This is a genomic window from Microbacterium jejuense, assembly GCF_019511665.1.
GTDB classification, from domain to species: domain Bacteria; phylum Actinomycetota; class Actinomycetes; order Actinomycetales; family Microbacteriaceae; genus Microbacterium; species Microbacterium jejuense_A.
Genome location: NZ_JAEUAW010000005.1, coordinates 229,965 through 286,140, shown reverse-complemented (window position 1 = coordinate 286,140; position 56,176 = coordinate 229,965). Strand labels below are relative to the sequence as shown.

51 protein-coding genes (2 of these 51 only partly in view) are annotated in these 56,176 nt (G+C 71.8%); 23 read left to right on the top strand and 28 right to left on the bottom strand.

All coding sequences use genetic code 11. From position 1 onward, the window contains the following. A protein-coding gene (locus JNB62_RS09105) for a TetR/AcrR family transcriptional regulator (RefSeq protein ID WP_220300544.1) crosses the window boundary here: on the bottom strand, positions 1 to 168 show its 5' portion. It extends 402 nt beyond the left edge of the window; only the first 168 of its 570 coding nucleotides appear in the window; it begins with the start codon at positions 166 to 168; its stop codon lies beyond the left edge, outside the window. Positions 169 to 220: 52 nt separating this feature from the next. Here JNB62_RS09105 and JNB62_RS09100 point away from each other — a divergent pair, with 52 nt between their 5' ends. Continuing rightward, positions 221 to 694, top strand: a complete 474-nt coding sequence (locus JNB62_RS09100; RefSeq protein ID WP_220300543.1) for a DUF1772 domain-containing protein — start codon at positions 221 to 223, stop codon at positions 692 to 694. Positions 695 to 947: 253 nt separating this feature from the next. Here JNB62_RS09100 and JNB62_RS09095 read toward each other — a convergent pair whose 3' ends face one another. The 6 genes from JNB62_RS09095 to JNB62_RS09070 form a co-directional block, all read right to left on the bottom strand. Then, positions 948 to 2,306: a hypothetical protein gene (locus JNB62_RS09095; protein ID WP_220300542.1), complete on the bottom strand. Its 1,359-nt coding sequence runs from the start codon at positions 2,304 to 2,306 to the stop codon at positions 948 to 950. Between the two features lie 322 nt (positions 2,307 to 2,628). Next, positions 2,629 to 4,470, bottom strand: a complete 1,842-nt coding sequence (locus JNB62_RS09090) for a DEAD/DEAH box helicase (protein WP_220300582.1) — start codon at positions 4,468 to 4,470, stop codon at positions 2,629 to 2,631. 145 nt (positions 4,471 to 4,615) lie between these two features. Next, a complete protein-coding gene (locus JNB62_RS09085; protein WP_220300541.1) occupies positions 4,616 to 5,254 on the bottom strand; it encodes a PadR family transcriptional regulator in 639 nt (212 codons plus the stop codon). Positions 5,255 to 5,309: 55 nt separating this feature from the next. Next, complete coding sequence (locus JNB62_RS09080; protein WP_220300540.1) at positions 5,310 to 6,521, bottom strand: ABC transporter permease; 1,212 nt, start codon at positions 6,519 to 6,521, stop codon at positions 5,310 to 5,312. After that, positions 6,518 to 7,507 (bottom strand): ABC transporter ATP-binding protein, encoded by a 990-nt coding sequence (locus JNB62_RS09075; RefSeq protein WP_308291764.1) that lies wholly within the window; start codon positions 7,505 to 7,507, stop codon positions 6,518 to 6,520. Before JNB62_RS09075 ends, JNB62_RS09080 begins: the two co-directional genes overlap by 4 nt. After that, on the bottom strand, positions 7,504 to 8,433 hold the full coding sequence (locus tag JNB62_RS09070) for an efflux RND transporter periplasmic adaptor subunit (protein ID WP_220300539.1): 930 nt from the start codon (positions 8,431 to 8,433) through the stop codon (positions 7,504 to 7,506). Before JNB62_RS09070 ends, JNB62_RS09075 begins: the two co-directional genes overlap by 4 nt. Positions 8,434 to 8,667: 234 nt before the next feature. On the opposite strand from JNB62_RS09070, the gene secA reads away from it, so the two are divergent. The 3 genes from secA to JNB62_RS09055 all read left to right on the top strand — a co-directional run bounded on the left by secA (position 8,668) and on the right by JNB62_RS09055 (position 13,288). Then, positions 8,668 to 11,502 (top strand): preprotein translocase subunit SecA, encoded by a 2,835-nt coding sequence (gene secA, locus JNB62_RS09065; RefSeq protein ID WP_220300538.1) that lies wholly within the window; start codon positions 8,668 to 8,670, stop codon positions 11,500 to 11,502. A gap of 134 nt (positions 11,503 to 11,636) precedes the next feature. After that, positions 11,637 to 12,863 (top strand): pyridoxal phosphate-dependent aminotransferase, encoded by a 1,227-nt coding sequence (locus JNB62_RS09060; protein ID WP_220300537.1) that lies wholly within the window; start codon positions 11,637 to 11,639, stop codon positions 12,861 to 12,863. A 74-nt stretch (positions 12,864 to 12,937) separates the two neighbouring features. Beyond that, positions 12,938 to 13,288: a hypothetical protein gene (locus JNB62_RS09055; RefSeq protein ID WP_220300536.1), complete on the top strand. Its 351-nt coding sequence runs from the start codon at positions 12,938 to 12,940 to the stop codon at positions 13,286 to 13,288. Between the two features lie 61 nt (positions 13,289 to 13,349). Here JNB62_RS09055 and JNB62_RS09050 read toward each other — a convergent pair whose 3' ends face one another. Next, positions 13,350 to 13,796: an Rv3235 family protein gene (locus JNB62_RS09050; RefSeq protein ID WP_220300535.1), complete on the bottom strand. Its 447-nt coding sequence runs from the start codon at positions 13,794 to 13,796 to the stop codon at positions 13,350 to 13,352. Between the two features lie 133 nt (positions 13,797 to 13,929). Here JNB62_RS09050 and JNB62_RS09045 point away from each other — a divergent pair, with 133 nt between their 5' ends. Continuing rightward, on the top strand, positions 13,930 to 14,538 hold the full coding sequence (locus tag JNB62_RS09045) for a hypothetical protein (protein WP_220300534.1): 609 nt from the start codon (positions 13,930 to 13,932) through the stop codon (positions 14,536 to 14,538). Positions 14,539 to 14,553: 15 nt separating this feature from the next. Here the strand turns inward: JNB62_RS09045 and JNB62_RS09040 are convergent, their stop codons facing one another. Continuing rightward, entirely contained in the window at positions 14,554 to 14,835 is a 282-nt protein-coding gene (locus JNB62_RS09040; protein ID WP_220300533.1) for a helix-turn-helix domain-containing protein, read from the bottom strand. 98 nt (positions 14,836 to 14,933) lie between these two features. Here JNB62_RS09040 and JNB62_RS09035 point away from each other — a divergent pair, with 98 nt between their 5' ends. From JNB62_RS09035 to JNB62_RS09025, 3 genes are read left to right on the top strand one after another with little or no spacing between them, the layout of a single operon-like run. Further along, positions 14,934 to 15,566 (top strand): hypothetical protein, encoded by a 633-nt coding sequence (locus JNB62_RS09035; protein WP_220300532.1) that lies wholly within the window; start codon positions 14,934 to 14,936, stop codon positions 15,564 to 15,566. Next, a complete protein-coding gene (locus tag JNB62_RS09030; protein ID WP_220300531.1) occupies positions 15,563 to 16,873 on the top strand; it encodes an AAA family ATPase in 1,311 nt (436 codons plus the stop codon). The genes JNB62_RS09035 and JNB62_RS09030 overlap by 4 nt, the downstream gene beginning before the upstream one ends. Positions 16,874 to 16,897: 24 nt before the next feature. Next, positions 16,898 to 18,382, top strand: coding sequence for a sensor histidine kinase (locus tag JNB62_RS09025; RefSeq protein ID WP_220300530.1), 1,485 nt, complete (start codon positions 16,898 to 16,900; stop codon positions 18,380 to 18,382). Positions 18,383 to 18,480: 98 nt separating this feature from the next. Here the strand turns inward: JNB62_RS09025 and JNB62_RS09020 are convergent, their stop codons facing one another. After that, positions 18,481 to 18,729, bottom strand: a complete 249-nt coding sequence (locus JNB62_RS09020; protein ID WP_018171995.1) for a WhiB family transcriptional regulator — start codon at positions 18,727 to 18,729, stop codon at positions 18,481 to 18,483. A gap of 256 nt (positions 18,730 to 18,985) precedes the next feature. Here JNB62_RS09020 and JNB62_RS09015 point away from each other — a divergent pair, with 256 nt between their 5' ends. Continuing rightward, a complete protein-coding gene (locus JNB62_RS09015; RefSeq protein ID WP_308291763.1) occupies positions 18,986 to 19,378 on the top strand; it encodes a histidine kinase in 393 nt (130 codons plus the stop codon). A 20-nt stretch (positions 19,379 to 19,398) separates the two neighbouring features. Here JNB62_RS09015 and bcp read toward each other — a convergent pair whose 3' ends face one another. From bcp to aroA, 3 genes are read right to left on the bottom strand one after another with little or no spacing between them, the layout of a single operon-like run. Next, positions 19,399 to 19,869, bottom strand: a complete 471-nt coding sequence (gene bcp / locus JNB62_RS09010; RefSeq protein ID WP_220300528.1) for a thioredoxin-dependent thiol peroxidase — start codon at positions 19,867 to 19,869, stop codon at positions 19,399 to 19,401. A 30-nt stretch (positions 19,870 to 19,899) separates the two neighbouring features. Next, positions 19,900 to 20,961, bottom strand: coding sequence for a ribosome small subunit-dependent GTPase A (gene rsgA / locus JNB62_RS09005; protein WP_220300527.1), 1,062 nt, complete (start codon positions 20,959 to 20,961; stop codon positions 19,900 to 19,902). Between the two features lie 59 nt (positions 20,962 to 21,020). Then, entirely contained in the window at positions 21,021 to 22,400 is a 1,380-nt protein-coding gene (gene aroA, locus JNB62_RS09000) for a 3-phosphoshikimate 1-carboxyvinyltransferase (protein ID WP_220300526.1), read from the bottom strand. A 168-nt stretch (positions 22,401 to 22,568) separates the two neighbouring features. On the opposite strand from aroA, the gene JNB62_RS08995 reads away from it, so the two are divergent. Both JNB62_RS08995 and JNB62_RS08990 read left to right on the top strand, forming a co-directional pair. Then, on the top strand, positions 22,569 to 23,189 hold the full coding sequence (locus tag JNB62_RS08995; RefSeq protein ID WP_223231028.1) for a sigma-70 family RNA polymerase sigma factor: 621 nt from the start codon (positions 22,569 to 22,571) through the stop codon (positions 23,187 to 23,189). Then, entirely contained in the window at positions 23,186 to 23,431 is a 246-nt protein-coding gene (locus tag JNB62_RS08990) for a zf-HC2 domain-containing protein (RefSeq protein ID WP_220300524.1), read from the top strand. The genes JNB62_RS08995 and JNB62_RS08990 overlap by 4 nt, the downstream gene beginning before the upstream one ends. Before the next feature lie 9 nt (positions 23,432 to 23,440). On the opposite strand, the gene JNB62_RS08985 is transcribed toward JNB62_RS08990, so the two are convergent. The 5 genes from JNB62_RS08985 to JNB62_RS08965 all read right to left on the bottom strand — a co-directional run bounded on the left by JNB62_RS08985 (position 23,441) and on the right by JNB62_RS08965 (position 29,330). Then, positions 23,441 to 26,020, bottom strand: coding sequence for an ATP-binding protein (locus JNB62_RS08985; protein ID WP_220300523.1), 2,580 nt, complete (start codon positions 26,018 to 26,020; stop codon positions 23,441 to 23,443). 90 nt (positions 26,021 to 26,110) lie between these two features. After that, entirely contained in the window at positions 26,111 to 26,356 is a 246-nt protein-coding gene (locus JNB62_RS08980) for a hypothetical protein (RefSeq protein WP_220300522.1), read from the bottom strand. Continuing rightward, positions 26,353 to 26,655: a DUF4242 domain-containing protein gene (locus JNB62_RS08975; RefSeq protein WP_220300521.1), complete on the bottom strand. Its 303-nt coding sequence runs from the start codon at positions 26,653 to 26,655 to the stop codon at positions 26,353 to 26,355. The genes JNB62_RS08980 and JNB62_RS08975 overlap by 4 nt, the downstream gene beginning before the upstream one ends. 117 nt (positions 26,656 to 26,772) lie before the next feature. Then, entirely contained in the window at positions 26,773 to 27,675 is a 903-nt protein-coding gene (locus JNB62_RS08970) for a diacylglycerol kinase (protein ID WP_220300520.1), read from the bottom strand. Further along, a complete protein-coding gene (locus tag JNB62_RS08965) occupies positions 27,672 to 29,330 on the bottom strand; it encodes an FAD-binding oxidoreductase (RefSeq protein ID WP_220300519.1) in 1,659 nt (552 codons plus the stop codon). Before JNB62_RS08965 ends, JNB62_RS08970 begins: the two co-directional genes overlap by 4 nt. Before the next feature lie 195 nt (positions 29,331 to 29,525). On the opposite strand from JNB62_RS08965, the gene JNB62_RS08960 reads away from it, so the two are divergent. Next, positions 29,526 to 31,082 carry a glycerol-3-phosphate dehydrogenase/oxidase gene (locus tag JNB62_RS08960; protein WP_220300518.1) on the top strand — a complete coding sequence of 519 codons (1,557 nt, stop codon included), beginning with the start codon at positions 29,526 to 29,528 and terminating at the stop codon, positions 31,080 to 31,082. Between the two features lie 89 nt (positions 31,083 to 31,171). Here JNB62_RS08960 and JNB62_RS08955 read toward each other — a convergent pair whose 3' ends face one another. Continuing rightward, a complete protein-coding gene (locus JNB62_RS08955; RefSeq protein ID WP_220300517.1) occupies positions 31,172 to 31,681 on the bottom strand; it encodes a hypothetical protein in 510 nt (169 codons plus the stop codon). 196 nt (positions 31,682 to 31,877) lie between these two features. On the opposite strand from JNB62_RS08955, the gene JNB62_RS08950 reads away from it, so the two are divergent. Then, entirely contained in the window at positions 31,878 to 33,248 is a 1,371-nt protein-coding gene (locus tag JNB62_RS08950) for an APC family permease (RefSeq protein WP_220300516.1), read from the top strand. A 90-nt stretch (positions 33,249 to 33,338) separates the two neighbouring features. Here the strand turns inward: JNB62_RS08950 and JNB62_RS08945 are convergent, their stop codons facing one another. Beyond that, positions 33,339 to 37,073 carry a multifunctional oxoglutarate decarboxylase/oxoglutarate dehydrogenase thiamine pyrophosphate-binding subunit/dihydrolipoyllysine-residue succinyltransferase subunit gene (locus tag JNB62_RS08945; RefSeq protein ID WP_220300515.1) on the bottom strand — a complete coding sequence of 1,245 codons (3,735 nt, stop codon included), beginning with the start codon at positions 37,071 to 37,073 and terminating at the stop codon, positions 33,339 to 33,341. Positions 37,074 to 37,250: 177 nt separating this feature from the next. On the opposite strand from JNB62_RS08945, the gene JNB62_RS08940 reads away from it, so the two are divergent. Further along, a complete protein-coding gene (locus JNB62_RS08940) occupies positions 37,251 to 38,723 on the top strand; it encodes a GMP reductase (RefSeq protein ID WP_220300514.1) in 1,473 nt (490 codons plus the stop codon). Positions 38,724 to 38,918: 195 nt separating this feature from the next. On the opposite strand, the gene JNB62_RS08935 is transcribed toward JNB62_RS08940, so the two are convergent. Further along, positions 38,919 to 39,794, bottom strand: coding sequence for an LLM class flavin-dependent oxidoreductase (locus JNB62_RS08935; RefSeq protein WP_220300513.1), 876 nt, complete (start codon positions 39,792 to 39,794; stop codon positions 38,919 to 38,921). A 179-nt stretch (positions 39,795 to 39,973) separates the two neighbouring features. Here JNB62_RS08935 and JNB62_RS08930 point away from each other — a divergent pair, with 179 nt between their 5' ends. Next, positions 39,974 to 41,305 carry a hemolysin family protein gene (locus JNB62_RS08930; RefSeq protein ID WP_220300512.1) on the top strand — a complete coding sequence of 444 codons (1,332 nt, stop codon included), beginning with the start codon at positions 39,974 to 39,976 and terminating at the stop codon, positions 41,303 to 41,305. Continuing rightward, on the top strand, positions 41,302 to 42,360 hold the full coding sequence (locus JNB62_RS08925; RefSeq protein WP_220300511.1) for a hemolysin family protein: 1,059 nt from the start codon (positions 41,302 to 41,304) through the stop codon (positions 42,358 to 42,360). The genes JNB62_RS08930 and JNB62_RS08925 overlap by 4 nt, the downstream gene beginning before the upstream one ends. A 120-nt stretch (positions 42,361 to 42,480) precedes the next feature. On the opposite strand, the gene JNB62_RS08920 is transcribed toward JNB62_RS08925, so the two are convergent. After that, entirely contained in the window at positions 42,481 to 43,548 is a 1,068-nt protein-coding gene (locus tag JNB62_RS08920) for an NADH:flavin oxidoreductase/NADH oxidase (RefSeq protein ID WP_220300510.1), read from the bottom strand. 38 nt (positions 43,549 to 43,586) lie between these two features. Between JNB62_RS08920 and JNB62_RS08915 the strand changes: the two genes are divergently transcribed. The 4 genes from JNB62_RS08915 to JNB62_RS08900 all read left to right on the top strand — a co-directional run bounded on the left by JNB62_RS08915 (position 43,587) and on the right by JNB62_RS08900 (position 47,487). Then, on the top strand, positions 43,587 to 44,420 hold the full coding sequence (locus tag JNB62_RS08915; protein WP_220300509.1) for an ADP-dependent NAD(P)H-hydrate dehydratase: 834 nt from the start codon (positions 43,587 to 43,589) through the stop codon (positions 44,418 to 44,420). 121 nt (positions 44,421 to 44,541) lie between these two features. Then, positions 44,542 to 45,789: a hypothetical protein gene (locus JNB62_RS08910; RefSeq protein WP_308291762.1), complete on the top strand. Its 1,248-nt coding sequence runs from the start codon at positions 44,542 to 44,544 to the stop codon at positions 45,787 to 45,789. Positions 45,790 to 45,865: 76 nt separating this feature from the next. Then, positions 45,866 to 46,183 carry a thiamine-binding protein gene (locus tag JNB62_RS08905; protein ID WP_220300508.1) on the top strand — a complete coding sequence of 106 codons (318 nt, stop codon included), beginning with the start codon at positions 45,866 to 45,868 and terminating at the stop codon, positions 46,181 to 46,183. A 119-nt stretch (positions 46,184 to 46,302) separates the two neighbouring features. Next, on the top strand, positions 46,303 to 47,487 hold the full coding sequence (locus JNB62_RS08900; RefSeq protein ID WP_220300580.1) for an MFS transporter: 1,185 nt from the start codon (positions 46,303 to 46,305) through the stop codon (positions 47,485 to 47,487). Between the two features lie 13 nt (positions 47,488 to 47,500). On the opposite strand, the gene JNB62_RS08895 is transcribed toward JNB62_RS08900, so the two are convergent. Together JNB62_RS08895 and JNB62_RS08890 are read right to left on the bottom strand one after the other, a co-directional pair. Further along, complete coding sequence (locus tag JNB62_RS08895) at positions 47,501 to 48,751, bottom strand: signal peptidase I (RefSeq protein ID WP_220300507.1); 1,251 nt, start codon at positions 48,749 to 48,751, stop codon at positions 47,501 to 47,503. 81 nt (positions 48,752 to 48,832) lie between these two features. Continuing rightward, positions 48,833 to 49,396: a SipW-dependent-type signal peptide-containing protein gene (locus tag JNB62_RS08890; RefSeq protein ID WP_308291761.1), complete on the bottom strand. Its 564-nt coding sequence runs from the start codon at positions 49,394 to 49,396 to the stop codon at positions 48,833 to 48,835. A gap of 110 nt (positions 49,397 to 49,506) precedes the next feature. On the opposite strand from JNB62_RS08890, the gene JNB62_RS08885 reads away from it, so the two are divergent. Beyond that, positions 49,507 to 50,280 (top strand): NUDIX domain-containing protein, encoded by a 774-nt coding sequence (locus tag JNB62_RS08885; RefSeq protein WP_220300505.1) that lies wholly within the window; start codon positions 49,507 to 49,509, stop codon positions 50,278 to 50,280. Here the strand turns inward: JNB62_RS08885 and JNB62_RS08880 are convergent. Both JNB62_RS08880 and metX read right to left on the bottom strand, forming a co-directional pair. Then, positions 50,267 to 52,099, bottom strand: a complete 1,833-nt coding sequence (locus tag JNB62_RS08880; RefSeq protein WP_220300504.1) for a peroxidase family protein — start codon at positions 52,097 to 52,099, stop codon at positions 50,267 to 50,269. The two genes, JNB62_RS08885 and JNB62_RS08880, sit on opposite strands and share 14 nt — an antisense overlap. Before the next feature lie 60 nt (positions 52,100 to 52,159). After that, positions 52,160 to 53,365, bottom strand: a complete 1,206-nt coding sequence (gene metX / locus JNB62_RS08875; protein ID WP_220300503.1) for a homoserine O-acetyltransferase MetX — start codon at positions 53,363 to 53,365, stop codon at positions 52,160 to 52,162. A gap of 115 nt (positions 53,366 to 53,480) precedes the next feature. On the opposite strand from metX, the gene JNB62_RS08870 reads away from it, so the two are divergent. Continuing rightward, positions 53,481 to 53,714, top strand: coding sequence for a hypothetical protein (locus tag JNB62_RS08870; RefSeq protein WP_220300502.1), 234 nt, complete (start codon positions 53,481 to 53,483; stop codon positions 53,712 to 53,714). A 60-nt stretch (positions 53,715 to 53,774) separates the two neighbouring features. Here the strand turns inward: JNB62_RS08870 and JNB62_RS08865 are convergent, their stop codons facing one another. Then, positions 53,775 to 55,097 (bottom strand): bifunctional o-acetylhomoserine/o-acetylserine sulfhydrylase, encoded by a 1,323-nt coding sequence (locus JNB62_RS08865; RefSeq protein WP_220300501.1) that lies wholly within the window; start codon positions 55,095 to 55,097, stop codon positions 53,775 to 53,777. Between the two features lie 163 nt (positions 55,098 to 55,260). On the opposite strand from JNB62_RS08865, the gene JNB62_RS08860 reads away from it, so the two are divergent. Further along, complete coding sequence (locus tag JNB62_RS08860) at positions 55,261 to 56,049, top strand: SDR family oxidoreductase (protein WP_220300500.1); 789 nt, start codon at positions 55,261 to 55,263, stop codon at positions 56,047 to 56,049. 13 nt (positions 56,050 to 56,062) lie between these two features. On the opposite strand, the gene JNB62_RS08855 is transcribed toward JNB62_RS08860, so the two are convergent. Continuing rightward, positions 56,063 to 56,176, bottom strand: partial view of an MFS transporter gene (locus tag JNB62_RS08855; protein WP_308291760.1) — the end only. 1,419 nt of this gene lie beyond the right edge of the window; the window shows 114 of its 1,533 coding nt (coding positions 1,420-1,533); its start codon lies off the right edge, out of view — the gene reads right to left on this strand; the stop codon is at positions 56,063 to 56,065.

Sequence of the window (56,176 nt, the reverse complement as noted above, 5' to 3'; positions counted from 1 at the left end):
GCCGGGGAAGTGCCGGTAGAGGATCGGCTGGCTCACGCCGACGGCGTCCGACAGCCGGCGCACGGTGACGGCCGACCAGCCCTCACGTTCGGCGATCTCGCGCGCGCTGTCGAGGATGCGCACTTCTCGCTCGTGGAATCGCTCCTGCTCTTGCGCGGTTCGGGGCATGTCGCTATGTTAGCACCGCTAACTGTTAGCAGTGATAACACTTGGAGACTCCATGGACCTCGTCATCGGCGCCACCGCCACCCTCGCGATCCTCGCGCTCGCCGTCATCTACGGCACGGACGTCGCGTCCGCCGTCGTACAGCGTCCCGTCTACGCCGAGCTCGACGACCGCATCCTCGTGCAGGTCACCGGCCGCGGCCACTACTACGGCGACCGGCGGTTCCCGGTCGTCGGCATCTCCGGCACCGTCCTGACCGCGGCGACCGCCGGACTCTCGCTCTTGTGGGGCACGGCGGTCACCGCCGTCCTGTCTGTGGTCGCGCTGCTGCTGCTGCTCGTGTGGCTGACGCTCTTCGCCCGCATCTCGGCGCCGATCAACAAGGTGCTGACGGCGGCCGCTCTCGCCGACGAGGTGCCGACGGACGCCCGGGCCCTTCAAGCCCGCTGGGAGTCGATCATCCCGCTGCGCGGCGTCCTCCTCGGACTGGCCATCCTGCTCCTGTGCGCGACGATCCTCCTCGGCTGACGAGCGCGACGGGCAGCGGATGCCTCGACCCTGCGCTCGGCGCCGGGCCGAGGCATCCCCATTCCGGCTCGCATGCCGTGCCGGGCCTGGCAGTTGGGGAGGCGCAGGGTGCGCGTCCTCAACTGAGGACCAGGGCCGAGCTGCGGAGCTCGCAACGGCAGATGCGTCGGCAGATCAGCAGCGATCCTCAACTGAGGACCGCGTCAGGGCGAAGCCGCCGCAGATCAAGACGAGGGGATGCCGGCGGCCGCGGTCAGTCGAAGAATCCGTCGAGCAGGCTGCCGATGACGAGTCCGCCGAGGATGCCGCCCATGACGTCGGAGCCGCCGTTGCCGCGGCCGCCGTAGCCGCCGCGCTGGCCGTACCCGGGACCACCCCATTGGTCGGGCTGCGGGCGGGCGTTGTCGATGTCGCGCTGCGCGAGCTGGAGCGCCTCGCTCGCGAGGAACGCCGCGCGACGGGCCATGGCGAACGCCTCCTCGCGGTGGTCCTCGTCGATCGCGGTGACCGCTGCGGCCGACGTGCCGAGCAGGCGGTCGAGGTCGGCACGCACACGCTCGGCCTCGGCGAGGCGCGTGCGCGCGTCGGCGCCGATCCAGCCGCGGTGCCCGGCGATGACGTCGCGCGTCACGGCGAGCTGCCGGTCGGCGTCGTCGATCGCGTGGCGCACGTGCTCGAGCGGCGGGATCGGACGGGCGGCACGCTCGCGGGCCGCGGCGATCGCGGCGTCCAGCCCCGCGTTCGCCTCGCGCAGCCGGGTGAGCTGCTCGAACGGGTCGGTGTTGACGCCGCCGGCAGGAAGCGCGGCCAGCGCGGCCTGAAGCTCCTCGATCGCCGCGCTGACGGCGGGCGTCGCGGGCTCTTTGAGGGCCACGACGAGGTCGCCCCGCGAGTCCTCCACGATCGCGGCGAGCGTCGACTCCGCCCGCAGCGCCTCGACCTCGAAGGTCTCGACCGCCTCGATCAGCTTCTCGGCCCGGCGCACGGACTCGATGGATGCCTCCAGCGCCATGCTCGCCTGCTCGCGCTGCCCGGCCTCGCGACGCCGCTCGGCGACGCCGGCGCTGTGCTCCGCGAACCCGAGCAGCTGCTCCGCCTCTGCCGGGTTGGCGTCGATCTGGGCGAGCGCATTCGCCGCGTACCGCGCCGACAGGCGGTCGACGGTCGCGCGGGCATCGGGCAGCGCGAGGCGCAGGCGGGCGGCATCCGCCCGGATCTTCGCGATGATCTCGGAAGCGCGGCGCGCGCGCTCGATCGGCGCCGCGAGCGCCTCGGTGCGGTCGTCGAGCAGATCTTCGGCCCACTCGCACAGCTGCACGATGCGGGCGTTGCGGGTGCGCAGCTCTTCGGGAGTGTCGGGGATGTCGTCGTGGTTCAGCTGGTGGAGCTGGAAGGCCTCCTGCAGATGCGTGCGCACAGACTCCAGCGCCTCGCGGAGGTCCTTCGTGGCCCCCGGGCCCAGCTCGGCCTCGGCGAACGCGAGCTCGTCGGTCGTCGTGCGGATGCGCTCGTCTGCGGCCACCAGCGCCTGCTGCGCACGGCGCGCGAGATCCGCGTCCTGTGCGGTCAGCTCTTCTTGCTCGCGCTTGCGTCTGCCCCAGAATCCGGCCATGGATCGATCCTACGGGCGCGGCTGGGAGCGGGCTGAGGCGCAGCCCCGTCCCTGGGGATTGTTCGCGCACAGCGTCTCGATCCACCCTTCGAAGAGTGGATGCCGCCACCTCGCGCGCGCCGCAGGCCTCGGCCGGCGGCATCCATTCTCCCGCCGGCACGGAATCGGATCCGCGTGTGCGGACGCCGGGCGCGACACGCCGCTGCACGGGGGCAGCCGTCGGCGTGTCGTCGGCCCGGTCCGCAGACGCGGATCCGATTCTGCCGATGTCGACGAGGGGCGGCACACGCTGAGCGCGCGGCGCGGATGGAGAGTGGATGCCTCAGCCGGCGTCGCGTTTGTGACGCGGCTTGCGGTCGCCCGAGTCGCGGTACGAGCCCTTCGACCCCGAGTCACGGTAGGAGCCGCGCGAGCCGGAGTCGCCGTACGAGCCCCGGCCGCCGTAGCCGCCCCGGTCGCCCGAACCCCGGTCGTCGCGGCGGCCGCGGCCGGTGGCATCCGCTCGACGCTGCGGGCGCCCGGAGTCGAGCCGGAGCTCGATGAGCTGACCGGAGATCCGCGTGTCGGCGAGGCGGTCCAGGGCGCCCTGGGGGAGTTCGGCGGGGAGCTCGACCAGCGAGAAGTCCGGCATGATCTTGATCGCGCCGAAGTCGTCGCGGCGCAGGCCGCCCTCGTTCGCGAGCGCGCCGACGATCTGGCGGGGCTCGACGCGCTGGCGCTTTCCGACGTTGATGCGATACGTCGCGAAGCCCTCGCGCGGCGTGCGGCGCTCGGGGCGGTCGCCACGCTCGAAGCGGTCCCCGCGGTCCGGGCGGTCGCCGCGGTCCGGGCGCTCGCGGCGCGGCGCGGGCTCGGGGTCGGGCTCCAGCAGCAGGGGTGTCTCGCCCTGCGCGACGACGGCGAGCGCTGCGGCCACGTCGACCTCGGGCACATCGTGGTGGCGCACGTAGTGGGCGATGATGTCGCGGAACGCCTCGATCCGGGCGCTCTCGTCGAGGGCGGCCGTGATGCGGTCGTCGAAGCGCGACAGGCGGGTCACGTTGACCTCGTCGACGCTCGGCAGCGCCATCTCGGTGAGCTCCTGGCGCGTGGCGCGCTCGATCATCTTGACGAGGCCGCGCTCACGGGGCGTCACGAAGCTGATCGCGTCGCCCGAGCGGCCGGCACGGCCGGTGCGCCCGATGCGGTGGACGTACGACTCGGCGTCGGTCGGGATGTCGTAGTTGATGACGTGCGACACGCGCTCCACGTCGAGGCCGCGTGCGGCGACGTCGGTCGCGACGAGGATGTCGAGCTTGCCCGACTTCAGCTGGTTGACCGTCTTCTCGCGCTGCGGCTGGGCGATGTCGCCGTTGATGGCGGCGGCGGAGTAGCCGCGGGCGCGCAGCTTCTCTGCGATCTCTTCGGTGACGCTGCGGGTGCGGCCGAAGACGATCATGCCGTCGAAGTTCTCGACCTCGAGGATGCGCGTCAGGGCGTCCATCTTCTGCTGCCACGCGCTGATGAGGTAGCGCTGCGTGATGTTGGCCGACGTCTGCGTCTTGGCCTTGACGGTGATCTCTTCGGGATCGTGCAGGTACTGCTTCGACATGCGGCGGATCTGCGCCGGCATTGTGGCCGAGAACAGCGCGACCTGCTTGGTGTCGGGGGTCTCGGCGAGGATCGTCTCGACGTCCTCGGCGAAGCCCATCTTGAGCATCTCGTCGGCCTCGTCGAGCACGAGGTACTGCAGCTCCGACAGGTCGAGCGTGCCCTTCTCGAGGTGGTCGATGATGCGGCCGGGTGTGCCGACGACGATGTGCACGCCGCGACGCAGCGCCGACAGCTGCACGCCGTAGCCCTGCCCGCCGTAGACGGGAAGGATGTGCACGTCCTTCAGATGCGCCGCGTACTTCTCGAACGCCTCGCACACCTGCAGCGCGAGCTCGCGCGTGGGGGCGAGGACGAGCGCCTGCGGGGCCTTCTGCGACAGGTCGAGCCGGTCGATGATCGGCAGCGCGAACGCGGCGGTCTTGCCCGTTCCGGTCTGCGCCATGCCCACGACGTCGCGCCCGCCGAGGAGCGTCGGGATGGTCGCCGCCTGGATCGCCGAAGGGGTCTCGTAGCCGATGTCCTTCAGCGCCTTGAGGACGGGCGCGCTGAGCCCGAGGTCTGAGAAGGTCATCGCTGCGGGCTCGGTCTGAGCCTCGTCTTCGATCTGGTCGGCGTTCGTGTGCACAGTTAAGCGTAGCGGGGGCCGCCTGGGAGACGACAGGATGCCGCAAGCCCGGCCCCTTCGGACGGCCGCGGGCCGCGGCATCCACCCCTCGTCAGAGTGCGGTGCGGGCGGAGTGCGAGGCCTCGGCCTTCGTCGGACGCCCCCGCTTGGGCTTCTCGGTCGACAGCGACAGCGCCATGGCGTGGTCGGGATGCATCGCCAGGCGCTCCTCGGAGTGGTCGAGCCAGCGCACCTCGGCCTCGGCCGCGAAGATCATCGAGTCGACGACGAGCGACCACGCCAGCTCTTCGGGGCCGACGGTCGTTCCGGCAGCGCCACCGGCGCCGTCGCCGTCGTACTTCGCTCGCTGGAGCTCCTGCAGCTTCGCGACCGACGCACGCCGCTGCGTCTGGATGATCTCGCCGACCTCGACGCCGGGCAGGGTGGCGGCGACCGCCAGCTTGATGGCGAGCTCGTCGCGCGTGCCCTGGCCCCGCTCGACCGGCGAGTCCAGCCACGAACGCACCTCGTCGCGGCCCGCGTCGGTGATCTGCCAGTACACATGGCCGTGCTCGTCGACGTCGTCCTTCTCGACGAGGCCGTCGCGTTCGAGGCGGTCGAGCGTGTTGTAGATCTGGCCGACGTTGAGCGGCCAGGTGGATCCGGTGCGCCGGTCGAACTCGGCGCGCAGCTGATACCCGTAGCACGGGCCCTGATCGAGGATGGCCAGCAGGCTCTGGCGGACGGACATGGGATCTCCTTCGGGACGGAGTGCGGCTGCGCCCGGGCTGGAGCGCAGACGGGTGTCAGAAGCGGAGTGCGTCGATGACGTTGGACCTCACAGCCATGAGTGCGGGGATGAAGCCGGCGAGCGCACCGATCGCGACGGCGGCGACGAGTCCGGTGACGGCCGCCCGCATCGGGAACGGCGGGATGTCCTGCATCCCCTGGAACATGTCGAGCACGAACGGGGCCTTGAGGATCGCGACGGCCAGGGCGATGCCGATCACGCCCGCCACCGCGGTGGCCACGACGCTCTCCAGCAGCACCGAGGTGAAGATGCGGCCGCCGGTCGCGCCGAAGCTGCGGCGCACGCCGATCTCGCGGATGCGCTGGCGCATCGCCACGAGCTGGATGTTCACGAGGCCGAGGCCGCCGAGCAGCAGCACGAGACCCGCGATCGCCCCGGTGATGAGCTCGAACATGGCCGCCGAGCTCTTCGCCTCCGGGCGCGACGCCCAGTCGGTGCGCGACACCATCACCTCGACGCTCTTGTCGACGCCCGCTCGCAGGTCCATCGCCAGGACGGGCCCGACGTCGGCGACGCCCTCCTCGGGCATCCACACCTCCCACGTCACCGAGGTGTCGGCGGGCAGGGCGTCGACGCGCGCGGTGTACGAGTCGTACAGCATGGTGGCGAGCTTCTCGGTGTCGCCGTCGTACACGCGAGGGGTCACGCCGATCACCGGGTACGAGCCGGCGACGTCGCCGGTCAGCGGCAGCGCGAACCCGGCGGCGAGGTCGGGCCGGCCGTAGACGTCCCACAGCGCCTCCGTGATCACCACGGGCGGGGCGAGCAGCTCGGCGTCGGACTCATCGAACCAGCGGCCCTCGAGCAGGGGAGTGCGGTGGATGATCGGGTACGCCGGGTCGACCAGGCGCAGGTTGAGCGTCTGCACCTGCTCGGGCGTCTGCACCTGGGCTGTCACCGGGTTGACGATGCGCGTCAGGTGCGAGAACGAGTACCGCTCCGACACGTCGTGCACGTGCGCGTCGAACGCCTCCCAGTCCATCGGCGCGCCGTCACTGCGCATCGCCGACACCGACACGGTCGCCGGGCGCCCGCCGCTCTGGTCGGACTGCTCGGCCATCTGCTGCTGCTGGTACTCGCTGAGCGCGACCACCGCGGTCAGGGCTCCGACCGACACCGCGATGCCGATGAGGCTCAGCAGCACCCGCAGCTTGTGGTGCCGCAGCTCCGACCACGCCTCGCCGAGAGCGCCGATCAGGCCCGTCACGAGGCCACCTCCACCGCTTCGGGCTCGTCCTCGGGCGCTGTCCGGTCTTCGGGCGCGGTTCCGTCGGCCGACGGGGGAGTGGATGCCGCGACCCGCGCGGCCCCGTCGGCCTCGGTCGAGACAGCCGTGGTCGCGTCGGGTTCGGCGGCCCCGGCGACCGGCGCCGACGTCGTCGCATCCGCCGCGGTGGCGGCATCCACCCGCCCTCCCGAGCCCGGAGCGCTCACGCTCTCGGCGAGCTCGGGCGCGAGGTCGATGCGGTCGTAGGCGGCGGCAGCCGCAGCTCCTGCTGCCGGCGCCGACAGGTCGAACGGGGTGAGCACGCCGGCGTCGAGGCGATAGTGGCGGCGGGCGCGGGCGGCGACGTGGAGGTCGTGGGTGATCGTGACGAGGGCGGCGTCGGCCTCGGAGGCGATCTCGTCGAGCAGCGCCATGACGCTGCCGCCCGTCTCGACGTCGAGGGCGCCGGTGGGCTCGTCGGCGAGGATCAGGGCCGGTCGGCGCACGAGGGCGCGCGCGATGGCGACGCGCTGCTGCTCGCCGCCCGACAGCTGCTCGGGCGTGGACTCGATGCGGTGCCCGAGGCCGACGCGCTCCAGCATCGCCGTCGCGGTGCGGCGACGGTTCCAGAAGTCCCGGCCGGACGCGTAGCCGAGGGGCATCGCGACGTTCTCGAGCGCCGTGCGCCCGGCGAGCAGGTTGAACTGCTGGAACACGAACCCCACGTTGCGTCCGCGCAGCTTGTCGAGCTTGCCCTTGCGCATCCGGCGCACCGGGTCGCCCCGGAACCACACCGCGCCCTCGGACGGGCGGTCGAGCATGCCCATGAGGTTCAGCAGGGTGGACTTGCCCGACCCGCTGCGTCCGACGATCGCCACGTGGTCGCCGGCGGCGATCGCGAGGTCGATGTCGCGCAGGATGTCGAGCCGCGAGTCGTCGGGCAGAATGACGTGCTTCGCGACGCCTTCGAGGCGGACGAGGCTCACCAGTTCCACCCCGCCGGCTCGCAGTACTCGCCGCCCATGCCGTCGTCGTAACAGACCGGCTCGTTGCCGGCGGCGAGCCCAGGCACGAACTGGCGCACCTGCTCGCCCTCTTCGACGCCGGCCGTCACCTCGACGGTCGTGCCGTCGCTCACGCCGAGCGACACGTCGCGCTCCTCCAGCTCGCCGGTCCCGGCGTCGACCCACACCACGCCGGTGCCCGCGCCGCCCTTGACGGCTGTCGTCGGCACGACGAGCACGTCCGACACGGTGCCGAGATCGATGTCGAGCTGCGCCTGCAGCCCGGCGAACACCGTCTGGTCGGCGGGCACGGCGCACGTGACGGTGGTCGTTCCGTCCTCGGCGACCGCGACCTTGAGGGCCGTGCACGTGAATGGCGCCGGGCCGCCCTGGATCGTGACGGCGGCCTCGGTGGGCGCGTTGAGCAGGCGGTAGAGCTGCACCGGCTCGACCGTGGCCTGCACGTGGTACCGCGCCGGGGTGAGCTTCACGAGCTCGCCGCCGATCGTCGCCGGCTGACCCTTGACGATCGCGAGCTCGGTGACCTCCCCGGCCTCGGGGGCGACCACGTCGATGTTCTTGACGGGGTCGGTCTGCTTGATCGTGAAGAGCTTCTGCCCTGCCGCGACGGTCTGGCCCTCGCCGACGTCGACCGACGTGACGAGACCGTCGACGCCCGAGCGGATCGGGTAGGCGGCATCCCGCGCGATCGTCCCGGTGAGGCTCAGCTCGTTGGCGACCTCGCCGCGCTCGACGGCGACCACGGGATCGGCGATCTGCGCACTCGGCTCCAACGCGGCGGCGGGCGCCTGGTCGGGGAAGAACGCGATCTTCACGAGGGCGATGGCTCCTGCCCCCAGCACGATCACCATCAGGATCGGGAAGATCCATCGACGCCAGACCACCATGTCGTACCTCTCCGTCGGGGTATACCCAGTATGTAGTGACCGAGTATATACATACCGGGAATGCAGACGAGGGATGCCGCGAGCCCGTGTTCCGCGGCATCCACACGGTCAGCGCATCCAGCGCACGCCAAGGTCACGGGTGGATAACATAGGCAGGTATGCCTGGGCCCTGGGGGCCCGGGTGGCAGCGGCGCCAGCGTGCCGCACTCGACTTCCTGAAGATGGAGACACTCCGTGGCCAACCCCCTCGAGAAACTGCTTCGCGCCGGTGAGGGTCGCGTCCTGCGCCGGCTCCAGCAGGTCGTGAAGGCCGTCGGCGCCCTCGAAGAGGACTACGAGCAGCTCACCGACGAGGAGCTCCGCGGCGAGACCGCCGAGCTGCGGGCCCGCTACCAGGCGGGCGAGACCCTCGACCAGCTCATGCCCGAGGCGTTCGCCGCCGTGCGCGAGGCCGCCAAGCGGACGCTCGGCCAGCGCGCGTACGACGTGCAGATCATGGGCGGTGCCGCACTGCACCTCGGCAACATCGCCGAGATGAAGACCGGTGAGGGCAAGACGCTCACCGGCGCGTTCCCGGTCTACCTCAACGCCATCGCCGGCGAGGGCGTGCACGTCGTCACCGTCAACGACTTCCTCGCCTCGTACCAGTCCGAGCTGATGGGTCGCATCTACCGTGCCCTCGGCATGACGACCGGAACGATCGTCGCCGGGCAGACGCCCGAGGTGCGCCGCGAGCAGTACAATGCCGACATCACGTACGGCACGAACAACGAGTTCGGCTTCGACTACCTGCGCGACAACATGGCGTGGCGCAAGGAGGACCTCGTGCAGCGCGGTCACTTCTACGCGATCGTCGACGAGGTCGACTCGATCCTCATCGACGAGGCGCGCACGCCGCTCATCATCTCGGGCCCGTCGTCGGGCGAGGCGAACCGCTGGTTCGTCGAGTTCGCGAAGATCGCCAAGACGCTCGAGGCGGGTGTCGACTACGAGGTCGACGAGAAGAAGCGCACCATCGGCGTCCTCGAGCCCGGCATTGAGAAGGTCGAGGACTACCTCGGCATCGACAACCTCTACGAGTCGGCCAACACGCCGCTCATCTCGTTCCTCAACAACTCGATCAAGGCGCTCGCGCTGTTCAAGCGCGACACCGACTACGTCGTCATGAACGACGAGGTCATGATCGTCGACGAGCACACCGGCCGCATCCTGGTCGGCCGGCGCTACAACGAGGGCATCCACCAGGCCATCGAGGCGAAGGAGGGCGTGCCGGTCAAGGCCGAGAACCAGACGCTCGCCACCGTCACGCTGCAGAACTACTTCCGCCTGTACGACAAGCTCGCCGGCATGACGGGTACCGCCGAGACCGAGGCGGCCGAGTTCATGTCGACGTACCAGCTCGGCGTGGTGCCCATCCCGACGAACAAGCCGATGATCCGCAAGGACCAGCCCGACCTCGTCTACAAGAACGAGACGGCGAAGTTCGCCCAGGTCGTCGAAGACATCGCGCGACGCCACGAGAGCGGTCAGCCGGTGCTCGTCGGCACCGTCAGCGTCGAGAAGAGCGAGTACCTGTCGCGCCTGCTGGCGAAGAAGGGCATCAAGCACGAGGTCCTGAACGCGAAGAACCACGCGCGCGAGGCCGAGATCGTGGCCCGTGCGGGACGCCTGGGCGCCGTCACGGTGGCGACCAACATGGCGGGCCGCGGCACCGACATCATGCTCGGCGGCAACGCCGAGTTCCTCGCCGTACAGGAGATGAAGGCCAAGGGCCTCGACCCGGTTGAGACGCCCGAAGAGTACGAGGCCGAGTGGGACGCCGTCTACGAAGAGGTGCGCAACCGCGTCGCGGGCGAGGCGACGCAGGTCGTCGAGGCCGGCGGCCTCTACGTGCTCGGCACCGAGCGGCACGAGTCGCGCCGCATCGACAACCAGCTGCGCGGTCGCTCGGGCCGTCAGGGCGACCCCGGCGAGAGCCGCTTCTACCTGTCGCTCACCGACGACCTCATGCGCCTGTTCCAGTCGGGTGCCGCAGAGGCCATCATCGCGCGAACGAACTTCCCCGACGACGTCGCGATCGAGTCCGGCATGGTCACGCGCGCGATCAAGTCCGCGCAGAGCCAGGTCGAGGCGCGCAACGCCGAGATCCGCAAGAACGTCCTCAAGTACGACGACGTCCTGAACCGCCAGCGCGAGGCGATCTACTCCGACCGCCGGCACATCCTGCAGGGCGACGACATCGCGGACCGCGTGCAGCACTTCATCGAGGATGCGATCGGCGCCGTGATCGACGACCACACCGGGTCGGGTCACAACGAGAGCTGGGACTTCGACGCGCTGTGGACAGAGCTCAAGACCCTGTACCCGGTGGGCGTGACCATCGACGAGGTGGTGGCCGAGGCGGCCGGGCGCAAGGGCGGCATCACCGCCGACGGCCTCAAGCGCGAAATCCTCTCGGACGCCCGCATCGCCTACGAGAAGCGTGAGGCGACCCTCGGCGAGGCCGCGACGCGCGAGCTCGAGCGTCGCGTCGTGCTCCAGGTGCTCGACCGCCGCTGGCGCGACCACCTCTACGAGATGGACTACCTCAAGGACGGCATCGGCCTGCGCGCGATGGCCCAGCGCGACCCGCTCATCGAGTACCAGCGCGAGGGCTACCAGATGTTCCAGGCCATGATGGGGCAGATCAAGGAGGAGTCGGTCGGCTACCTCTACAACCTCGAGGTCGAGGTGCGCCGCCAGGGCGAGGGCGACGCCGAGCAGGTCACCCAGGTCGAGGCCAAGGGCCTGTCGTCCGCGCCGTCCGTCGACGCGCAGCGTCTGCAGTACACGGCGTCCAACGACGCCGGCGAGGTCGAGGTGCGCAACGAGCGCGGTCAGGTGCAGCAGGCGGCGACCCGCCTGCGTCAGGCGGCCGCCGCGGCGGCCGCCACCCCGGCCCAGCCGCAGGCGCAGCCCGCGGCCGAGGCGCCTCGTGGCGCCTTCGGCCAGCGCACGGACGCCCCCGCCGCCGAGCAGCCGCCGCTCAACCGCGCCCAGCGCCGCGCCGCCGAGCAGCGCAAGAAGTAGGCGACGTGGATGCCGCGGCCCGCACCGGGCCGCGGCATCCGCTTCTCCTCCCCGCCGCCGCCCCTCGGTGGGGTGGTGCGGGCCGGGCCACCTCTGGTTCATTGGCACTGAGGCGCCGCGGATATCCTGAAGCGATGAATCGCCTCCGCCCCCTCGACCAGTCGAGCAAGCTCCAGAACGTTCTCTACGAGATCCGTGGCGCGGCACTGGCAGAGGCAGACCGGCTCGAGGACGAGGGCCACACGATCCTCAAGCTCAACACCGGCAACCCGGCGGTGTTCGGGTTCGAGGCGCCCTTCCAGATCGTGCGCGACATGATCGAGGCCATCCCGAACGCGCATGGGTACAGCGACAGCCGGGGCATCATGTCGGCGCGGCGCGCGGTCGTCTCGCGCTACGAGCAGGTGCCCGGCTTCCCGCAGTTCGACCCCGACGACGTGTATCTCGGCAACGGCGTGTCCGAGCTCATCACCATGACGATGCAGGCGCTCCTGGACGAGGGTGACGAGGTGCTGATCCCGGCGCCCGACTACCCGCTGTGGACCGCCATGACGAGCCTCGCCGGCGGCACGCCGGTGCACTATCGCTGCGACCCCGACGACGGCTGGCAGCCCTCGCTGGACGACATCCGCGAGAAGATCACGCCCCGCACCAAGGCGATCGTCGTGATCAACCCCAACAACCCCACCGGCGCCGTCTACACGCGTGAGGTGCTCGAGGGCATCGTCGAGATCGCGCGCGAGAACTCGCTGCTGCTGCTCTCGGACGAGATCTACGACCGCATCCTGTACGACGGGGCTCAGCACGTGCCGCTGGCCACGCTGGCTCCCGATCTGCTGTGCCTGACGTTCAACGGGCTGTCCAAGACCTATCGCGTGGCCGGGTACCGGTCGGGCTGGCTCGTGATCACCGGCCCCAAGTCGCATGCCGCGGGCTTCCTCGAGGGCATCCAGCTGCTCGCGTCCACGCGCCTGTGCCCCAACGTGCCGGCCCAGCACGCCGTGCAGGCGGCGCTGTCGGGCGTGCAGTCGATCGACGCGCTGATCGCGCCGGAGGGGCGGCTGCTCGAGCAGCGGGATGCCGCGTGGGAGGCGCTCGAGCGCATCCCCGGTGTGAGCTGCCTGAAGCCGCAGGGTGCGCTCTACGCGTTCCCGCGCCTCGATCCCGAGGTGTACGACATCCACGACGACGCCAAGCTCGTGTACGACTTCCTCGTGGCCGAGCATGTGCTCCTCGTGCAGGGCACGGGCTTCAACTGGCCGACGCCCGATCACCTCCGCATCGTCACGCTTCCCGAGGCGCGGGTGCTCACCGAGGCGGTCGAGCGCCTGGGCAACTTCCTGTCGTCGTACAAGCAGTGAGGGAGGGATGCCGCGGCCCGCGGCATCCGTCAACCCCCTGCCCGGCGCGGTCCGACCAGACGTAGCCTCGCGGCATGTCCATCGAACTGAATCAGCCGGCGCTCCGCCATGCGCGGGCGCTGATCCGTGACGGAAAGGTGGTCCGCGACGAGCGGGACGACTGGTCGGAGGCGGCCCCCACCGCCGAAGAGGAGAACGCGTTCATCGAGCGCGATGGGTGGACCGAGTACTCGCACTGGCACCTGGGCGTGGACCGCTCGGAGGATCGCGAGACCAAGCAGGCCTACTCGTTCCCGTTCGGGGACTTCCGGCGCGTCCATCGCGCAGGAGTCATCTCGGGAGAGAGCCGCGCGGGCCAGTACGGGCACGACGAGATCCGTGATGCCCTGAAGTCTCTGCTCGAGTTGATCGACCAGGACGACTGACAACGCCGACGGCCGGGCCGGTCACATCGTCGGGACCGGCCCGTCCGCCGCGGCCTGCAGGTCAGAGCAGCGCGAGGGAGGTCGCGCGCCAGCGGCCGTCGCGACCCTCCAGGCGCACCGCCAGCGCGCGGGTGCGGGCGGGGCCGCGCACCACGACGACCGCTTCGACGATGCCGTCGGCCGGCGACGACTCGTGCACCGACATCACGGTGTGCACAGGCCGGCGCGCGGGCACGCCGCGTGCGTTGCGCGCGCGGGTGGCCAGGTTCGTCCGGACGACGAGCTTGCGGTACGCGTCTTCGGTGAGCCAGCGCGCAAGCTGCTCGACCTCGCGCACGCCCGCGAAGACCTCGAGGACCCCGAGCGCGAGATTGCGCAGGAACGGCTCGGGTGAGGGCAGCTCGGTCGACGGCGTGTGCTGCGGCGCGAAGAACTCCGAGAGCTGCGCGCTGCGCGAGGACAGCGGATGAGAGAGTGCGCGGGCGCTGCCCGCGGGCGTCGTTGCCATGGGTGCCTATCTCGACAGTGGGGGATGTCTTGGGGGCTAGTACAACACACGGGGAACTCTCAGGAAAATCCCTTCACGGAGATCTGTGGATAACTCGAGGCCGATCAGAGCCGATTTGCCCTACGCTCGCTCCGTGCGCTGGGACCGGTTCTTCGACGATCTCGAAGATCAGCTCGCCTCCGAATGGGAGGCGGAGCGTGCCGCGCTCGACACCGAGGCCGAGCGGCTGCGGCTCTCGCGCGTGCTGCTGGCCGAGCGCCTCACGCTGCTCGCAGGGCGCGACGGGGCGGCGGTCGCGACGGCATCCTTCGATCTCGTCGACGGCACCGCTCTGCGCGCCACCGTGACCGGGGTCGGCGCGGACTGGGTCGCGCTGGCGCCGGCCGAAGGGCCGCCCGGTGCGGTCGTCGCGCCGTTCGCCGCGATCCTCGCGATCGGGATGCCGCACGCCGACCTGCTGCGCACCGCGCGGGCTGCTCCGCCGCGTTCCCCGCTGACCGAACGCCTCACTTTCGGCTTCGTGCTGCGCGATCTCGTGCGCAGGCGTGCGGGCGTGGCCGTGCACCTCACGAACGGCCGCCTCCTCACCGGGACGATCGACCGCGCCGGCGCCGATCACCTCGACCTCGCGCTTCACGATCCTGGTGCTCCCCGACGCGCGGACGCCGTCACGGGCCACCGCATCGTGCCGTTCGCGGCGGTCGCCTGGGTGCGCGCGGACGAGGCTCCCACGCTGCCCTGAGGCCGTTGCGGGGCGTCAGTCGCCGTTGCGGACGATCCCGCTGCCCCACAGCTCGGGGAAGCTCGCCGTCTGCGACTGCCGCCACAGCGCGATGCGCCGCGCCTCTTCGACCTGGTCGTCCAGGTAGTCGGTGACGCTCGCGGCGTCGACCCGCCAGCGGGCGGGGGATCCGACCCGCATGCCGCGGAGTCGGCCGTCCAGGATGAGCGCCATGACCTCGTCGACCGAGACGCCGAGCACCTCGCCCACCTGAGCGGGGGCGAGAAGACGCACGTCGGACGTCGGGTCATCTGACATGCCCCCATTATGGCCCCGCGGATCCGGTGCGGGCCGGGCGCCGAGCGCCCTGTGGATAACGCCCGACGCGTTTCGCGCGAGTCGGCGACGATGTTCTCATGACCGTCGCCAGCGAACCCCTCCGAACGCCGCGCCGCGCCTTTTGGGGCGACACCAGGTTCTTCCTCGGCATCCTCCTCGTCGTCGCCTCCGTGGCGGGCGTGTGGCTCGTGGTCGCGGCGGCGCGGCAGACGGTGCCCGTGTACGCCGCGGCGCACACGATCGTTCCGGGCGAGCCCATCGCCGCGGGCGACGTCAAGGTGGTCGACGTGGCGCTCGGCGCCGTCGCGGACACCTATGTCGGCGCGGGCGACCTCGGCGACGCAGCCGTCGCGACGCGCACGATCGAGGCGGGCGAGCTGGTGCCCGCGACCTCGGTCGGCGATGCCGCGGACGCGCGCACGACGAGCGTCGTGGTGCGCAGCGCCGTCGACGTCCCGGCATCGGTCGAGGCGGGCACGGTCGTGGAGGTCTGGGCGGCGCCGCTGCTCGAGCACGGAGCGTACGACGAGCCGCGCATTCTCGTCGCCGACGCCACCGTCGTCTCGGTGACGCGCGACGATTCGATGATCGGCGGCGGCGCGGCCGCGCTGGAGCTGGTCATCCCGCGCGACGACGTGTCGGCGACGCTCGCGGCGATGGCGGACGAGTCGGCGCTCTCGATCGTGCCCACGCTCGGAGCGGGATCGTGAGGGCGGTCGTCGCCGTCGACGACGCGGACGCACTCGTCGACGGACTGCACCGCGAGGGCGTCGATGTGCTCGCGCGCTTCGCGGCGTCGGCACCCGCGCTGGCTGCGGCGGACGGGATGCTGGGGCCGGAGGCCGAGGCGCTGCTGCGTGCCCTCGCCGACGCGGACGCGCTCGTGCTCCAGGTCGGCAGGACGACGCTCTCGCCCACGGTGGTCGCGCTGTGCGACCGGGCGGGCACGCGGATCGTCCCGCTCGTCGCCGACGAAGCGGGGGAGCGCCTGGCCGCCGCGTGCGGACTCGAAGCGCCGCTCGCCGCCGACGCGGAGCCGTGGCGCGTCGCGGAGGTGCTGCTCGCCGGCCCGTCGACGGTACCCGACTCCGCACGTGTCGCCGCCGCGCCCGCCGGCCCTCGGGTGATCGCCGTCTGGGGTCCGGCCGGGGCACCAGGCCGCACGACGGTCGCGACCGAGCTCGCGATGGAACTCGCGCGCGGCGGACGCCATGTCGCGCTCGTGGATGCCGACACCCACGCGCCGTCGATCGCCCTCGCACTCGGGCTCGCCGACGAGGGGCCCGGGTTCGCCGCCGCGTGCCGGCAGGCCGAGCTGGGCGGACTCGACGCGCGCGAGCTCACGCGCATCGCCACTCCGCTCGGGCGCACCGGCGTCGACGTGCTGACGGGCATCAACCGACCCTCGCGCTGGCCGGAGCTCAGCGACCGGCGGGTGACGACGGCGCTTGCCGCGTGTCGCGACTGGGCCGACTACACCGTCGTCGACGTCGCGTCGTCGCTGGAGCGGGACGAAGAGATCGTGAGCGACCTCGACGGCCCGCGTCGCAACGCCGCCACGATCGCGGCGCTCCGCGCGGCCGACCTCGTCGTGGCGGTGGCCGCGGCGGATCCGCTCGGCGTGGCACGATTCCTGCGGGCGCACGCCGAGCTGCGGGCGACGATCGGCGCCACGCGCGTCGCGGTCGTGGCGAACCGCCTGCGCCCCGGTGCGCTGGGCATCGACGCGCGCGGGCAGGTGCGCCGCACGCTCGACCGCTTCGGCGGCATCGAGGGCGTCTGGTTCGTGCCGCAGGATCCGCGGTCGGCCGATGCCGCGCTGCTGTCGTCGCAGACGATCGCCGAGGTCGCGCCGAAGTCGCCGTTGACGCTGGCCATCCGCCGCTTCGCCGGCGATGCGGTGGTGCCGGCGCCCGCCCACGGCGAAGCCAGCAAGGTGCGACGGCCGGCACGCGCTGCGCGCTCCCGCCGCGACGACGCGAACGTCGCGTCGCGCGCCGGCGCGCCGGCCGCATGAGGCACGAGCCCTAGGCTTAGGTGCGTGTCGACCCTCAGCGATCTCGTCTACGCCCAGGGCCGCTCCAGCGAAGAGGATGTGGAGTGGCTCCACCGTCTCGCCGGTGACGGTCAGCTCCTCGCCGATCTGGCGTCCGCCGACATCGTGCTGTGGGTCCCGACCTCAGACGACTCGTTCGTCGCCGTCGCGCACACGCGTCCGAGCGGTGCGGCGACGCTGTTCTACCGCGACATCGTCGGCGACCGCGTGCGCCCGCAGTGGCGCACGCAGGTGCGGGAGGCCTTCCAGACCGGCGTCATCGTCGACTCGGCGTCGCCCGACTGGTTCGAAGAGACGCCGACGCGCGTGCGCGCCGTGCCCGTCGCCCGCAAGCAGGGAGGCGTCCTGCAGGCGATCGGCGTCGTGACGCGCCACACGAACCTCGGCGAGGCGCGCACGCCGTCGCGGCAGCAGATCACCTTCAACGAATGCGCCGACGACCTCTTCGGCATGATCGCCTCGGGAGATTTCCCCGACCTCACGGCGCCGACCTCGCCGCGCCGCGGAGCCCCGCGTGCCTCCGACGGTCTGGTGCGCCTCGACGTCGACGGCATCACGACGTTCGCGAGCCCGAACGCGCTGTCGGCCTTCAACCGCCTCGGGTTCGAGGACGAGCTGGAGGGGGAGTCGCTCGTCGAGGTCGTGACGCAGATCCTTCCCACAAAGCGCCAGTTCGACGAATCGCTGCCCGTCGTCGTGACGGGGCGGGCGCCGTGGCGGGCCGACCTGGAGGCGCGGGGCGTGACGGTGTCGCTGCGCACCATTCCGCTGCGCGACCACGGCACGCGCATCGGCGCGATCCTGCTGTGCCGCGACGTCACCGAGATCCGCCACCAGGAGCAGGAGCTCATCACCAAGGACGCGACGATCCGCGAGATCCACCACCGCGTCAAGAACAACCTCCAGACCGTCGCGTCGCTGCTGCGCATCCAGGCGCGCCGGTCGCACTCGGACGAGGCGCGCGACGCGCTCACGCAGGCGATGCGCCGCGTCTCGGCGATCGCCGTCGTGCACGACACCCTGTCGGAAGGCCTCGCGCAGAACGTCGACTTCGACGAGGTGTTCGCCCGCGTCCTGAAGCTCGTGGCCGAAGTCGCCGCGGCGCCCAACACTCGCGCCCGCACCCATTCGACGGGCCGCTTCGGCACGCTCCCCAGCGAGTACGCGACGCCCCTCGCGCTGGCCCTCACCGAACTCGTGACGAACGCCGTCGAGCACGGCCTGGCCGGGCAGGAGGGCGACGTCGAGATCATCGCCGACCGCACCGACGACCGGCTCGAGGTGCGGGTGCGCGACACGGGCTCCGGTCTGCCCGAGGGGCAGGTCGGTCGCGGTCTCGGAACCCAGATCGTGCGCACCCTCATCCAGGGCGAGCTCGGCGGCACGATCGACTGGCACACCATCATGGGCAGCGGCACCGAGGTCACCATCGACATCCCGCTGCGGTACATCGACCGCGGCAAAGGCTGAGCAGGTTCCCTGATCTCAGCGACGCGGCCTGCCGCAACGACAGAAGACGGAGTGGATGCCGCGGCTCGCGGCATCCACTCCGTCTTCTGTTCGCGTGCTCAGGAAGCGCGGCGCGCGCGAGCGGCGCGGCGCTTGAGCGCACGGCGCTCGTCTTCGGAAAGACCGCCCCACACGCCCGAGTCCTGACCGGTCTCGAGGGCGTACTGCAGGCAGATCTCGGTGACGGTGCAGCGTGCGCACACCGACTTGGCCTTCTCGATCTGATCGACGGCAGGTCCGGTGTTCCCCACGGGGAAGAACAGTTCGGGGTCGACGGTCAGGCAGGCGGCCTTGTCGCGCCAGTCCATGGTGGTGCTCCTTGTGACAGAGGGGTGGGGAAAGAGTGCCGGTTCGGGTCCGATACCCTGTGGGATGTGCGAGAGAACTCGCCCCACGTCGCTGTGGGAGCACACGGCTTCACCAATCGTCCCATAGCGGTTTACCTGAATCAAGGGTTGATCGGCGCGTTTGTGTAGGACTTGCTGAGTGTTCCCCTCACCATGTGGAGGGTTCGCACAAACGCTCGCCGGATGAAGAGGGAGTCGACGGAGAATGCGGACAAACGTGTCCGGAAGGGTCGCCGCAGTGCTGGTCGGCCTCGAAGGAGTGGGCATCGCCGCGCTGGTGGTCTGGCAGATCGTCGAGATCCTGCGGGGCGACACGGACTCCCTCGCGAGTGCCATAGCGCTCATCGTGCTGAGCCTCGTCGGCGCCGCGGCGGTCATCGCGTTCGCCGTCGCCACGTGGAGGGGTCAGTCGTGGGGCCGCTCCGGCGGCATCGTCACGCAGCTGCTGATCCTCGCCGTCGCCCTGGGCGCGGTGACCGGGGCGTTCGCCGCGCCGGGCATCGCACTCGCGCTCGCCGTCCCGGCCCTCGTGACGTTCGTGCTGCTGATCCTCGCGGTGCGCGACGCCGGGCGGGCGTCACGTCACGACGCCGAGGGCAGCGCGCGCTGACACCGGCGCCGCTCGCGGCGTCACACGCCGAGCAGTGTCCGCACGCGGGCGACGTGCCCGGTCGCACGCACGTTGTAGAGCGCGTGCGTGACGCGGCCCTTCGCGTCGATCACGATCGTCGAGCGGATGACGCCGAGGAACGTCTTGCCGTAGTTCATCTTCTCGCCCCACGCGGCGTACTTCTCGAGCACCTTGTGGTCAGGATCGCTCAGCAGGTCGTACGTGAGGCCGTCACGCTCGCGGAAGCGGCGCAGCTTCTCGGGATCGTCGGGCGAGATGCCCAGCACGGTGTAGCCCGCGGCCTGCAGCGGCGCGAGGCTGTCGCGGAAGTCGCACGCCTCCTTGGTGCACCCGGGGGTCATGGCGGCGGGGTAGAAGAAGAGGATGACCGGTCCGCCGCGCAGGTCTTTCAGCGTCACCGGACGCTCGTCCTGGTCGGGGAGCGTGAAGGAGGGGGCGAGGGAGCCGGGTTCGAGGCGCTGCGTGGTCACCGACTCAGCCTATTCCGAGCACCGAGGGCACTAGGCTCCCGGGTCCTGCGCCTTCTTCGCGAACGTCTCGAGCAGCCGCTGCAGCGAGTCCAGCCGCGCGGCGCCGCCGGGGCCGAGCCGCCCCTCGGCGACCGCCTCGACGATCGCGCAGTCCGGTGCGTCGGGCAGGTGGGTGCATCCGCGCGGGCAGTCCTCGGCGATCTCGGCGAGGTCCGTGAAGGCGCGCAGGATGTTGGCCGGATCGACGTGCCCGAGCCCGAACGAGCGGACGCCGGGCGTGTCGATCACCCAGCCGTTGCCGCCTTCGCCGCGGTAGCGCAGCGACACCGTCGAGCTCGAGGTGTGGCGGCCACGGCCGGTCACCTCGTTGACGTGACCCGTCGCGCGCCGCGCATCGGGCACGAGGGCGTTGACGAGCGTCGACTTGCCCACGCCGGAGTGCCCGACGAACACGGTGGAATGCCCCACGAGGGCCGCGCCGATGCGCTGCAGCGGCATCTCTTCGCGGCCGCTCGTGAACACCTCGAGGTCGAGGCCTTCGAAGTGCGCGAGGAATCCGGCCGGGTCGGCGAGGTCGGTCTTCGTGACGACGAGGAGGGGACGGATGCCGGCGTCCAGGGCCGCGACCAGGTACCGGTCGACGAGCCGCGGCCGGGGCTCAGGGTCGGCGGCGGCCACGACGACGAGCATCTGGTCGGCGTTGGCGACGATGACGCGCTCGACCTGGTCGGTGTCGTCGGCACTGCGGCGCAGGAGCGAGGTGCGCTCCTCGATGCCGACGATGCGTGCCAGCGTGCCCTCGTCGCCGGAGGTGTCGCCCACGACGCGGGCGCGGTCGCCGGTCACGATGGGGGACTTGCGCAGCTCGCGGGCGCGCGTGGCCAGTACCGTGTGCTCGTCCGGGAGGTCCTCGCCGACGAGGACGGTGTAGCGGCCGCGGTCGACGCCGAGCACACGGGCGATCTCGGCGTCGCTGTGGGCGGGACGCCGCTTCGTGCGGGGGCGGTTGGCCTTCGGATTGGGGCGCACGCGGACGTCCGCCTCGTCGTACTCGGGCTCGTCCTCGTCGTCGAGATCGTTCAGCCAGCTCATGGCGCCGTCTCGTTCACTGCGTCGTCCCGGATCGCTTCACGATGCTGTCGGATTCCGCGTCACGAGGCGCGCATCGCCTCGTCGGAGAGCCCGCCGTCGGCGTCATCGTCGTCGCCGTCGAGCATGCGCTGCCAGATCTGCGGGAATTCGGGCATGGTCTTGGCGGTCGTGCCGATGTCGTCGACCTCGATGCCCGGCACAGCCAGTCCGATGAGCGCACCCGTCGTCGCCATTCGGTGGTCGTGGTAGGCGTGCCACACCCCGCCGTGCAGCGGCTGGGGGACGATGCGGATGCCGTCGGGCAGCTCGTGCGCCTCGCCGCCGAGTCCGCGCAGCTCGGCGACCAGCGCCGCGATGCGGTCGGTCTCGTGTCCGCGGATGTGGCCGATGCCGTGCAGGGTCGACGGGGAGTCCGCGAACGCGGCCAGCGCGAAGATCGTCGGGGCCAGCTCGCCGGCTGCCGACAGATCCAGATCGACGCCCTGGATGCCGGCGCCTGCGGTGACCGTGAGCGCGCCGCCGCGGCGCACGACGCGTGCGCCCATCAGCGACAGGATGTCGGTGAGCATCGCGCCGGGCTGCGTCGAGTGCGCGGGCCAGCCGGTGACCGACACGGAGCCGCCCGCCACCATGGCCGCGGCGAGGAACGGTGCGGCGTTGGAGAGGTCGGGCTCGATGGCGACGTCCTTGCCGCGGATCGCGCTCGCCGGCACGATCCACTCGCCCACGGCGGGACGCTCGACGTGCACGCCGCGGTGCGCGAGGGACTCCACGGTCATGTCGATGTGGGGGATGCTGGGCAGTCGCTCGCCGGCGTGCACGAGGTGCAGCCCGACGTCGAAGCGCGGGGCGGCCAGCAGCAGGCCCGAGACGAACTGGCTCGAGGCGCTGGCGTCGATCGTGACCTCGCCACCGCGGACGTGACCGTGGCCGCGCACGATGAAGGGGAGCGCCCACCGCGCGCCGTCGTCGATGTCGACCCCGACGTCGCGCAGGGCAGTGATCATGGCACCCATCGGGCGATGCAGTGCGCTCTCGTGCGCCGTGAGGGTGACGTCGCCGTGGGCGAAACCGCCGAGGGCGGCGACGAAGCGCATGACGGTGCCCGCCTGTCCGCAGTCGACGACCGTGTCGCCGCCGAGGGGCCAGACCGGCGTGACCTCCACGTCGTCGCCGTAGAGTCCGCTGCCCGGCACGAGCTCGATGCCGACCCCGAGGGCTCGCAGCGCATCGATCATGCGGGCGGAGTCGTCGGAGTGCAGAGGAGCGATGAGGCGGCTCGGGCCGTCGGCCAGCGCCGCGAGGATCAGCTCGCGATTGGTCAGCGACTTGGAGCCCGGCACGGTCACGGTGGCGCGCAGAGCACCCGCGGCGACCGGCGCGTGCCAGTGGCCGCGCGCAATCGGCGCGGAAGTGGGGGAATACCCGTCGGCTGTCATCGGGTTCTACCCTACTGAACCGGTGCGACAGGCCCGGGAGACACCCACGAGCGGAGACGGATGTTCGCCACACTTGATCGCGTCGAGACCGATGCGCCGTCGCTGAGCCTCGATACGGGGCATCGCGCCCTCGGTGGGCTGGAAGCAGCCGCCGTAGACTGGCGCGTGATGAGCGACTCGATCGACCAGGTCCCCGCCGCCGAAGCGGCACAGGATCCGCGTACGCAGTTCGAAGAGCAGGCACTGCCCTTCATGGACCAGCTGTACGCGGCGGCCATGCGCATGACCCGCAACCCCGCCGACGCGGCCGACCTCGTGCAAGAGACCTTCGTGAAGGCGTTCGCGTCATGGAAGACCTTCACGCAGGGCACGAACCTCAAGGCGTGGCTGTACCGGATCCTCACGAACACGTACATCAACACGTACCGCAAGAAGCAGCGCGAGCCGTATCAGGGCACGATCGACGACCTCGAGGACTGGCAGCTGGGCGGCGCGGAGTCGACCACCGCGAGCAGCACCCGCTCGGCCGAGGCCGAGGCGATCGACCACATGCCGGCGTCCGTCGTGAAGGATGCGCTGCAGTCGATCCCCGAGGACTTCCGGCTGGCGGTGTACCTGGCGGACGTCGAGGGCTTCGCCTATCAGGAGATCGCCGACATCATGAAGACCCCCATCGGCACGGTCATGAGCCGTCTGCACCGTGGCAGGCGAATGCTTCGTGAACTGCTGGCCGATTACGCAAAGGAGCGCGGCATCGAGACGACTGCCGCCACGAGGAGCAAGAAATGACCGACTGCGGCTGTGAGAAGGCGCGGCGCGACCTGGAGGAGTACCTGCGCCACGAGGTCTGCAAGACCTCCCAGACCGACATCGCCGAGCACCTGGAGCACTGCGAGGGATGCCGTGACGAGGCGCTCGTGGCGCGCACCCTGACCGAGGTGCTCGCCCGGGCCTGCAAGGAGAGCGCGCCCGAAGAACTGCGCGATCAGGTGCTGGCGAAGCTGCGCGCCGCGCAGACCGTCACGAGCTGATCAGCTGCCTCACTCCAACCCGAGGCTGACGGCGTCGCGCACGATGTCGCGGCGGCTCGACAGGCCGAGCTTGCTCAGGACCGCCGACACATGGTGGTCGGCCGTCTTCGGCGAGATGTAGAGCTGCTGTGCGAGCTCGGCGTTCGTGAGCCCGCGCGCCACGAGCCGGGCGACGTCGAGCTGCCGGTTCGTCAGTCCAGACGGGTTGGCGAGCGTCGCGGTGCGGGGTCTTGCGGGGAGTGAGCGGATGCCTCGCTCGGTGAGCATCCGTCGCGCCCGGGCGGCCGACGCCGCCACGTCGAGCGCGTCGAGGCTCGAGAGTCCCGCCGCCGCGGTGGCGGCATCCGTCGAGTGCACGGCCGCCATGGCGGCGTCGAAGGGCGCCCCGAGATCGCGCCACGCCTGCGCCGCATCGGCGTGCCAGCCTGCCAGCTCGAACCGGTACGGCTCGGGCAGGGTGTCGTGCGTCGCCGCATCCGCAAGGCCGAGCCGCGAGAGCCACACGAGCAGGTCGCCGCGCGCCCACTGCGTCCCGGGGATCGCGGCGGCCGCATCGAGCGCGTCGCCCGCGGCGGCCAGGGTCGGATCCAGGTCGCCGGTCACCCACGACCGCTCGGCCCGGAGGCTCAGCACGGCGAGCGTCACGAGTGACTCGTCGAGCCGCTCGGCGAGCTCGGCGGCGGCTGCCACGTGCGTGTCGACGAGGCGCGGATCGTCGCCGCGCCGCAGCCCCAGCAGTGCAGACACGATATGCGGCCAGACGGCCGCGAGCGGAGCCCAGCCGCTGTCGAGCACCGACGCGGCGTCCTCGGCGGAGGCCGCCCACCGACCCCGCAGCAGGTGCAGCCGCGCCCGCATGCCGGTCTGCCACTGATGGCACACCGGGATGTCGCGGTCGACGGTGAGCGGAATCGACTCGGCCAGCACCGCCTCGGCATCGCTCAGCCTGCGGTGCTCGATGTCGAGCGCCGACAGGTTCGAGTACGCGGTCGTGCCGATCTCGTCGAGCGAGCGGTCGAGAGCCGCCGACGCGTGCTGCCGCAGCAGGGCGCGCGCTGTCGTGTCGCCGTCGACGAGGGATGCCGCGGCCTCCGTGATCGACAGGCGCAGGGCGACGGCATCCACGGGGGAGGAATCGCGCTGCGCGTCGACGATGCGGCGGGCGGTGGCGAGGTCGTGACGGCGGTAGGCGAGGTAGGCGCGCGTCGCCTGTGCCGACGCGCGGGCGGCGGCACCTGCCTGCTCGTCGGCCGCGGCGTCCGCGTGATGCTCGGCCTCGCGACGGCGAGCCGAGTAGTACTCGACGACGGCACGGCGGTCGTGGGCCGTGCTGAGTCCGTCGTGATCGCCGAGGCGTTCGCGGATCCGCAGCGCCGCGTCGATGGACGCCAGGGACGCCGGCAGCCGGCTCACCATGTACTGCTCGGTGCTGAGCCGCTCGAGCAGGCGCGCGCGGTCGGCGGTGTCGCCGTCCAGCCGTTCCAGGGCGAGCGTGAGGAACGCCACGGCCTCGGTGTGGGAACCCGTGCGGGTGGCGTCGTCCGCGGCGCGCACCGCATACCGGAGGGTCCGCTCGGCATCGCCCGCTGCGGCGGCGTGATGCGTCAGCACGGCGTCGTCGGCTCCTCCGACCCGCTCCCACGCGTCGAGCACGCGGCGGTGCAGCAGCGCCTCGACGCCCGGCTCGGTGCTCGCGACCACGGCGAGGCGCGCGAGCTCGTGCCGGAACGCGATGCCGTGCGGCGTGCGCACGAGCAGTCCGGTGGCTTCGAGGCGCCGCAGCGTCGGCACATCGATACCGCCACCGGGGGCGCCCGGCCCGGCGAACGGCAGCAGGCGGTCGTCGAACGCGTCCGGAGCGGTGGCGATGAGCTGCAGCGCCTCGCGCTCGACGGCGTCGAGGCCGGTGGTGCTCGCGATCACGGCGTCGCGGACGGTCGGCGGCAGCTGCTCACCGGGGTTGCGGGCGATCTCCGCGACGAAGAACGGGTTGCCCCCGGTGAGGGCGCGCACGTGTTCGGCGTCTGAGCCGCGGTCGCCGAGGAGCTCGCGCACGGCATCGACCGACAGCGGGGGAGCGGCGACGCGCGTCGCGGAATCCATGCGCGCGACGTCTCCGAGCAGGGCCAGGAGGGCATGCCCGAGCGGCACGTCGCGATGCGCGAGCACCAGCACGACGGGAAGCGCCTCGATGCGGCGCACGAGGAACCGCAGCACTTCGACCGAAGCCGCGTCGATCCACTGCGCGTCGTCGATCACGAGCACCGTCGGCGCCGTCGACACCTGCGCCGCGAACCGGGCCTCCGCGCCCAGCAGCGTGTCGGCCTCGGCCGGCTCGCCGAGGTCCGCCTGCACGTCGCGCACGGGACCCAGGGGGCGCGGCGTCGACAGCGGGTCGCACGCGGCTCGCAGCACCCGCACGCCGTCCGGCACCGCGGCGATCGCCGCGGTGATGAGGCTCGTCTTGCCCGCGCCGGCATCGCCCGTGATCGTGACCACCGACCCGGACGCCGATCCGCCGGTCGTCGTGCCGCGCGCGATCGCCTCAGCCAGCGCGTCGAGCTGCGGCGCGCGCTCGAACAGCCCCATGGCGCCATCGTAGGCTCCGGCGGCGCCCGGTGGGCGGTCGCCGGTGGCGTCAGGGGGCTGTCCGAGTCGGAGCGCGTCCACCGTCCGGCGTCACCGCGGGGCGGGACCGCCGAGGGCGACGTCGGCGTAGGCGCCGGCGCGCATCGCCTCGAGGGCGTGCGCGACCGCACGTCGTCGGGCCATCTCGGCGTGGTCGACGGCGGGACGGCGGGGGCGGGCGACCGCCCGCGCCGTCGCCGCGAGCTGCAGCATCCCGCGGCGGATCCCGCCGAGCAGGGCGCGCAGCGCGGCGCCCTGCTCGGCCATCGCCGCCGGAGTGGCGTACACGGTGGTCATGCCGCCACCTCGGCGGACGGCATCCCCTCGTCCGCGGTGCGCGGGCCGAACTCGGCCACGACCTCCGACACGACGTCCGCCGGGAAGCCGCCCCGGCGCGCGTGCTCGCGCACGGTCTCGGGGTCGTCGGTGCGGTGGATGCAGTAGAGCTTGTCGCCGGCGACGTAGGTCGTCACCCACTCGTACGAGACCCCGAGCGACTCGACGGCCCGGTTGGAGGTCCGGGCGATCTCGACGAGGTCGTCGTGGCTCAGCTGCGAGGCGCCGGGGACGTTGCGTTCGATGATGAAGGTGTTCATGGTCTTCCGATCTGTGAGGCACCCGGGCTTTCCGGGATGTCTCCATCGTCGAGACCGCGCCGCAGCCTGACATCGGGAGCGGCTCCCCATGTTTGCGGACGGACCTCCCCTGGCGGGTCAGGCCGGCGTGAAGATGGTGAGCGCTCCCGGCGCCACGTCGACCGTGAGCGGCAGCGCGCCGATCGGATCGCCGTCGGCGTACGCGGTGACCCCGGGGGATGAGAGCCGCACCGACCGCGCGCGCGTGATCGAGACCTCGGGCACGCGCGCGTGCGTGCCGCGGTACACCTTCGGCAGCAGGCCGAGCAGCCGCAGCCGGCCCGCCGGGCGCACCAGCACGAGATCGAGGAGTCCGTCGGCGGGGTCGGCGTCGGGGGCGATCGGGATGCCGCCCCCATAGGTCCGCCCGTTGCCCACGGTCGCCATCACGAGGTCGTCGTGCACCTCGCCTCGCGTGCCGTCGGCGCCCTCGTACGCGATGTCGTAGGGGATCCCGGCCAGCGTCAGGAACTCCACCAGGATCGCGATGTTGTAGCGCGACCCGCCGCGCGGCCACCGCATGGCGTTGGCGCGGTCGTTGACCTTCGAGTCGAAGCCGCTCGCGAGCACCGACCCGAAGAACCGGGTCGAGCCGTCGTCGCGCGTCACGCGGGCGAGGTCGATCGTACGGGTGACGCCGGCCGCGATCGCGTCGGCGGCGGCCACGACGTCGAGTTCGCGCAGCCCGAGCGTCGCCGCGAAGTCGTTGCCGGTGCCCGCGGGGACGATGCCGAGTGGGATGCCGGTCCCGGCGAGCTCCTGCAGCGCGAGGTTGACGGTGCCGTCGCCGCCGGCCACCGCCACAGCGTCGACGCCGACCTCGAGTGCCGCACGCAGCAGCTCGGATGATTCGGCCGCGCTCCCGCCGCTCAGGATCGACGTCTGCACGCCGTGCGCGCGCAGACGCTCGGTGGCATGTGTCGCGGCGCCCGTGTGAGCCCCGGACCGTGCCGCCGGGTTGACCAGCAGCGCGACCCTCACGCGGGAGCTCCGGGTCCGGCCTCCGTCAGGGCGTCGATCGCGATCAGCGCGCCGGGGTTCATGATCCCGTTCGGGTCGAGCGTCGCCTTGACGGCCCGCAGCACCGCGACCCCGAGCGGCCCGATCTCGAACTCGAGGTAGGCGCGATGGTCGCGCCCGACCGCATGGTGGTGCGTGATGGTGCCGTGGGATTCGCCGATCGCCCGGGAGGCGGCATCCTTCGCTCCCGCCCATTGCCCCTGCGGGTCGTCGGTCAATGCGGCGACCACCGTGAAGTACAGCGAGGCGCCCGCGGGATAGACGTGCGAGATGTGGCACATCACGATCGGCTTCGTCCCGGCGGCCGTGAGGCTCGCGCTGAGCGCCTCGGTCACCGCGCGCTTGAGGGCCGGCAGCTGCGCCCACGTCGTGGCCGTCTCGAGGGTCTCGGCGAGGACGCCGACGTCCATCAGGGTGTCGCGCAGGCCGGGGGAGGCGAAGCGGCCCCGCTCCCACGAGCGGGCCGGGTCCTCGCCCCGGGACTTCGCGCCGTGGGCCGAGAACACGGTGTCGAGGGCGTCACGGGTGGACTCGGCATCGGAGGCGTTCGCGCCCTCGAAGGTCGCGACGGCCAGGCAGCCGCGAAGGCGGGTGAGATGGCCGCCCAGCGTCGCGTTCACGCGGGTCTCGGTCTCGTCGCTCAGCCGCAGGACGGTCGGGCGGATGCCGCGCTGCGTCGCCTCGCGGAACGCCGCCGCTCCCGACGCGAAGTCGGGGAACGTCCAGGCTCGGTACGCCGTGGCTGCCGGGACCGGCCGGATGCGGACGGTCACCTCGGTGAGCACGCCGAACGCCCCCTCCGAGCCGAGGAACAGCTCGCGCAGGTCGGGACCCGCGGCGCTCGCCGGCGCGCGACCGAGGTCGAGGTCGCCGCGCGGCGTCGCGACACGCAGCGCGTGCACGAGGTCGTCGAAGCGCCCGTAGCCGCGCGAGGCCTGACCGCTCGACCGCGTCGCGGCGAAGCCGCCGAGCGAGGCGTACACGAAGCTCTGCGGGAAGTGGCCCAGCGTGTAGCCGCGGGCACCGAGCAGCTCCTCGGCCTGTGGGCCCGTCGTGCCCGCGCCGAACGTCGCGAGCAGCGAGACCTCGTCGAGCGCACGCAGCGACGCCGTGCGACGCAGGTCGAGGGCGATCACGGCGCGGTGCGCGCCCGGCACCGGATCGACGCCCCCGACGACGGACGTCCCGCCGCCGAACGGCACGACCGCGATCGAGCGGTCGTCGCACACGCGCAGCACCCCCGCGACCTCGGCGTGATCGGCGGGCGAGACGACGGCGTCGGGCGCGGCCTGCGGGTCGTCCAGACGCCGCCGCAGCAGGTCGGGCGTGCTCTTGCCTCCGAGGTGCAGCGCGCGCACGTCGTCGTCGCGCGTGGCGTTGCCGGCACCCACGACGTCGGTGAGCGCGACGAGGTCCTCGTCGCCGAGGTGCGAGGGCGTCAGCGCCGGGCGAGCGCGCCGCGGCACGGGGTGCGCCTTGCCGGGCACGACCGTGGCGACGATCGCGCGGGCGGCGGCGGGCAGCCGGGCCGGTTCGGGATCCCACGCGTCCCACGGTCCCCGCTCGCGGGGTGCGGGCGTCGCGGGCAGGGCGTCGGGGGCGGGCGTCGTCGGCACCCGGCCAGTATCGCACCGGCGGGGGTGCGCGCCGTCGGTGCGTCGGCGGGCGCTCGCCGTCGGTGCGTCGGCGTCGAACCCGCACGCGGAGGTTCACACACCACGCGGAGGTTGAGACACCAGGTCCGGTGTGGTGTGTCAGGCCGATCGTGGTTTCTCGATCGAGCGGGCCACGGGGTGCGGCATCATGAAGACGTGACCCGCATCCTCGGACGGACACCGCAGTCCTCGGCACTGTCGGCCGCGCGACGCACGCGCGAGCTCGACGCACTGGCGGACGCCGGCGAGGTGGATGTGCTCGTCATCGGCGGGGGCATCACGGGGGCGGGGATCGCGCTGGATGCCGCCGCCCGCGGCCTGCGGACGGTCCTGGTCGAGCGCCACGATCTCGCCCACGGCACGAGCCGGTTCAGCTCCAAGCTCGTGCACGGCGGCCTGCGCTACCTGGCGTCGCGGCAGATCGGGATCGCCCGCGAGAGCGCCGCCGAACGGCACATCCTGCTCACGCGCACCGCGCCGCATCTCACGCGGGCGCTCGCGCAGATCGTGCCGCTGTACGACCCGGGAGCGCTCGCCAAGGGCGCGTACATCGGGTTCGGCTACGAGCTCGGCGACGGCCTGCGCCGCGCGGTCGGCACGTCCGGCTCGGTGCTGCACAGTCCTGGTGTCGTCGGGCCCGAGACCGCACGGCGGCTCGCGCCCGCGCTGCGCGGCACCCACCTGCGCGGCGCGGTGCGGGGCTGGGACGGCCAGCTCGTCGACGACGCCCGGCTGGTCGTGGCGGTGGCGCGCACCGCCGCCGGGTATGGGGCATCCATCCTCACGCGCGTCGAGGCGGTCTCGGTGGACGGACACGGCGCGCGACTGCACGACCTGGTCACCGGTCACACCCTCGGGGTGCAGGCGCGCGCCGTGGTCAACGCGACGGGCGTGTGGGCGGGGGAGCTCGATCCCGACGTGCGGCTGCGACCGAGCCGTGGCACGCACCTGGTCGTGCCGACCGAGCGCCTCGGCGGCTCGGACGTGTCGCTCACGGTGCCGATCCCGGGCTCGTCGAGCAGGTTCGTGTTCACGCTGCCCGCCGTCCACGGCCGCACCTACATCGGCCTGACCGACGTGCCCGTCGACGGGCCCATGCCCGACGTCGTCGAAGCGAGCGCCGACGAGATCGACCACCTGCTCGCCGTGGTGAACACGGTGCTGGCCTCTCCTCTCACGCGTGACGACGTGCTCGCCACCTACGCGGGGCTGCGGCCCCTCCTGGCTGCCGCACACGACGACGAGACGAGCGACCTGTCGCGCCGGCACGAGATCCTGGAATCCGGGTCGGGCGTGCTGAGCGTGGTCGGGGGCAAGCTCACCACCTACCGCCGCATGGCGGAGGACGCGGTCGACGCCGTCATCCGCCGTGACCCCGCCTTCCCCTCCCATCCGTCGCCCACGCGGACGCTTCCGCTGATCGGCGCGTGGCCGCGCCCCCGGCTCGGAGAGATCGACGCCGCGCCGCGCCTGGTGCGCCGCTACGGCGCCGAGGCGCCCTACGTGGCGGCACTGGCCGACGGCCCGTGGGCCGTCCGCGGCGTCACGGCCCAAGAGCTGGAGTGGGGCGTCCGCGCCGAGGGCGCACTGAGCGTCGACGACCTGCTCGACCGCCGCACGCGGCTCGGTCTGGTGCCCGCCGACCGCGAGGCGTCGAGGGATGCCGCCGCCGCCGCGTTCGCCCGGGCCCGGGTCGACCCGCTCCAGGTGTGAGCGACGCGGGCACGACCACGGGTTCTCCGCCGGCACGACGCGACGGGCATTCCCTCACGGCGCGCCGGCGAAGGCCGGGTGTTCCGGTGCTACTTCCTCCCGTGTCCCACGGGTGCCCCGAACGAGAACGATCCGTCGACCGCCGCCCAGGCGCCGCTCGTCTCGTCCATGATCTCGACGCTCGACCAGGTGCCCGCCGTGAGCATGGCCTTCTGACCGTTCGGGCAATCGAGAACCGACGCGGCGTCCGGCGTCGACAGCGTCAGCGAGCCGACGAGCTGGCCGTTCTTGTTGGCGGTGAACTCGCCGCTCTGCGACACCTCGGCGTCGACCGTCGTCTTCTTCGGGTCGGCCGGGTTCGAACCGCCGTTGTTGATGCACTGATACACCGCCATGAGGTGCGCCGTGGCCGTGACCGTCTCGACGGAGCCCGACTCCAGGCCGGCCTCCTTGAACGACACGACGAGACTCGTCCCGTTCAGCGACGCGCCGGTGTGGTGGTCGATGAAATGGGCGTTGCCTGCGAACGCGGGCGACGCGGCGAGCAGGACGGCCCCTGTGGCGGCTGCCAGGGCGATCGCGATGCGCTTGATGGACATTTCTTCCTCCCCGGGGTTCGCGGGTCGGTGTGTTGCGGCAGTCCCCGGTGAGCGCAGTGGCGAACCCCTGCGATTGTAGAGCCGGCGGCCTGCGGGCTGATACGGGTGGTTCTCCCTAAGGCGTTTGGCAGGAAAGCGCGCGGGAACGGCCGAGGCAGCCGACGCGGACGTCGGATGCCGCCGCCACACTTGAGCGGTGACCTCGACGCATCCGCACGGCAGCCTCGGCATCGTGCAGGGAACCGCCCTGTACATCGCATCGGTGCTCGGCACCGGACTGCTCGTGCTGCCCGGGCTGGCGGCAGACGTCGCGGGACCGGCATCCATCGTCGCCGTGGTCGCCGTGATCGTCCTGTCGGTGCCGCTCGCCGGCACGTTCGCCGCGCTCGCCGCCCGCTACCCCGATCCGGGCGGGGTCGCCAGCTACGTGCGTCGCGCCCTAGGACCGACGGCGGCGCGCGCGACCGGCTACTGGTTCTTCTTCGGCGTCGGCGCGGGGTTCCCCGTGCTCGCCATCCTCGGCGGCGAGTACCTGACCGCGATCCTGCACCTCGACAGATCGGCGGTCGCGCTGCTCGCGATCGTCATCGTGCTGCCGCCGTTCGCGATCAACCTCCTCGGCGTCCGCGTCGCGGGATGGGTGCAGTTCGTGCTCACCGGGCTCCTCGTCGCGATCGTCGTGCTGCTCGTGAGCGCCGCGTTCCCGGCGACGGAGGCGTCGAGGTTCGAGCCGTTCCTGCCGCACGGGTGGGCAGGGGTCGGCACGGCCATCAGCCTGTTCGTGTGGGCGTTCGCCGGGTGGGAGGTCGGCACCCACATCTCGGGGGAGTTCCGCGATCCGCGGCGGATCATCCCGATCGCCACCGCGATCGCGCTGGTCGTCACCGGACTGGCCTACCTTCTCCTTCAGATCGTGACGGTCGGCGTGCTCGGCGACCGCGCCGGCGAAGGGGCGGTGCCCCTTCTCGCGCTCGCGGACGCGGTCGCCCCCGGTGTCGGGCGCACCGCCGTCGGGGTCGTGGCAGCGATCGTCGTCCTCGGGGTGCTGAACTCCTACCTCGCGGCCTTCGGCAAGCTCGGCGCCTCGCTCGCCGCCAACCGCGATCTGCCGCGCGTTCTGGCTCCCGGCGCCGAGGCCGGCGGCATCCCCCGGCGCGCCCTGCTGCTGTTCTTCGTCATCGCGATGTCGTACCTGGCGATCGCACTGGCCACCGGCGGCCAGGTTCAGACGTTCATCCTCATCCACACCAGCAACATGGTGTCGATCTACGCCGTGGGCATGATCGCCGCGACGCTCATCCTGCCGCGATTCACCGCCGGCTGGTTCATGGCGGCCGTCGCGGCGGTGCTGTCGGTCGGGCTGCTGTTCCTCGCCGGCGCCAACCTGCTGCCCGCTGCCGCGCTCGCCCTCGCGGCGATCGTCGTCACGGTGTGGCGGAGGCTCCGGCGCACGCCGCGTGCCGACGGTGAGGCCCGACATGCCGCGCCGGAGGCGCAAGGTGCGGGGGCCGACGCGGCGGTGGTCGCATCGGCCGTCTCGGAGGCGCCGGGCCGGACGTCGGGGTGAAGACGACGTCGGCCCTGGCCTGACGCGATCCGGCCCCGGGCTCCTCAGCGAGCGCTGGGCGTCCGGGGCCGGATCGACGTCGTCATCGGGTCACGAGACCGTCAGAGCCTCCTGGAGGATGGCGGCCTGCTCGGCGGCGTGCACCTTGGGCGAACCCGTCGCGGTCGACGCCGCAGAGGCGCGCGAGATGCGGCTGATGGTCCGGCCGTTCAGGTGCTTGACGACCTCCAGTGCGATGAAGGGCCACGCGCCCTGGTTCTCGGGCTCGTCCTGCACCCACACCAGCTCGGCGTTCGGGTACGAGTCGATGACCGCGTTGAGCTCGTCGATCGGAGCCGGGTAGTACTGCTCGAGCCGGACGAGCGCGACGGCCGGGTTCGGGTTCTTGTCGAGCTCGGCGCGCAGATCCCAGTGGATCTTGCCGGCGTGCAGCAGCACGCGCTTGACGGCCGACTTGTCGACGCCGCGGTCGTCGTCGAGCACCGGCTCGAACCGGCCGGTGAGGAAGTCCTCGACCGGGCTGGTCGCACCGCGCAGACGCAGCATTGCCTTCGGCGTGAAGACGACCAGCGGGCGACGCGGGCGCGCATAGGCCTGACGACGCAGCAGATGGAAGTACGACGCCGGGGTCGACGGGCGCGCCACGGTCATGTTCTCTTGCGCGCACAGCTGCAGGTAGCGCTCGATGCGCGCCGACGAGTGGTCGGGACCCTGGCCCTCGTAGCCGTGGGGGAGCAGCAGCACGACGCTCGACTGCTGGCCCCACTTCTGGTCGGCCGACGAGATGAACTCGTCGATCACCGACTGCGCGCCGTTGGCGAAGTCGCCGAACTGCGCCTCCCACAGCACGAGCGAGTCGGCGCGCTCGACCGAGTAGCCGTACTCGAACGCCATCGCCGCGTACTCGCTCAGCAGCGAGTCGTAGACGTAGAACTTGCCCTGGTCGTCCGCGAGGTTCGTGAGCGGGATCCACTCCTGGCCGTTCGCGCGGTCGTGCAGCACGGCGTGACGCTGCACGAACGTGCCGCGGCGCGAGTCCTGACCGGCCAGGCGCACGTTGGTCTTCTCGAGCAGCAGCGAGCCGAAGGCGAGCAGCTCGCCGAAGCCCCAGTCGATCGAGCCGTTGCGGCTCATGTCGAGGCGCTTCTCGAGCAGCTGCTGCAGCTTCGCGTGGACCGTGAAGCCCTCGGGCTTGTTCACGAACGTGTCGCCGATGAGGTTGATCGCGTCGCGCGAGACACCCGTCGTCTCGGGCTGGCCGCTGGCCGGCTCCGCGGCGGCGGCATCCGGCACGACGACCGGCGACGAGCCGGTCTCGGCCGCGTGGGTCTCGGCGAAGGCGATCTCGAGGCGGTTCTGGAAGTCCTGCTTCGCCTTCTCGTACTCCTCCTCGGTGATGTCACCGCGACCGACCAGGGCCTCCGTGTACAGGCGGCGCACCGAGCGCTTGGCCTCGATGAGGTTCGTCATCAGCGGCTGCGTCATCGACGGGTCGTCGCCCTCGTTGTGGCCGCGGCGGCGGTAGCAGACGAGGTCGACGACGACATCGCGGTGGAACCGCTCGCGGTACGCGAACGCCAGCTGCGCCACGCGGGTGACGGCCTCGGGGTCGTCGCCGTTCACGTGGAAGATCGGCGCCTGGATCGTCTTGGCGACGTCGGTCGCGTACACCGACGTGCGCGCGTCCGTCGGTGTCGTCGTGAAGCCGACCTGGTTGTTCACCACGATGTGCACGGTGCCGCCGGTGCGGTAGCCGCGCAGCTGCGACATCTGCAGCGTCTCGACGACGACACCCTGCCCCGCGAACGCGGCATCGCCGTGCACGAGGATGGGCAGCCACGTGAAGCTGCCGATGGGCTTGCGGTCCTGCTTCGCGCGGACGATGCCCTCCAGCACGCCGTCGACCGTCTCGAGGTGGGACGGGTTGGCGGCGAGGTAGACCGGGAGCTCGGACTCGTTGTCGGCGACGAAGGTGCCCTCGGTGCCGAGGTGATACTTCACGTCTCCCGAGCCGCTCTTCGAGCCGATCGCGACGGAGCCCTCGAACTCCCGGAAGATCTGACTGTACGTCTTTCCGGCGATGTTCGTCAGCACGTTCAGGCGACCGCGGTGGGCCATGCCGATCGCGGCCCCGTCGAGGCCCGCCTCGGCGGCGCCCTGCAGGATCTCGTCGAGGAGGGGGATGAGCGACTCGCCACCCTCGAGGCTGAAGCGCTTCTGGCCGACGTACTTCGTCTGCAGGAACGTCTCGAACGCCTCGGCCTGGTTCAGCTTGTCGAGGATGCGCAGCTGCTCGTCGTGGCCGGGCTTCTGGTACTTGACCTCGACGTTCTCCTGGAACCAGGCACGCTGGGCGGGGTCCTGGATGTGCATGTACTCGATGCCGATGGTGCGGCAGTACGAGTCGCGCAGCACGCCGAGGATGTCGCGCAGCTTCATCTGGCGCTTGCCGCCGAAGCCGCCCGTCACGAACTCGCGGTCGAGGTCCCAGAACGTGAGGCCGTGGCTCTCGATCTCGAGGTCGGGGTGTGTGCGCTGCACGTACTCGAGCGGGTCGATGTCGGCCATGAGGTGGCCGCGCACGCGGAAGGAGTTGATGAGCTCCTGCACGCGCGCCTGCTTGTCGACGCGCTCGGCGAGGTCGACGTTGATGTCGGCGGCCCAGTGGATCGGCGCGTAGGGGATGCGCAGGGCGGCGAAGATGTCTTCGTAGAACCCGCGCTGGCCGATGAGCAGCTCGTGCACCTTCTTGAGGAACTCGCCCGACCCGGCGCCCTGGATGACGCGGTGGTCGTACGTGCTCGTGAGGGTGATCGTCTTGCCGATCGCCAGCTCGTTGAGCGTCTTGTCGCTCGCGCCCTGGAACTCTGCCGGGTACTCGAGGGCACCGGCGCCCACGATGCAGCCCTGGCCCTTCATGAGGCGCGGCACCGAGTGCACGGTGCCGATGCCGCCGGGGTTGGTGAGCGACAGCGTCGTGCCCTGGAAGTCCGCCGCGGTCAGCTTGTTGTTGCGGGCGCGGGTGATGAGGTCCTCGTACGTCGTGAGGTACTCGTTGAACGTCAGCTGCTCGGCGCGCTTGATGCTCGGCACGAGCAGGGCGCGGGTGCCGTCGGGCTTGGGCAGGTCGATCGCGATGCCCAGGTTGACGTGCGCGGGGGCGACCACCGAGGGCTTGCCGTCGATCTCCGCGTAGAAGACGTTCTGGCTCGGGAACTCCTTGAGCGCCTGGATGAGCGCCCAGCCGATGAGGTGCGTGAAGCTCACCTTGCCGCCGCGCGTGCGCGCCATGTGGTTGTTGATGACGATGCGGTTGTCGATCATCAGCTTCGCCGGCACGGTGCGCACGCTTGTCGCGGTGGGCACCGTGAGCGACTCGTCCATGTTCGCCGCGAGGGTCTTCGGCATGCCCTTGAGGGTCGTGACGACGTCGGCCTCGGGGGCAGGCGAGTCGGCTGACGAGGGCTGCACCTTGGGCGCCTGTGCCGGGATCGGCTGCGGCGCCGCCGGACGGGCGGTGGTGCGGGCCACCGGCTGCGAGCCGATCACGGGGATCGGGGCGGTCACCGGTCGGGGCTCGGCGTTCGCGGGCAGCGTCGTCGGGGGCGCCTCCGACACCGCCGCGGCGGGCGGAGCCGCCGTCGCGGCGGGAGCCGCCGTCGCCGTGCCGTCGGCCGGGTGGTAGGCCTCGAGGACGGGCCACCACGCCTTGTCGACGGAGTTCCGGTCGATCTTGAACTGCTCGTACAGCTCCTCGACGAGCCACTCGTTGGCTCCGAACTCTCCTTCGTTCGAAACCCCGACGCCCGTCACCTGGCTCGACACGCTGAATCGCCTGCTTTCATCGGTGAAGTTGTGGGTAGCGCGCAGGCTGCTGACGCCTGGACACGCATCGGTTAAGCCTAGCCCAGTCCACGCGCACCGTCCCGGCCAACGGGTGGCGCGAAGCTGAAAGATGGCGCATCATTCGCTCCACAGCAACTGTCACTACCCTTGGCAGTCATGGAGTTCTACGGCGAAACCCCCGATGTCGACCTGACGTACTCGGATGTCTTCCTCGTGCCGCGCCGCTCGGCGATCACGAGCCGTCTCGACGTCGACCTGGCGCCGGGCGACGGCACGACCGCCACGCTGCCGCTCGTCTCGGCGAACATGAACTCCGTGACCGGTGCCCGCCTGGCGGCGACCCTCGCGCGGCGCGGCGGCCTGGGCGTGCTGCCGCAGGACATGCCGCTGCAGGAGCTCGACGCGGCGATCCGGTGGGTCAAGGCGCAGCCCGTGCAGTGGGACACTCCGCTCGTGCTCCCGCCCGACGCGACCGTCGCCGATGCTGCGCGCCTGCTGCCCCCGACCGACGGGCACGGCATCGTCGTGGCCGACGCCCATGCCGGCGCCGGCAGCGCCGGCCGCGTCGACGCCGACGACATCCTCGGCGTGGTGCCGGCCACGCGCCTGGGCACCGCTCTGCCGGATGCGCGCCTGGGCGATCTGGCACGCGGCCGCGCGGCGTCCGTCGACGCCGACGACATCGAGAGCGCACGGCACGCGTTCGACGTGATCGTCGCGGCAGAGGCAGAGACGGTGTGCGTCCTGCAGCACGGTCACCTGGTCGGCACGCTGTCGCGCCGCAGCGCGCTGCGCTCGACGCTCTATCGACCCGCGGTCGACGCATCCGGACGCCTCATCGTGGCCGCCGCCGTCGGCATCAACGGCGACGTCGCCGCGAAGGCCGAGGCGCTGGCGGCCGCGGGCGTCGACGTGCTCGTCGTCGACACCGCGCACGGACACCAGGAGGGGATGCTGCGTGCCCTGCGCGCCGTGGCGGACCTCGATCTCGGCATCCCGATCGCGGCCGGCAACATCGTCAGCGCCGAGGGCGTGCACGACCTCGTGACCGCCGGCGCCACGATCCTCAAGGTCGGCGTCGGGCCGGGCGCCATGTGCACGACGCGCATGATGACCGCCGTCGGGCGCCCGCAGTTCTCGGCGGTGCTCGAGACGGCCGAAGCGGCCCGTGTCATGGGAGCCCACGTGTGGGCCGACGGCGGCGTGCGCTACCCGCGTGATGTCGCCCTCGCGCTCGCGGCCGGTGCCGCATCGGTCATGATCGGCTCGTGGTTCGCCGGCACGATCGAGGCGCCGGGCGAACTGCAGCTGGACGAGTCGGGTCGTGCGTACAAGGAATCGTGGGGCATGGCCTCGACGAAAGCCGTGCACGAGCGGTTCGGGCGCCTCGACCCGTACGAGCTGGCGCGCAAGGAGCTCTTCGCCGAAGGCATCTCGTCGTCGCGCATCTACCTCGACCCGCTGCGTCCGGGACTCGAGGACCTTCTCGACATGATCACGTCGGGCGTGCGCTCGTCGTTCACGTACGCGGGCGCGTCGACCGTCGCCGAGTTCCACGATCGTGCGCGGGTGGGCCTCCAGTCCGCCGCCGGCTACGAAGAGGGCAAGGCGCTTCCCGTCAGCTGGTGAGCGAGTGGATGCCGGGCGCCGGGCATCCACTCCTTCCGCGCTGGACCCGTCGGAGCCCGCCGCTGGCCTGCGGCCGGTGATGGCGCGGGTATCGCGCTGTCGAAATCGGCATGCGCTGCTGTTGGTTTCGGGCGCGGATGCCGATTTCGACAGCGCGAACCGAGAGAGAGGGGCCCCCAAGGTCCAACCGCGGCGTCAGCGCAGGCGCGACAGCGCGCGCTCGTGCACGCCGGGGTCGGAGCCCATGCCGGCGGGGGAGTCGGGGGCGTACACGACGAGCTCGTCGAACCCGAGCGCCTCGGCGCGCTCGACGGCGGCGAGGTAGGCGTCGACGCCGGCGGTGGGCCGCACCTGACCGAACCCGAGCAGCAGCGAGCGCCGCACGGCGCCCGGTGTGCGGCCGGCGTCGGCGCACGCACGCGCGAAGCCGTCGGCCTGGCGGGCCAGCAGGTCCCAGTACTCCTCGGGATTGAGCGCCGTGGATCCGGGCCCGCCGTAGGTGTTCCACGTGTCGGCGTGCGCGGCCGCCAGGGCGAGCGCCCGCGGGCCGTGGGCGGCCAGCAGCAGCTCGGGCCGGGACGCGCCCTCCGGAGCGGCGGTCGTCTGGAGGCCGTGGAACGACAGCGTCGTGCCCTCCCAGTCGGTGGCCCCGTCGAGCACCGCCGTGTAGCCGCGCACGACGTCGGCGAACCGCGCCGCCATGGCGCGCGGGTCTTCGCGCACGCCGTGGTGGGCGAGGGCGCACGTGGGCGCGCCGGCTCCGAGCCCGAGCACGAGCCGACCGCCGGTGATGTCCTGCACCGTCATCGCGATGCGGGCGAGCGTGACGGGCGTGCGGAACACCGCCGACGCCACCAGTGTGCCGAGCCGGATGCGCTCTGTCGCTCCTGCCGCCGCGGTGAGCGTCGTGAACGCCTCGCTCAGCCACATTCCGGGCGCCGTCGCGTGCGTGAGGTGGTCGTACGTGTACGCCACGTCGTAGCCGACGTCGTCGGCCCAGCGATACCACCGCTCCTGCTCGCGCCATGCGCCCACCGGGGGGATCACGACGCTGATCCTGTCGAGTGCCATGCCGCCATCGTTCCACCGCATCGGCCTCGGATGTGTGGATGCCGGCGGCCGCGGCATCCCGGATCTCCCGGTCGTGCGCGCGGAGCCTGCCGTAGACTGTTCGGCACGATGGACGACCCCCCTAGTTGTAGACCCTCGCCCCACCGACCCGACTCCCGCACGAACGGGGGTGATGTGTGATGGATTACGTCATGCTGGGCGTGGGGCTTCTGCTCACCGTCGGGACCGGTCTATTCGTCGCGAGCGAGTTCGCGCTCGTGAACCTCGACCGCGCCGACCTCGAGGCCCGTCAGGCCGCCGGCGAGTCCCGGCTGTCGCTGACGATCAGCGCACTGCGGATCACCTCGACCCATCTGTCGAGCGCACAGCTGGGCATCACGCTGACGACGCTGCTGACCGGTTACACGATGGAGCCGGCGATCTCGAACCTGCTCGCCCCCGTGTTCGACGCGTGGGGCGTGCCCGCCGGGGTGTCGCGCCCGCTGGCCGCGATCATCGGCGTCGCGATCGCGACGGTCTTCTCGATGATCCTCGGCGAGCTCGTGCCCAAGAACTTCGCGCTGGCCGTGCCGCGCCAGACCGCCAAGCTCGTGATGCCGTTCCAGGTGGCGTTCACCACGGTGTTCCGCCCCGCGGTCGTGGTGCTCAACGGCAGCGCCAACGGCGTGCTGCGGGCGATGGGCGTCGAGCCCAAGGAGGAGCTTTCGGGCGCGCGCACCGCCGAGGAGCTGTCGAGCCTCGTCCGCCGCTCCGCCAGCGCCGGCGTGCTCGAGGAGGACACCGCGTCTCTGCTCGACCGCAGCCTCACGTTCGCGCGGCTCACCGCGGCCGACGTCATGACGCCGCGGCCCAGCATCCACGCGCTCGCCGCCGACGACTCCGCGGAGGACGTCATCCAGCTCGCGCGCCGCACGGGGCACAGCCGCTTCCCCGTGTACGACGACTCGATGGACGACATCACCGGCATCGTGCACCTGAAGGCCGCCGTGAGCGTGCCGCGCGAGCGCCGCGCCGACGTGCCGGCGGCAGCGCTGGCGACCGAGCCGCTGCGCTTCCCGGAGGCGGTGCACCTCGACGTGCTGGTCGCCGAGCTGCGCGCCCGCGGGTACCAGATGGCGATCGTCGTCGACGAGTACGGCGGCACGGCCGGTGTCGTGACGCTCGAAGACCTCGTCGAAGAGATCGTCGGCGAGGTACTCGACGAGCACGATCGCCGCCGCGCGGGTATCGTCCGCGTCGACGACACCGTGCTGTTCCCCGGCGAGCTGCGGCCCGACGAGGTGCGCGACCGCGCCGGCATCCGGATCCCCGAGGGCGACGTGTACGACACCGTCGGCGGCTACATCATGAGCGTGCTCGAGCGCATCCCCGCCGTCGGCGACAGCGTCGAGATCGAGGACGGGACGCTCGAGGTGCAGCGCATGGACGCACGGCGCGTCGACCGGGTGCGCTTCACGCCGCGGCCGATGCCCCACGATGCCGACGGCGCCGAGGGAGGTGAGCGCCGATGAGCGACTGGGCCGGAATCGTATGGCTGGTCGTGCTGCTGTTCGCCAACGCCTTCTTCGTCGGCGCGGAGTTCGCCGTCATCTCGGCGCGCCGTTCGCAGATCGAACCGCTCGCCGAGAAGGGGTCGCGGTCGGCCAAGACCGCGCTGTTCGCCATGGAGCACGCGACGCTCATGCTGGCGACGAGCCAGCTCGGCATCACGATCTGCTCGCTGCTGATCCTGAACGTGTCGGAGCCGGCGATCCACCACCTGCTCGCCGTGCCGCTGGGCCTCACCGGCTGGTCGGAGGCGCTCGTCGACGGCGTCGCGTTCGCCGTGACGCTCCTGCTGGTGTCGTACCTGCACGTCGTGTTCGGCGAGATGGTGCCGAAGAACCTGGCGTTCTCGGTGCCCGACCGCGCGGTGCTCATGCTCGCGACCCCGCTGGTGTGGGTCTCGAAGATCTTCCACCCCGTGATCGTGACGCTCAACTGGATCGCCAACCACACCGTGCGCCTGTTCCGCGTCGAGCCGAAGGACGAGGCCGCCTCGACCTTCACCCTCGAAGAGGTCGCGACGATCGTGAACCAGTCGCGCATCGAGGGCGTGCTCAACGACGCGGCGGGTACGGTGGCTGCGGCCGTCGAGTTCACCGACAAGAAGGCGGCCGACATCGCCGTGCCGTTGTCCGACCTCGTGACCCTCCCGGAGGCGGTCACACCCGACGAGATCGAGCGCGCCGTGTCGAAGCACGGTTTCTCGCGGTACGTGATCGTGGACGAGGCCGCCGAGCCGGTGGGCTACGTGCACCTGAAGGACATCCTGCGCGCAGCGGAGGGACCGGATGCCGCGACCGACGTCGCCCGCCCCATCCCCACCAAGCGCATCCACCACATGGTGCCGGTGCTCGAATCCACCGACCTCGAAGACGCGCTCGCCGTGATGCGCCGCGCCGGACGCCACCTCGCGCAGGTGCGCGACGACGCCGGCCGCACGACCGCGGTGCTGTTCCTGGAGGACATCATCGAGGAGCTCATCGGCGAGGTGCAGGACGCCACCCGCCGCCGCGGCTACTGACCTCCGGGTCGTCGAGCGAGCGAAGCGAGACGAGACGCCCTGAACGCGCCGGCAGCCGTGCTCGCCTCGCGACGGATGCGTTTCGTCTCGCTCGTTCCTCGCTCGCTCAACGACCGGGCGTCATGCAGGCCGCGCCCGCAGGTACTGCGCCGGCCAGTAGTCGATGTCGGCGCCGAGCTCGACGGACGCGCGCAGCGCGTAGTGCGGGTCGCGGAGCCATTCGCGCCCGGCCATGACCGCATCGGCGGACCCCTCGGCGAGCACGCGTTCGGCGTGGGCGGCGTCGTCGATCATGCCGACGGCGTTCACGGGCACGCCCGCCTCCCTGCGCACGCGCTCGGCGAGGTGCACCTGGTAGCCGGGGCCGGTGGTGATGCGCTGGTGCGCGACGAGACCGCCGCTGGAGATGTCGAAGAAGTCGGCGCCGTGCTCGGCGGCCCAGCGGGCTGCGGTCACGGTCTCGTCGGCGTCCCACCCGTCGTCGGCCCAGTCGGTGGCCGAGAACCGCACGATCAGGGGGACCCCCGGTGCGGCATCCCGGACCGCGTCCAGCACCCGCAGCAGCAGGCGTGCCCGGTTGTCGAGCGAGCCGCCGTATTCGTCGTCGCGGCGGTTAGACAGCGGCGACAGGAACTGGTGCAGCAGGTAGCCGTGGGCGGCGTGCAGTTCGAGCACCTGGAACCCCGCGTCGACCGCCCGCCGGGCCGCCGCGGCGAACGCCTCGACGACACGGTCGATGCCGGCGAGGTCGAGGGCCGCCGGCTCGGCGAAGCCCTCGAACGCGATCGCGGAGGGCGCGAAGGTGGTCCAGCCGCCGTCCTCGGCCGGCACGCTGCCGCGCTGCGGCGCGAACGGCCACCACGTCGACGCCTTGCGCCCGGCGTGGGCGAGTTGCACGCCGGCCACCGCACCGCGGCTGCGGATCGCGGCCACGATCGGCGCCCACGCGTCGCGCTGGGCGTCGTTCCAGAGACCCGTGTCGCGCGGCGAGATGCGCCCCTCGGGCACGACAGCGGTCGCCTCGGCGACGATGAGCCCCGCGCCGCCCGAGGCGAACTGCGCCAGATGCGTGTGGTGCCACTCCTGCGGAACGCCGTCGACCGCGCTGTACTGGCACATCGGCGACACCCAGAGCCGGTTGCGCACCTCGACGTCGCGCAGGGTCAGGGGCGTGAACAGGCGGCTCATGGGGGTCCTTCGCGTCGGGGCGGCGGTACTGTGACCGCATGGTTCGGGAATGGACGCGAGAGGATGCCGCGCACGCCCTGCGACGGCCGACAGCCGCCGACGACAAGTATTCCCGAGGTGTCCTGGGCATGCGGACGGGCTCGGCCGCGTACCCCGGCGCCGCCGTGCTGGGCGTCGAGGCCGCGTGGCGGACGGGCCTCGGCATGGTGCGCTTCCTCGGCGCCTCTCGCGCCGCCGACCTCGTGCTCGCCCGTCGCCCCGAGACGGTGACCGCCGAGGGTCGCGTGCAGGCGTGGGTCATCGGATCCGGTACGGATGCCGCGACCCGCACGCCTTCCGACACGGCCGCGCTGCGGGCCGTGCTGAGCGACACCGACCCGGTCGTGGCCGACGCCGGGGCGCTCGACCTCGCGGTCGAGGACGAAGCCACGGCGCCCCGCATCCTGACTCCGCACGACCGTGAGCACGCGCGGCTGCGCACGGCGCTCGGCCTCGGGCCGGCCGGTGCCGACCGCGCTGCCGCGGCGCGCGAGACGGCCGAGGCGACGGGCGCGGTCGTGCTGCTCAAGGGCGCCGCCACCGTCGTCGCCGCGCCCGGCGGATGGACCGCGAGCGTGACGGCCGGCACGCCGTGGCTCGCCACGGCGGGCACCGGCGACGTGCTCGCCGGCGTCATCGGCGCCCTCGTGGCCGGAGCCGCGGCGTCCGAGGCCGGCGCGGTCGACGGCGCGGCGCTCGCGGCGCTGGCCGCCTCTGGGGCGTGGCTGCACGGCCGGTCCGGGACGATCGCCTCGTCCGGCGACCGGCCGATCACGGCGCTCGACGTCGCCCACGCGCTGCCGCAGGCCGTCGCGGAGGTGCTTGCGGGCTGACGCCCGGGTGCGCGTCGTCGGAGGTTCTCGCGGCCGGGGGAGGCGGCATCCACTCGCCGGGGCATGGCCCGCGGACTCGCATCGGGCCGGGCGATGGGCACCCCTTCCCTAGGATGGTGGGGTGTCTCGGCGGGCGGTGGTGTGGGTCGCGTTCGCCCTCGTCCACGCCATGGTGATCTGGCTGGGCTTCACCGGAGACCACGCCGCCTCGTGGGATGTCGACCAGCTCTACCGCTGGTGGGCGGGCCGCACGCTCAGCGGGCAGGCGATACCGGGCATCACCGAGGGGTGGGTGTACCCGATCCTCGCCCACGTGCCGATCCTGCTGGTCGGCGCCGTGAGCCCGGCGATCGACTACACGCTCGCGTGGGGACTGCTGGTGACCGCGATGGATGCCGCGGCCTTCGCCGTGCTCGTCGGTCGCGGCCGTTCCCGCGGGCGTCTGTCGGCGGCGTGGTTCTGGCTCGCCGCGATCCTCGCCCTGGGCGGTGTCGGGATGTTCCGGCTCGACGCCGTGACCGTGCCGCTCGCGATCCTCGGATCGCTCTGGCTGGTCGGCCGGCCCTGGCTCGCCTCGGTGCTGCTCGCCGTGGCCACGTGGATCAAGGTGTGGCCGGCGGCCCTGCTGGCTGCGGCCGTCATCGCGGTGCGTCGGCGGCTCGTGATCGTCGGCGGTGCGGTCGTCGTGTCGGTGGTCGCCGTCGCGATCGTCCTGGTGCTCGGCGGCGGCGCGCATCTGTTCGGCTTCGTCGGCGACCAGACCTCGCGCGGCCTGCAGCTGGAGGCGCCCGTCAGCACGGTCTTCGTCCTCATGGCGATGGGCGGCGTGCCGGGGGCGGCGATCCGCTATGACGAAGAGATCATCACGTTCCAGGTCGTCGGGCCCGGTGCCCACGGCGTGATCGCCGCGATGACGCCGGTGCTGATCGTCGGGATGCTGGCCATCGCCGCCATGGGCGCCGTGAAGGCGTGGCGCGGTGCGGGATTCGCAGCGCTGTTCCCGCCGCTCGCCGCCGCGCTGGTGCTGGGCTTCATCGTGCTCAACAAGGTGGGGTCGCCGCAGTACTTCACATGGATCATCGCGCCACTGGTCGTGGGACTCGTGCTGCGACGGCGCGCGTGGTGGCGTCCGGCGGTGCTCGTGCTGCTGACCCTCGCCGTGACGCAGCTGATCTTCCCGTTCTTCTACGACGCGATCCTGGTGCTCGTGCCGGCAGCGGTGGGGCTCCTGGTGGTGCGCAATGTGCTGCTCGTCGCTCTGTTCGCGTGGGTCCTCGTGCTGCTCGTCCGTGTCCCCGTCCCTGGCCGCGGGACGGCCGCGCGCAAGGGGCCCGCGGGCTCGGCCGCCGTCGAGAGCGTGCCAGAGTAGAGAGCGGCGGCGGCACTCGCGCGGAGCGAGGCACGAGGCGTAGCATCCCGTCGTCCCTGATCTGCGGAGGTTCGTCATGCTCGTCGCGTTCTCGGTGGCGCCCAGTGGCACGGGTCGTGCCGACGGCTCGGTGCACGACGCCGTCGCCGCGGCCGTGAAGGTCGTGCGCGACAGCGGTCTGCCGCACCGCACGACCTCGATGTTCACCGAGATCGAGGGGGAGTGGGACGAGGTCTTCGACGTCGTCAAGCGCGCCACCGACGCCGTCGCACCCTACGGCTCGCGTGTCTCGCTGGTGCTGAAGGCCGACATCCGCCCCGGCTACACGGGCGAGCTCGATGCCAAGATCGAGCGTCTCGAGGCGGCGATCGAGCGGCAGGGCGACGACTCCTGAGCCGCTGCACACGGTGCCGCTGGATATCTGCCGTGCGTGTCCGAATCGATTCGACAGGATGCCGCGACCGCCGCTAACGTGACGGGGTGACCTCCTCGAACCTGACGAGGGGTGCGGCGATGTGGGCGCTCCTCTCCCTCGCCGTCGGCAGCTTCGGCATCGGCATGACCGAGTTCGTCGTCATGGGTCTGCTGCCGAACATCGCCGAAGACCTGCTGCCGGCAGTGTGGGCGACGAGTCCCGAGGATGCCATCGCCCAGGCGGGCTGGCTGATCTCGCTGTATGCGCTCGGCGTCGTCGTCGGCGCGCCCACGATCGCCGGCGCGGTCGCCAAGTACCCGCGGCATCGCGTGATGATCGGGCTGGCGCTCGCGCTGACCGTCTTCAACGTGCTGACCTTCGTGGCGCCGACGTTCGAGTGGGTCGCGGCATCCCGCTTCCTCGCCGGGCTCCCGCACGGCGCCTACTTCGGCATCGGCGCGCTCGTGGCTGCGGAGGTCCTGGGCCCGGGCATGCGCGCGAAGGGCGTTGCGTTCGTGCTCACCGGTCTCACCGTCGCGAACGTCGTCGGGGTGCCGCTCGGCACGTTCCTCGGCCAGCAGGTCGGCTGGCGCGCGGCGTTCATGGTCGTGGCCGCCATCTTCTTCGCGGCGACGGTGCTCATCGCCTTCTTCGTGCCCGAGCATCCCGGAGACCCCACGCGAACGATGCGCGCCGAGCTCAAGGTGTTCCGCATCGGCCAGGTGTGGCTCGCCCTCGGCGTCGGCGCGATCGGGTTCGGCGGCTTCTTCGCCGTCTACAGCTACGTCGCCCCGATGGTGACCGAGGTCGCCGGCTCGCCCGAGTGGGTCGTGCCGATCGTCCTCGTGCTCATGGGCGTGGGGATGACGATCGGCAACCTGGTCGGCGGGCACCTCGCGGACGTGAACCTCAAGAGGACGCTCGTCGGTGGCCTGATCGGGCTCGCCCTCGTGCTCGCCCTCCTGGCGGTGACGGCGCAGTGGATCTGGGCGCTCGCGCTGTTCGTGTTCGCCATCGGCTTCGTCTCGTCGGTGCTGAGTCCGACGATCCAGACGCGCCTGATGGACGTCGCGCAGGACAACCAGTCCATCGCGGCCGCGCTCAACCATTCGGCGCTCAACATCGGCAACAGCCTCGGCGCGTTCCTCGGCGGGCTCGTCATCGCCGCCGGATGGGGCTTCGTCGCGCCGGCCTGGGTCGGGGTGGCGCTGGCCCTCGCGGGTCTCGGGATCGCGGCGGCGAGCCTGGTGGCCGAAAGGCGTCGCGCGCCGGTCGGCGCGTAGGCGCGGCATCCCGCTACGCGAGCCGCCCGACGCGCCGGCGGGCGATGAGCGCCACTCCGATGCCGATGAGCACGGCAGCGGGCGCGGCGAACAGCGCGAGGGACGTGCCACCCGTCGCGGGCAGGTCGGCGCTTCCGTCCATGCCGGAGTCCGCGGTCTCGCCGGCCGCCGTGGCTCTGATCGTCACCGACGCGCCCGCGTCGCCGGCAGCAGCGTCCACGGGATCCGCTGTCAGGGCGATCCGCAGATGGACGGTTCCCGGCGTCGTCGACGCCCACAGTCCTCGCCAGACGCCGTCGGCTGGCAGAGGCGCCCGCGGGAACAGCAGCGACTCATCCGCCGCACACCTCCCATCCGAGGCCCACGCGCTCGCGCAGGACCGGACCTCGGCCGCCAGCCGGAACGCCGGATCGCCCGTGGACGAGAATGCGACGTCGAGGTCGCCGTCGGCCGGCGCGGCCCCCGCATCCACGTCGACATGCCAGTACAGCGGCTCGATCGGGTCGAGCTGCTGCACACCGGCGCCTTCGAGGTCGGACCTCATGACGAGGTACGGCGCCGCCGCGGCGGGCTCGGCTGCCAGAGTCCACGCCGGCACGAGTGTCGCGCCCGCGACGAGGATCACGACGAGTGTGCGCCGCGTCGAGCCGCCGGGTGCGGTGCGCGCGGGGTCCCCTTCATCGTTCTCGCCCGACTCCGGGTCGGGAGCCTCCGCGCGCGGATGCGCGCCGGCCACGGCATCCGCATCCCTCCTCGTCGCCCGACGCGGCCAGAAGGCCCACGAGACCAGCAGGGCCGCACCGATCGTCAAGCCGCCCAGCATCCACGGATTGCCGAGTTGGGCGATCGCCGGCGCGAGGTGCGGCACAGAGCCGCGCACGATCCGCACCTCGGTCACGGTATACGGCAGCGGGTCGTCCGTGGCGTTCGCGTCGCCGCGCATCGTGAGGACGCGCTCGGACGGGGAGCCGCCCTCGCCGATGCTCGTGATGCGGTGCGTGATGGGCAGCGCATCGTCGCGATCCACCGTGACCACGTCCCCGACGTGAAGGTCGGCGGCAGGAACCTTCTGAACGAGCGCGACGGAGCCCGCTGGGATCGTGGGCGACATGGATCCGGTCTTGAACATGATGAGCGAGTAGCCGCCCGTGAAGGCGAGGATCGCCAGCACGATGCACACGGTTCCGGCCAGGGCCGCGCACGTGAGGAGCACTTCGCGCACGATGCGTCCCGCGCGGGAGAGGTGCCGCGTGACGGCGCTCATCCCGAGCTCCCCGCGCACGCCCGTGAGCGCATCGGGGCCGTCCCGCGCTTGCGAGACGTCACCGTCACCTGCTCGGAGCGGTCACTGCGAGACCGCGTCCCACTGCCAGACGGCGGTGCCGGTGTCGCCCTGTCCGACGTCACCGGCGGTGACCTGCAGACACAGGTAGACGATGTCGCCCGGGGCCATCGTCGCCGGAACAGCCGTGCCCCCGGCGAAGGCCGTGGCGTCGCAGCCGAATGTCGCGGTGGCGACGGAGGCGAAGGTGAGCAGTCCGTCGAGGTCACCCGTGACGACGGGCGCGACGGCGGTGAGGTCCGCCGACACCGTGCTCGCGGCGGTCAGCTGCAGCGCGTACGGGGCGTACACGACGTCCTCCGGCGCGAGGTTGTCGAAGCCGGTGCTGAACGTCAGCGACGCGGCCTCGCCCTCGGTGGGGTGGTCGGCCCACGTCGTGCCGTCCGTCGAGCCCTGGAACTCGAACGTTCCGGCGGCGAAGTCGGAGGTCGCGAACTCCGAGTCGTTCCACGCGGCGAGCGTGAGCGCCGCGCCGACCCCGAGGACGAGGCCTCCGGCGAGTACGGCGTAGATCTTGCGGCGCGTGAAGGTGGTGCGGTCAGTACCTGACCGTGCAGCGGTTCCCACGATTTCCTCCTGGTCGTCCTGCATTTCCCCCTTGGGGGGAGGCTAGCGACAACGACGACCGTGCGGAAGAGCCAGGTCGGCGCGGCGACCGCCGTGGCTAGAGTGAGCGGATGCCGCACCCGACGCCTTCCGACCGCGCGCTGCGTGCCGTCGCCGACTCCGTGACGTCGTCCCGCCCGCGCGTTCCCGGTGATGCCACGGATCCGTCCATCCCGGTCGCGGCGACGGTCGTGCTCCTGCGCGATGCCGCGCCCGGCGTCGAGGTCCTCGTGATCGAGCGGCCCGATCGCGGCTCGTTCGCGGGCGCGTGGGTGTTCCCGGGCGGCAGGCTCGAAGACGGTGACCGGCTCGGGGCGGACGATCCGGAGGAGAGCGCGGCCCGCCGTGCCGCTGCCCGCGAGACGCGCGAAGAGACGGGGCTCGTCCTGGACCCGATGGCGCTGCAGACCCTGTCGGTGTGGGACCCGCCGCCCGGGCTCGCGCTGCGGATCCGCACGTGGTTCTTCGTGGCCGCGGCGCCGGCGGGCCGGATCGCACTGTCGCCGGACGAGGCCGTTGCCGCGCAGTGGGCGCAGCCGGCAGACCTTCTCGAACGGCACGGGCGCGGCGAGCTCACGCTGTACCCGCCCACGTGGGTGACGCTGCACGGGCTCGCCTCGCACCCCGACGCGGCGTCCGCGATCGACGCCGCGCGTCTGGCCGGCGTGCAGCGCTTCGAGACGGTCGCCCGCCGCGGCGCCGAGGGGCCGCTGCTGCTGTGGCAGGGCGACGCCGAATGGGACGTGGATGCCGGGGGTCCGGCATCCACGTCCCGTCATCGCCTGGAGATCGGCGGGCTGCCCTGGCGCTACGCCCGCACGGACTCCGGCCTCACGGCTGGGTGACGCCCGCGACGCCCACGAGGTCGGCGAAGGTGAACGTCGCCGGGTTGCTGCGGGGCAGGCTCGGAGCGAACGCGACGTTGAGGATCGACAGCGCGTCGCGGCGCAGCAGGCGCACGAAGGTCTCGGCGACGATCTTGGCGCCCAGGGGTCCGAGCGTCTCGCCCCCGGCCTTCACCGCCGCCTCCCGCAGGAGGTAGTACCACAGCGGCGTCTTCGACAGCAGCAGTCCGCCGTCCTTGTTCAGCACAGCCGTCTCGGCCGCACCGAGTCCGGACGTCAGCTCCGCCGGTGTCAGGACGGGTACGCCGAGCTCGGCGGCCGTGGCCTGCCCGCTCGGCAGACCGAGCACGAGGCCGCGCAGCAGGTTGCGAGCCGCGAGGACGCCCATCATGGCGCTCGTGGTGCCGTCGCCGTCGAGGTCCTCCAGGGCCGGGGCGAGAGCCGTGTCGATCTTGCGCGCGCGATTGAACACCGGCACCGGGATGCCGGTCTCGAAGAACGCGTTGAAGTCGACGACCCAGTTGGAGAACACCGGAGTGCGGTCCGGTGAGATGAACGCGAAGACGTCGCTCATCGGCTTGGTCCGCAGCGCGAAGTTCAGCCAGTAGTCGTTGCGCACCATGCTGTGCCCGAACCGGTAGGCCGCGACGGAGAACTCGACGGGCATCCGGAACGTCTTGCCGCCCGGCGTCACGCTCGCGACCGCCGCATCGACGGCAGCCTGCCCGCAGATGCGGGGGAGGAAGTCGTGCAGCACCGCCCACTGGTAGTGCAGCGTCACGAGTCGCTTCGCCTCGATGAAGACGTCGCCGCTGAACGACGCGGCGATGAGCGTGTCGACGACGGCGTTGTGGAACCGCAGCATCGCGTGGTGCAGCTGCGACACGATCAGGTTCTCGTTGTTGCGCGGATCGCCGATGATCGCCGTCTTCGCGGCCGTCCGGGGCACGTCGAAGTCGGTGTGCTCGAGCATCCCGGCATCACCTGCCGCTCCTCCCGCTCCGCCGGGACCGAACGGCAGATTCGTGCCGACCATCAGCCGGAAGGCCGTGGGCGATTCGCCAGGACGCGGCGGCTCGTACAGGAACGCGTCGAGGGCGGGACCCTTGCCGTACACGCTGTCGAGGTCGAGCACGGGCGAGCGCATGTTGTTGATGGTCGTCGCGTCGACGATCGCGGGAGCGTCGATCGCCGACGACACGTCGAGCGTGATGTCGTGATCGACGAACTGGCCCACATACGTGTAGCCGGACGGGGTGACGGAGTCGTCGGCCGGTGCACCCGTGTCACCCATGGCGCGGCCGAGCTCTTCGAGGAGCGCGCGGTTGGCGGCGTTCACCGGCAGCCGGCTCGCACTGCGTGTCGCGGGCTTCGTCAGGTAGCCGAACCTGTCGGCGCAGTCCGACGCGAACGACGGGAACGGGAAGTACCCGAGCGAGAACTTCGCCCCGTGGAACCGGGCGACCGGCCCGCGCAGGTGCACGAGCGACTCGCGCACGTCGACGGGCAGCTCGTCCTGATCGACCCGCGGACGCACCGCCGCGATCGATTCGAGCACGGCGTCGACCCCGAAGCGCGGGGCCGGCGGCAGCGCCTCGGCCTCCTTGCGCAGGGCCTTGTCGATGCGCCGAGTCTTCGGCGCGGCGATCTCGGCGTCGCCGCCGTGCAGCCCGGGCCTCGCCCTGCCGCGGTCGCCGTCGCCGTCCGGCCGCGGAGCGTCTGCGCCGTCGCCGTCGAGGTGGAGCTGGGCACGCAGGAACGGCTGCGCGCGGAAGGCGTCGGCGGCCGCTTCGGCGCCCGTCGTGTCTTCTCTGGTCATGGCTGACCCCTTCCGATCGGTTGCCGGTAGGGAGGGGCGATGCCGCCGGGGTGATACGCGTCAGGACTCGAGCAGGCGGCGCAGGTGGGCGCCGACGGCGGACGTCTCGATGAGGAAGCCGTCGTGGCCGAAGTCGCTCGCCAGCACGACGGCGCGGTCGCCGTCGAGGGTGTTCGGGATGCCGCGCGCGATGCGGTGCTGACCGTCGATGGGGAACAGCCGGTCGCTGTCGATGCCGAGCACCAGCGCGGTCGCCGTGACGCGCGCCAGGGCGTCCTCGACGCCGCCGCGGTCGCGGCCCACGTCGTGCGAGTTCATCGCCTCGACGAGCGTGATGTACGAGTTCGCGTCGAAGCGCCGCGTGAACTTGTTGCCGTGGAAGTCGAGGTACGACTCGACCGCGAAGCGGCCGCCGTGGCCGAGCGGGCTCACGCCGGACTGCCACGACCGCTGGAACCGCTGGTTGAGCTCGGTGGGGGAGCGGTAGTTCAGCAGCGCCATGCGCCGGGCCAGCGCGAGGCCGCGTGTGGGGCCGTCGCCGTCGCCCGCGTCGTAGTACTCGCCGCCCTGGAACCGCGGATCGATCCGGATCGCCTCGATCTGCACCGAGTTGAGCGCGATCTGGTCCGCCGTGTTGACCGGTGGGGAAGAGAGGATGCCGACACGTGCGACCCGGTCGGGCAGTCCTGCCGCCCACTCCAGGGCGTGCATGCCGCCCATCGAGCCGCCGATGACGGCGGCCCACACGTCGATGCCGAGGGCGTCGGCCAGGCGCACCTGCGCGGCGACCTGGTCGCGGATCGTGAGGTACGGGAAGCGCGACGCCCACTCGTACCCGTCGGGACCGATGGATGCCGGACCGGTCGAGCCCTGGCATCCCCCCAGCATGTTCGGCGCGATGACGAACCAGCGGTCGGTGTCGATGGGGGCGCCGGGCCCGACGATGTCTTCCCACCACCCGCTCGTGGGATGCCCCGGGCCCGCGGCGCCGCGCACATGGCTGTCGCCGGTGAGGGCGTGCAGCACCAGCACCGCGTTGTCGCGCGCCGCGTTCAGCTCGCCCCACGACTCGTAGGCCAGGCGGTAGGCGGGCAGCTCGCGCCCCTGCTCGGTGCGGAACGCGCCGAAGGAGGCGAACCGGCGGTCGCCGAGCGGATCGCCGTCGCGCCACGCGCCGGTGGCCGGCGGACGCCCCAGCAGCTGCCGGGCGTCGGCCTCCGTCACCGGTGCGCTCGGCACCGTGTCTTCGGAGGTCTGCCAGTCCATTCGTCCATTCTCTCGTGACCGGGCCGGGATCCCTCGTGCATTACGGGATGCCGCGCATCACGGCGTCGGGCGGCGGGTTCGCCGTGCCGACACGCGCGCGTGGCAGAATGCGCGCATGTCCACCGCTGAGCCCATCATGCCCCCGCACAAGCTGCCGGATCCGCCGACCGTGGAGCACGACCTCGATCACGACGCGGACGTGCTCTTCGACGTCGGCGACAACGCCGATGTCGAGACGGCCGACGCACAGCCGTGGCATCAGGACGACGCCCCTCCCACCCTGCCGCGCCCTGTTCCCGGCGCGCAGCTCACGCCCGATCAGCTCGCCGCCGACCTGGACCCCGAATGACGGATGCCCCGGCCCGACGCTCAGCGTCGGGCCGGGGCATCCTGTCCCTGAGGAGGGGTCTTAGGCGCGAGCGGCCTCCGACACGCGACGTGCCGCGGCAAGGGCCTGCTCGAGGTCGGCCTTGAGGTCGTCGATGTTCTCCAGGCCCACCGACAGGCGGACGAGCCCGGGGGTGACACCGGTCGTGAGCTGCTGCTCGGGCGTGAGCTGCGAGTGCGTGGTCGACGCCGGGTGGATGACGAGCGAGCGCACGTCCCCGATGTTGGCGAGGTGGCTGAAGAGCGTCAGCGAGTTGACGAACTCGCGGCCCGCCTCGACGCCGCCCTTGAGCTCGAACGACAGCACCGCGCCGACGCCCTTGGGGGCGTACTGGTTGGCTGCGGCGTACCAGGGCGACGTCGGCAGACCCGAGTAGTTCACCGACGCGACGTCGGCGTGGTTCTCGAGCCACTCCGCGATCTCCTGCGCGTTCTGCACGTGGCGCTCGACGCGCAGCGACAGCGTCTCGATGCCCTGGATGAGCAGCCAGGCGCTGTTCGGGGCGATCGCGGAGCCGAGGTCGCGCAGCAGCTGTACGCGGGCCTTGATGATGTACGCGAGGCCGTCGCCGACGGCAGCCGTGTACGAGGCGCCGTGGTACGACGGGTCCGGAACCGTCAGGCCCGGGAACTTGTCGACGTTCTTCGACCACTCGAACGTGCCGCCGTCGACGATCACGCCGCCGATGGTCGTGCCGTGGCCGCCGAGGAACTTCGTGGCCGAGTGGATGACGATGTCGGCGCCGTGCTCGAACGGACGGATGAGGTACGGGGTCGCGATCGTGTTGTCGACGATGAGCGGCACGCCGTTCTCGTGTGCGATGTCGGCGACGGTGCGGATGTCGAGCACGTTGATCTTCGGGTTGCCGATGGTCTCGGCGAAGAAGAGCTTGGTGTTCGGGCGGACGGCGCGGCGCCACTCCTCGGGGTCGTCCTGGTTCTCGACGAACGTGACGTCGATGCCGAGCTTGGCGAGCGTGTACTTGAAGAGGTTGTACGTGCCGCCGTAGATCGAGCTCGACGCGACGAAGTGGTCCCCCGCCTCGGCGATGTTGAGGATCGCGAAGGTCGACGCGGCCTGGCCGCTCGCGAGCAGGAGCGCACCGGTGCCGCCCTCGAGCGCCGCGACGCGCTCCTCGACGACCGCCTGGGTCGGGTTCTGGATGCGGGTGTAGATGTTGCCGAACTCGGCCAGCGCGAACAGGTTCGCGGCGTGGTCGGTGTTGTCGAACACGTACGACGTGGTCTGGTAGATCGGCGTCGCGCGAGCCTTCGTGACCGGGTCGGGCTGCGCGCCCGAGTGGATCTGCTTGGTCTCGAAACGCCAGTTCTCGGAAGCGGCCATGGCTGTCTCCTGCGGGTCGTGTGCCGGGTCGGATCCCCGGGGATGGATGCCGGGTGCACATCCTCCCGACGCGTTCGACAGTACGGATCCGGTGCGCTTGTCAACAACGCGGGGGAAATGTGACGTCACACTCGATGCGCTGCTCGCGGCTACCGTGGAGGGCATGACGACCAGACGTGCAGTGGTGACCGGGGCGAGCTCGGGGATCGGCGAGGCGGCCGCGCGGGCGTTGCGCGCGAGCGGCTGGGAGGTGGTGGCGGTCGCACGGCGCGCCGACCGGCTCGCGGCGCTGGAGGCCGAGATCGGGGCTGTCGCGTTCGCCGCCGATCTGACGGCGGATGCCGACATCGAAGCGCTCGCCGGGTTCGTGGCCGACACCGGGCCGGTGCACGCGCTCGTGCACGTGGCCGGCGGGGCGCGCGGCACCGATCGCGTCGAGGACGGCCGCGTCGAGGACTGGCGCTGGATGTTCGAGACCAACGTGCTGTCGGCGCAGCGCCTGGTCGCGGCCCTGCTCCCGCAGCTGCGGCGTGCGGCGGCCGCCGACGGGCACGCCGACACGCTCTTCGTGACCTCGACCGCCGCCCAGACCGCCTACGCGGGCGGTGCGGGCTACAACGCGGCCAAGGCGGGCGAGTCGATGCTCGCCCACGCGCTGCGCCTCGAGCTCAACGGCGAGCCGATCCGCGTGATCGAGGTCGCGCCGGGCATGGTCTACACGCCGGAGTTCACGCTCAACCGGCTCGGCGGCGACGCCCAGGCGGCCGAGCGCGTGTACGAGGGCGTCGAGAACCCCCTCACCGGCGAGGACGTCGCCGACGTCATCGCGTACGCGCTGAACGCCCCCGGGCACGTCAACCTCGACCTCATCACCATGCGGCCGGTGGCGCAGTCCGCGCAGTTCCTGCTGGCGCGCGGCCCGCTGCGCCCCCGCGGCGTCGACGACCTCTGACCCGCGTCGCCGGTCAGAGGATCTTGGACTCGCCCGTCGCCGCCACCTCGTCGTCGTCGGCCGGAGCGTCGGGCGACGCGTCGGGGTCGCCGAACGCGACCTTCGGCACGAAGAACAGCAGGACGGC

What these genes read in the sequence shown, in the direction of transcription:
- JNB62_RS08915 (WP_220300509.1), top strand. Translation starts at nt 43,587, where the DNA reads ATGGTTCGGGAATGGACGCGAGAGGATGCCGCGCACGCCCTGCGACGG.
- JNB62_RS08980 (WP_220300522.1), bottom strand. Translation starts at nt 26,356, where the DNA reads ATGACCACCGTGTACGCCACTCCGGCGGCGATGGCCGAGCAGGGCGCC.
- JNB62_RS09070 (WP_220300539.1), bottom strand. Translation starts at nt 8,433, where the DNA reads ATGGTGGTCTGGCGTCGATGGATCTTCCCGATCCTGATGGTGATCGTG.
- JNB62_RS08990 (WP_220300524.1), top strand. Translation starts at nt 23,186, where the DNA reads ATGACCGACTGCGGCTGTGAGAAGGCGCGGCGCGACCTGGAGGAGTAC.
- JNB62_RS08920 (WP_220300510.1), bottom strand. Translation starts at nt 43,548, where the DNA reads ATGAGCCGCCTGTTCACGCCCCTGACCCTGCGCGACGTCGAGGTGCGC.
- JNB62_RS09040 (WP_220300533.1), bottom strand. Translation starts at nt 14,835, where the DNA reads ATGTCAGATGACCCGACGTCCGACGTGCGTCTTCTCGCCCCCGCTCAG.
- JNB62_RS09100 (WP_220300543.1), top strand. Translation starts at nt 221, where the DNA reads ATGGACCTCGTCATCGGCGCCACCGCCACCCTCGCGATCCTCGCGCTC.
- JNB62_RS08975 (WP_220300521.1), bottom strand. Translation starts at nt 26,655, where the DNA reads ATGAACACCTTCATCATCGAACGCAACGTCCCCGGCGCCTCGCAGCTG.
- JNB62_RS09060 (WP_220300537.1), top strand. Translation starts at nt 11,637, where the DNA reads ATGAATCGCCTCCGCCCCCTCGACCAGTCGAGCAAGCTCCAGAACGTT.
- JNB62_RS08905 (WP_220300508.1), top strand. Translation starts at nt 45,866, where the DNA reads ATGCTCGTCGCGTTCTCGGTGGCGCCCAGTGGCACGGGTCGTGCCGAC.
- JNB62_RS08955 (WP_220300517.1), bottom strand. Translation starts at nt 31,681, where the DNA reads ATGTCCATCAAGCGCATCGCGATCGCCCTGGCAGCCGCCACAGGGGCC.
- JNB62_RS09090 (WP_220300582.1), bottom strand. Translation starts at nt 4,470, where the DNA reads ATGACCTTCTCAGACCTCGGGCTCAGCGCGCCCGTCCTCAAGGCGCTG.
- JNB62_RS09055 (WP_220300536.1), top strand. Translation starts at nt 12,938, where the DNA reads ATGTCCATCGAACTGAATCAGCCGGCGCTCCGCCATGCGCGGGCGCTG.
- JNB62_RS08900 (WP_220300580.1), top strand. Translation starts at nt 46,303, where the DNA reads ATGTGGGCGCTCCTCTCCCTCGCCGTCGGCAGCTTCGGCATCGGCATG.
- JNB62_RS09050 (WP_220300535.1), bottom strand. Translation starts at nt 13,796, where the DNA reads ATGGCAACGACGCCCGCGGGCAGCGCCCGCGCACTCTCTCATCCGCTG.
- JNB62_RS08925 (WP_220300511.1), top strand. Translation starts at nt 41,302, where the DNA reads ATGAGCGACTGGGCCGGAATCGTATGGCTGGTCGTGCTGCTGTTCGCC.
- JNB62_RS08930 (WP_220300512.1), top strand. Translation starts at nt 39,974, where the DNA reads ATGGATTACGTCATGCTGGGCGTGGGGCTTCTGCTCACCGTCGGGACC.
- JNB62_RS09095 (WP_220300542.1), bottom strand. Translation starts at nt 2,306, where the DNA reads ATGGCCGGATTCTGGGGCAGACGCAAGCGCGAGCAAGAAGAGCTGACC.
- JNB62_RS09020 (WP_018171995.1), bottom strand. Translation starts at nt 18,729, where the DNA reads ATGGACTGGCGCGACAAGGCCGCCTGCCTGACCGTCGACCCCGAACTG.
- JNB62_RS08860 (WP_220300500.1), top strand. Translation starts at nt 55,261, where the DNA reads ATGACGACCAGACGTGCAGTGGTGACCGGGGCGAGCTCGGGGATCGGC.
- JNB62_RS08885 (WP_220300505.1), top strand. Translation starts at nt 49,507, where the DNA reads ATGCCGCACCCGACGCCTTCCGACCGCGCGCTGCGTGCCGTCGCCGAC.
- JNB62_RS09085 (WP_220300541.1), bottom strand. Translation starts at nt 5,254, where the DNA reads ATGTCCGTCCGCCAGAGCCTGCTGGCCATCCTCGATCAGGGCCCGTGC.
- JNB62_RS08880 (WP_220300504.1), bottom strand. Translation starts at nt 52,099, where the DNA reads ATGACCAGAGAAGACACGACGGGCGCCGAAGCGGCCGCCGACGCCTTC.
- JNB62_RS08870 (WP_220300502.1), top strand. Translation starts at nt 53,481, where the DNA reads ATGTCCACCGCTGAGCCCATCATGCCCCCGCACAAGCTGCCGGATCCG.
- JNB62_RS08940 (WP_220300514.1), top strand. Translation starts at nt 37,251, where the DNA reads ATGGAGTTCTACGGCGAAACCCCCGATGTCGACCTGACGTACTCGGAT.
- JNB62_RS08985 (WP_220300523.1), bottom strand. Translation starts at nt 26,020, where the DNA reads ATGGGGCTGTTCGAGCGCGCGCCGCAGCTCGACGCGCTGGCTGAGGCG.
- aroA (WP_220300526.1), bottom strand. Translation starts at nt 22,400, where the DNA reads ATGACAGCCGACGGGTATTCCCCCACTTCCGCGCCGATTGCGCGCGGC.
- JNB62_RS08995 (WP_223231028.1), top strand. Translation starts at nt 22,569, where the DNA reads ATGAGCGACTCGATCGACCAGGTCCCCGCCGCCGAAGCGGCACAGGAT.
- JNB62_RS08865 (WP_220300501.1), bottom strand. Translation starts at nt 55,097, where the DNA reads ATGGCCGCTTCCGAGAACTGGCGTTTCGAGACCAAGCAGATCCACTCG.
- metX (WP_220300503.1), bottom strand. Translation starts at nt 53,365, where the DNA reads ATGGACTGGCAGACCTCCGAAGACACGGTGCCGAGCGCACCGGTGACG.
- JNB62_RS09035 (WP_220300532.1), top strand. Translation starts at nt 14,934, where the DNA reads ATGACCGTCGCCAGCGAACCCCTCCGAACGCCGCGCCGCGCCTTTTGG.
- JNB62_RS08935 (WP_220300513.1), bottom strand. Translation starts at nt 39,794, where the DNA reads ATGGCACTCGACAGGATCAGCGTCGTGATCCCCCCGGTGGGCGCATGG.
- rsgA (WP_220300527.1), bottom strand. Translation starts at nt 20,961, where the DNA reads ATGAGCTGGCTGAACGATCTCGACGACGAGGACGAGCCCGAGTACGAC.
- JNB62_RS08895 (WP_220300507.1), bottom strand. Translation starts at nt 48,751, where the DNA reads ATGAGCGCCGTCACGCGGCACCTCTCCCGCGCGGGACGCATCGTGCGC.